This window comes from Methanomassiliicoccales archaeon LGM-DZ1 (genome assembly GCA_030168595.1).
GTDB lineage: Archaea > Thermoplasmatota > Thermoplasmata > Methanomassiliicoccales > Methanomethylophilaceae > Methanomethylophilus.
The window spans coordinates 1,652,158-1,709,828 of the sequence record CP115556.1; the positions used below are offsets into that span (position 1 = coordinate 1,652,158).

Genomic DNA, 57,671 nt, shown 5'->3' on the forward strand with positions numbered 1-57,671 from the left:
CCGCCGACGCCGCCTACAGCGCCAAATGCGTCAGGGCCGCCAAGCTCTCCGACGAGACCATCGCGGAGCTCCACAAGGTCCTTCCCAAGCTTGCCGGCGTCACCAACCCCATCGACATCAGGGGAGACGCGCAGCCTGAGGACTTCGAGATCGCCATCAACACCGTCATGCAGGACAAGGACGTCGGCGGGCTCGTCATCATGGGGTCCCCGCTCGACACCGCCGACCTCGTCTCCGTCGCCAAGCTCCTCGTCAGGATCATGGACGACATCCCCTACCCGACGACGGTCTGCTTCGCCGGAGGGTCGAAGTGCGAGGAGGCCGATGCCATCCTCAGGAAAGGCAAGTTCCCGTGCTACCCCACCCCCGACAGGGCCGTCCGCGCCCTCGACATCCTCAGGCAGTACAACATCGGCCTGGACCAGGACAACGACGCCCTCAGGGTGCCCAAGGTCAACGGCCGCTCGAAGGTCAAGGCGGTCATCGACAGGGCCTACGCCGACGGAAGGCACACGCTCACCGAGTCGGAGGGCAAGGAGATCTTCAACGCTTACGGCATCCCGACCCCCGGAGAGGCCACCGTCAAGTCCGAGCAGGAGGCGGCCGAAGCCTGCAACAGGATCGGCTACCCGACCGTCATGAAGATCGTCTCCCCTGACATCCAGCACAAGACCGATGTCGGAGGCGTCGTCGTCGGCGTGGCCGACGAGGCCGCGGCCCGCGCCGCCTACAACAGGATCATGTCCTCCTGCAAGAAGAACGCCCCCAAGGCCCGCCTCGACGGCGTCTCCGTGCAGCAGATGGTCTCCGGGCAGGAGGTCATCCTGTCCATGATGAGGGACCCGCAGTTCGGTCCCGTCGTGTCCTTCGGGCTCGGCGGGATCTACGTCGAGATCCTCAGGGAGATATCCCAGATGCACGTCCCGATGTCGGAGCAGCAGCTCGAGGAGATGATCACCTCCACGAAGGCTTACAAGCTGCTCTCGGGCGCCAGGGGAATGCCCGTGGCGGACATCGACTCCATCAAGGACGTCATCAAGAGGCTCGTCCTCATCGCCCAGGAGAACCCCGAGATCACCGAGCTCGAGATCAACCCCGTGCTCGTGGGCCTCAAGGGCAAGGGCTGCTGGGCGGTCGACTGCCTCTGCAACCTGAAGCACTGAAACGAAACATTTTGGCCGGGGTCATCCCCCGGCGATTTTCACATACTCAGACCGCCTTCGGGCCGCGTCTGCTGTCCCTGTTGCGTGCCGGAAGCACGTTCGATGCAGGACTGTACAGGCAAAATGGTCTGTATCTTGCTCTCGGTCTGCAGGAACCGATCGATATCGATGTCTCTGAATACTTATTGCTGCCCGGCAGTTAATTCATAATGTGCCAGCATGCAGAAATCATGTCAGAATCGTTCAGTGCAGAATGCTGCTCTGCAGTCTCAGGGCCAGCGACTCTTCAGGCGGAGGAAAGAGACGTCCAGGATGCCATTAGGTGGATGGTCAGCCCGCTGGTCGAAAGCAGGTCTGAGACAGTCTGGCCGCTGCTGGTGCCTCCGCTGCTGATCACGGTCACGCCGTCGGTTCCGGTGAAAACATCATAGCAGCCTACCTCGTAGCCGCTGATAGCCAGAACCCATTGGTTCACAGAGTTTGAATCGCTGATGCTGTTGGTCAGTTCGTATTGCAGTTTGGGTGCATCCCTGTAGAGGACGATATCGCTGCTGTAGTTGCTGAATTTGAGCGTGACGGATTTTATCCCTGCGCCGCTGTTGGCATTATCTGACTCATGGTCTATGGTGAAATATCCGTACAGGTAGGCACCCGGGTCTTCTCCGGTGTCCTTGTTAGATTCTATGCTTATCGAATATCCGCCGTTCGCAGGTATGAGCTGGAATGATGTCGGCGTGGAATCAACGGCGCTCCAGTAATTTTCATTGAACGTCAGGCTTGAAGCTGTTGATGCATCGCCGCTCCCGGAGATCTCCAGAAAACTCAGGCCGATATAATCCGAGTTCACAGAGTTGCTGTTGTTGGTGACGCTGGATGTCAGGGCGTAAGCGGAGGGTATAGCTACAGCTGCCGCCAATACGATTGCAGCAACTGCAAGCAAACCCGTTGTCCTCCTGTTCATTATTAACGCTCCTTTTCCGAATCCGCAAGAATCCTTACTCTGAGTAAAAGCGATTACTGCATTTCGATTTAAATTAGTATGATGGCTCAGCCGGTTCGATGGATTCTTTCCTCAGTTTGCGCTATCCGCATAGAAAGGGCAGGATGGATTTTCTTGATGAGCCGTACCTGATGCCTGCATATGCTTCGTTCATGTCTCTTCTTTATTGTGTTGCCCACGTTCAGGTGTTTGTATCAGGTTAATATTTTTATAAAAAGAAAGAACAACTTCTTCGTTCAACAGACGAGAGCAATCGCATATCTGGCACGGAATGTTCATTATGTCCAATTACAGTCGCAAGGCAACAGGAGTCGGAAGGATTGACCGTAAGAAGACGCTGTTCGCGCTTTTCGCTGTCATCATAATGCTGCTGTCATCCGCAGCGATCCTCGGCGGGAGCTCTGCTTCCGATGAAAGCTCCGGAAGCAGCAGTTCGGTGCATTCCATAACCTACTACGAAGATGAAGCGAGCCTCAACAGCAACACTAACGGAGTGACGGTGGAATACGACGGCATCGCATCCACCGAGTACAACCCGGCTTACAGCGATGTGTTCAAGAACTCAGGCTGGAGCAAGCTCAAGCTTAGCGAAACGACGAGCGTCGGTAGCATAACGTCCAAAACCGTTTCGAGTTACAAAATCAATGTTACTGTGCCTCTGAGTGAAGGTATAACACTGGATCTTTCCGACTGGAAAATTTCCGGAACAATTACTGCTGCTAAAGCAGAGTTGTATAGCCGGTACCCGGGTTATTGTACTTCAAGTCCAACTGTTAGTAGTGACAATGTTATCACATATTCACCAGCTACTTACTATGATGGTAGCAAATACAGCGGAAACGCTACAGCCACTGCTACTATCACAATATCGCGCTTAACCACGCCCTCGTCAATATCTGTGCCTTATGTTTTCTGCGGCTGGACTTCCGACGGTTCGGACCTGATCTACCCGGGAGATGTCGTTGACAAGAGCATAAGTAAGCTCTATGCGAAATGGGCCACGCCGGATGTGTTCCTGTATTCATCTCTTACGCCGGCTTCCGGAAGCACGCTCAGCGGCAAACCTGCATCGCCGACATATGCCACATATATGCTTCCGATCAACAGCAACGGCGGATATACGAGTTACAGTTCGATACAGTATTCGGACGGCCGTACCGAGCCTACGATGTTCACCACGATCTATGAGATCAACGGGGCGTTTCCAACCAATCTCAGTACTGGAACATACCGTTCCAACGATCCGGATGCCACTGTCAATTGGAATAAAACAGTATACTGTGATGGAGACGTGATCATCGACAGCGTGCATCTCAACTGCTCCGCCAGCGGAGACCACGGAGATCCTCATTATAGGAGTTATCCGCTGTTTGCGAATGGACATCGCCTCATCCTCGGTACAGGCCTCGATGCCACCAGCGGATACCGGATGCAGGTCTTCGGGGGATTGAGCAGCGGGACACTGGATTCAGCTATCGAAACAGGGAAATCCATCGTTTCATACGATGACGGTCCGAACGGTCTGAACGGGAAAATCTTCGACATAGGCACGTTCCTGATCGTCCACAGCGGAACATATTACAGTATCGGGGCTGTGGGATGGTGCAATCTCGGCACATCTGGCAGTCCGCTCTCGTCATACATGGTGCTGAAAGGAGGAACCATAACCGACACTGTCGTCGGAGGAAGTTCGAGGACCATATGGGGCGCTGTCAACCGTTCTATATCCGACAGCAACAAAGACCAGCTTTTGGGAGGGACGTTCACATATGTCACCGGCGCCAAAATGACCGGGGACACCTGGGAAGAAAGCAAACTGGGCTATGCCAGCGTCGGCGATAACAGGACCGAGTCATCGATCCTCGAGGGCGGACCCGGAGGTTCGGGCGGCAAGGGGGCCGTGTACGGCGCGGCTCACACCTTCATCACTGATAAGGCCAAGCTGTGGGATGCTCAGGCCGGAGGAAGAAGAGGAGATTCCACTACCCAGTTCGCGTATATGGAGATCAGTGGCTCAGCTGTAATCAGCCATATAGCATGCGGTACCATCACCGACGGTAACAGCAGCTCCGGGAATCGTGACTCGGTCGGCAATGTCAAGATCGCCACCTATGACAATTGCAAGGTCGGGATGCTCTTCGGAGCAGGTTATGACACATGGGCGTACCCTAACTACACCAGTATGCTGAGCGGAACCATCGATGTTGAGATCAACGGCGGGACGATCGGCTATGTGTACGGCGGAGGCTACAGAGGTTCCGTAGGTACTTCATCCAGCAATGTGGCCATCAAGGTCGCCGTCAACGGCGGGACGGTCCTCAAGGATGTCTACGGGGGCGGGAGGGGAGGAGTGGACAAGATCCTCCACAACGCAAGTACCGGGGCCAGGGAGGGCAGTTCCTCATATTGGAACTCCATGGGAAAATCCTATGTGTACGGCACGGTCAGCGTCCTCATCGCCGGCGGGACCGTCGGAGGCAATGTGTACGGCGGCGGGGAATCGCTTCCCAGGCTGTCCGGTTACAACGCCGAGGGTGGCATCAATGTTGCATCGGTCATAGGCAGCACGAGCGTGACCGTCACCGGAGGGGAGATCAAAGGGAGCGTTTACGGAGCCGGAAAGGGAGTGACTATCGACAGTTTCTCCGCTCAATCTAATTCCGGCACTGTGACCTACTCTGGCACAGTTCCGGGGACGACCGACGGAGGGAACTATTCCCAATCATATGTCGTCAACAGTTCCGGGAATTACATTTGGCTCGACTGGTTCTCTGGATTCACTCCCACATACGACACCAGCATCATTGAGAGGTACCTAGAGTTCGCCAAGGTCGAGGGGAGCTCCAGCGTCAACGTGTCCGGCGGGACCATAGGAGGAAGCGTCTACGGCGGCGGCGCATACGGAAGGATCACCGGAGATGCCAGGGTAGCGATCTCTGGAGGTTCCATCGGAGGAAGCGTCTACGGCGGCGCCATCGGCCACAGCGGGATCACCGCGGTGGAAGGAGACAGGTACATCGACGTCAGCGGGACCGCGACGATCACGGACAACATCTACGGCGGGACTGCGTACGGGAATGACGGGGTCAGCGAAAAATTCGACGAATCCGATGCGACGATCTGCATTCAATCCGGCTCCATCGGGGGCTCCCTGTTCGGAGGAGGCTTCCAGGGAACCACTTACGGTGATGTCAAGATATACATCGGATACAGGGTCAGCGATCATTTCAGGCTGGAAAGCACCGATGACAGGACAACCATAACCATAGGGGGATCTGTCTACATCGGGGGAGATGTAGGAGAGATCGGCGAGAACGATACTCCGTATACCCAGTACCTCGTCATGGGAGGAGGGAACCTCAGCATCTTCGGTGCATATTCCGACATCTCCATAAGCGGAAGCCTAATGGGCAGCGGGAACGCCTGCCTCACCAAGGGAAATACTGTCATCTACTGCGACCGTTTCATCAATCTCAGCGAGATGCATGCGATCCACCGTGCCACCACTGTCACCCTGTCCGGAACGATGATCACGCTGAAGGGAAGGGGGACTGTCGACGCTAATTCGGCGGATTCGCTCTATTCTCTGTTCATGATCGTCACGCTGCAGCTGAGGGATTCCTCGGTCATCACGCTCGACAGTGCGGTGGACGCCGTGACGGACTATTACAGCCAGAACAAGGACGGCAATCCGACCACTCCCTCGTCCCCTTCCAACAAGATCATCATCGGAAGCGGCAACTCGTTGACCATAAGGGGGGCCGGCAGCTACGGCTCCTCGTACGGCACCGTGTCCGGATACACCGTCCTGTCTGTCAGCAGCAGCGACGGCGGTTACGGGGTCTGCGTCCTCGGGAGCACCGCCTCCTCAGGAGGTTTCGTGGCCACCAGGAACGGTACCTATGTGCAGGCCGACTTCATGGACGTCTCGGATTACTGCAGATGCTGGTTCATCTCCGGTACCATCACGAGCGCCCAGTCGGTCAGGCTCAGCTACACGTCCGGAACGGCATCCGAATCCGTGGACTTCTCCATCATCAAACTGCGCTCCGATACCGTCCTCAGGTACATGGGAGGCTCCTTCGTAACGGCGAACACCGCTTACAGCCTGGTGGAGACCCCGTCGGAAACGAACCAGTTCGGTGTATCCATCGTCAGCAGCACCAGCTCCGAATCAGAAAGCGTGAATGTTGTGCCTCACGCATCCGATTCCAAAATCGGAACGATACTCCCGACTGATTCGCAGAACCCAACCCTCAGCGTCACCGTGAGCGGGATCTTCGGGGACGAATCGCACCACATCGGATACTGCACGATATACCTCCAGGAAGCGAGCGCCATCTCGTACGTCGGGGACGACGGCAGCGAATCTACCAGCTACGTGCTCACCAACAGCATCCAGCTGACGGTCGAGATATACACCGAGGGCAGCGGGACCAATCTTGAGAATGATTCTGTCACCATCGGGGCCGTCCACGGTTCCGGTTCCGGGGACATCATGATACCCAGCAAGCTGAACGGCTACACTGTCGCCGTCGAAAGCGTCAGCTCCCCCGACGGATCGGGCTCGACGCTCACCATCGCGGCCGAGATGAACCTCGACAACACCTCCGGATGGAGCAGCACGAGCAGCGCCTTCCAGATCAGCCCGTCTCTCGAAGGGAGCACCCTCGGGGAGCTCAACGGAGGATACACAGCCAGGCTGGTCTTCTCGGTCACAGGGTTCGACAGCACCGAGAGCGAGGTCTACACCGTGGTCCTGTCGCTGAGCTACGAGGGCACCGTGAGAACGGTCACCGTCACGGTCACCGTCCAGGCGCTCGCCGATATCAACGTCACCTTCGTCGATATGAGGCAGGATTCCGAGGTCATCTACGCGTTCCCGTACGGAACGGTGATAACCGAGGCCGACTGCCCTCCGACACTTAGCAATTTCATCGGCTGGTACTATGAGTCGTCCTTCGAGAGCGTCTACAGCTACAGCACTCCCCTGACCGCGGATACGACGCTGTACGCCAGGTACATGCTCACCGTCACCTTCGACAGCCAGGACGGGACCGTCGCGCAGATGTACGTGGCGGACAGCGAAGGAGGGACCCTCATCACCGCTCCTTCCGATCCTTCCAGGGAGGGATACACCTTCAGCGGATGGTACACCGAGAAGGACTGCATCAACAAGTGGGATTTCACCCTCGACAAGGTCGTCCGCAGCATGACCCTGTACGCAGGATGGGTCGGCCAGGACATCACCGTCACGTTCACGTACAACGGCACCCAGATCACAGACTCAGGCACTGCTTACACGGCCACCGTTCAGTACGGTTCCGTGTTCGGAGTCCTGGACGAGGCCAAGTCCTCCGCAGAGCACAAGGACGTCACGATACTGGCCGCCGCCGAGAGCATCCTCAGGACGAACTACCTCAACAACGGCGAGATGTTCATCCGCTGGCAGGCGGAGGTCTCGGACAGCGTGACCATACCCATCTATGATGATACAACGGTCGACGTGAACGTCATCCCCAGGGTCGACGGCGCCATATCGTCGACGGTCAACCTCATCGCCGTCACCTCGGACGTCGCCCTGCAGGTCACCATGGACGGCAACTCCAGCGATCTCACCACGAATGTCTCCGCCCCGGTATCGTTCCTGGTGTACCCCGACAGCGATTCCTTGCTGTCAGACTCCTCAGGTTCCTATTGGGAGTTCGTTTTCAACCTCAACGATGCGACCCGCTCGGGATGGCTCCTCGCAGGCTGGTCCGAGTCGAAGGATGCTCAGCCCGACGATGATGACACCTATGGGAACGGAACCTCCGTGACCGTCAAGGTCTATGTCACGGACGCGAGCGGCAACGCGATCGACAGCCCGAACTACGAGAGGACCTACTATGCCGTGTGGGACCACATCCCGTACACGGTGACGATCATGGAGAGCTCCCACGGGACCATCGACGCTTATTACAACGGCGTGTCTGGGAGCACTTTCACCGCATACTACGGCGACCGCATCTCCCTGAGGTTCACCCCGTACAGCGGCCAGGAGCTCGCCAGATGGGTCATCAGCGGAGAGGGGACGATCCCCGATGACCAGATAAGCTCGTCCAGCGCGACTCTGATCGTCACCGGAGACTGCGCCGTGTACGCCAACACCGTAGGGCCCCAGATCGTGCAGCTGTACGTGTCGTTCAACGGCGGAGAGCAGATCGACAGCCCGCCCCGCGCCATGCTCAGCACCGACGGCGTGACCGCCGCGGATAACGTCCAGGACGGCTTCTGGAACACGAGCAGGAACTGCTACCAGTACCAGATAATCACCGACACCGGCGACTACTACATCTGCCTCGAGGGAAAGAACGGGACGCTGTACAGCTTCGGCCAGATCACCGTCGGCGTCAACGGGAACTCCCAATCGCTGGACGTCCTCACCGTCACCGACAATATCACGGATGCGGACGGGGGGCACAGCTCCGTCAGCGAGTACATCTCGCCCGGATCGGATGTCAACCTGACGGTCCTCGCAGGGTACGGGTACAGCATCAGCTATGCCATCGGCAGCGGGGATGCCGTCGTGCTGGGGACCGGCTCGCCGGCCTCTACCGACACCCACCTGTCGTTCAACGTTCCCTCCGATACCGCAGCAGGCATCGTCCTGACCGGCACAGTGAAGGCTGCGTCTTACACCCTGAACCTGCATCTCGTCTATGACGGGACCTTCAGGGACAGCAAGGCCTACTCTGTGCCCCAGGCGACGTACACGTCCTTCAAGTTCGGGACCTCCTTCTCCACAGTGATCCCGGCGGACAGCGAGATAACCAGCAGCTCCGGGACCACCCTGACCGATGACAGCTATGCGGTCGTCGCGTGGTACCTGACCCGCACGGTATCCGGTTCCACCGTCACCTATTCGGACCCCATCGCGGCCACCAGGACCTTCGACGCCGCCCTGCTCAACAGCACCGGCGTCATCGACCTGTGGTCCAGGATCATCGACATCACGAACGAGTACCAGGTCACGGTGGAAGAGAAGGTGATGAACGTCAACGGCGTTTACGAGTCTGTTTCCGGCTCTGTCGTCGCCCATGCAGTGACCGAGGACACCTCGGGCACCGACTACAAGGATAAGATCTACTCCGGGACCTACGTCATCGGGGATTACAGCACCTTCAGCAGGAACATCAGCATCTACGCCAAGGAAGCTGACCACGGAGATGGAACCCCCAGTTACACCATAAGCGGTAACGAGATGACGTTCACCCTGCCGTGGGGATATGCCATCCTCATCGAATACGTAAGACCCAGCATCGCCGTGTCGTTCGATTTCGGCACCGGAACCGGGACCTCCGACATAACCGAAGCGTACTATGAACAGGGGATCTCTCTCCCCGATGCGACCCCGCCGGACAATTACACGTTCAGCGGATGGAGCGTTACCGTCGGCAGCAGGCAGTTCACGCTGAGCGCGGACGCCGGCACCTACACCGTCACATCGGAGGATGTCGAATCGTCCTCGATGGTGTTCACAGCCGTATACGAGCCTCAGACCGCATACACCCTGACGCTCGTCACCGAGATCGGGGCCTTCAGCAACGGATACTCCAGGATCTCGTTCACGGTCGGAGTGGGCGAGGATATACAGGGATACCTCAGCAGCACGCCCACGGTCGAGAGCGGCAGCCCGTACACGTTCAGCAGATGGTCTCCGGCGACCGTCGCGGTGATGCCCGATAACGACCTGACCTATACCGCCGTCTGGACCATCAGGACCTACACCCTCACCTTCGCAGGTGTGCCGGTGGATGAGAACGGGACTTCCGTGGACCGCGTCAGCATCAGCGCCGCGGCCGACAAGGACACCTTCGTGAGCGGGAACTCCCTGCCCTACAACACCCACGTGACCCTCACGATCAAGTTCGACACGAACTACACGCTGGGCTCCTTCTCTCCCTCTGCCTCGGTCATCGGGAGCGCGCCCTCCGAAACCGGGACGAGGACATTCACCTGGTCGTTCTTCCTGACCCAGGACACAGATATCAAGATAACACCGGAATGGGCCGGCCTGGAGCTGCAGTTCTTCCTCGTGGGCACCGACGGGACCGTCACCCACGACACCTCGCTGGACATAGCCGTCCAGAGGTACGGGGATGCCAGCTTCTCGAAGTTCACCAGGGCCGGGTACACCGACGGGAACGGGAACCTCGAGATCAAGTGGTACACCGACCGCGCATGCACCACCGAAGCGAACTGGGACGAGGCCTCCGGGAAATACACCGTGACAGGGGTCATGAGCTCGATGGCGTTCTACGCCAAGCCCGTGCCCAACACCTACACCGTGAAATACATCGATTCCGACGGAACCGAATACGGGACCCAGACGATGACCTATGATGTGCCGGCGCAGCTCTCCGGGTTCACGTATCCCGCTAAGGACGGTTACATCTTCATCGGATGGGAATACGGCTCCAAGTTCTACATCATCTACGATGTCAAGGTGCTCAATCTGACTGACACGAACGGCGGCACGGCCGAGTTCGTCGCCGTCTGGGCGGAGATACCCAGCGTGGACGTCAAGTACGACGGCACTGCGCATTCCGGATCGATCTCCGCGGACCACGGCACCGTCTACTACGGCACCGTCAACCTCACCGCCAGCAACTACGGGACCAGCGGGAGCACCACGCCCGTGGGCTATACCCAGGCAGGCACCTACACTACCTATTACTTCATCCTGTTGACCAACGAGAACAGCGGCGGCGTCGATAACCTCCACGGTTCCTTCGAAGTGAAGATCGAGAAGAGGGACGTCACCTTCACCTCCGGCAGCTCCGAGAAGAGCTGGGACGGCGAAGCTCTCACCGACCATACCGTCACGGTCTCAGGGGACGGCCTCGCTTCCGGCGATACCGTCACCTATGATTGGACCGGGACGATAACCGATGTCGGGACTGCGGAGAACACCTTTACCGTGGTATGGAGCGGGGCATCCCAGGACAACTACAACGTCACCGTGGCCTACGGGACGCTCGAAGTGCTGACCGCGTCCGGAGGCATCACGGTAAGCCCCACGTCGTACACCAAGACCTATGGGGATGCGTCGTTCAGCCTGAACGCCAAGCCCACGCAGGAAGACTCTTCCGCGACCCTTACCTATGCGTCCGGCAACGAATCCGTCGTCACCGTGGACAGCAGCGGCAACGTGACCATTGTCGGTGTCGGTTCCGCCAGGATAACCATCAACCTGAAATCAGATAATGTGACAGCAGACCCCGCCAACGTCAGCATCACCGTCAACCCGAAGGAGCTCACCGTCACCTACGATGAAAGCTACAGCAGCGGCATCTCCAAGGTTTACGACGGCAGCACTGCGGTGACCCAGGCCCTCGAGTTCGCGCTCAGCGGCATCGTGAGCGGCGATGAAGGCAATGTGTCCCTCACGGCCTCCTACGCATACACGTCCGCGAACGCGTCCGCTTCGGTGCCTGTGCGCGTGGCGCTGTCACTGACCGGCGACCGTGCAGGCAATTACACCGTCAGCGACATAACCCTCCCGGGATCGATCTCCGCGAAGACCGTCACGCTGACCTCGTCCTCCGCCAGCAAGGTGTTCGACAACACCGCCCTGACCGACAGCACCGTCACCGTCTCGCCCTCGGCGGACAGCAGCCTGTTCAGCAGCCTCAGGGCCACCGGCTCGATCACCAATGCGGGCACGGCGTCCAACACGATCGCCTACACGCTCGCTTCGGGCGTCACCGCGTCCAACTACAGCATCGTGTCCGTGCCGGGGACCCTGACGGTCACCGTCAGGTACATCGACGTCCCCGCCGCCAGCGCGGTCGAGTACACCGGGAACGCCATCTCCGCTTCCAACGCGTTCGCCGTGAGCCCGTACTACCGCGTCAGCGGCACAGGCACCGCTGTCGGGGAATACGATGCGACCCTCTCCCTGACATATGCCGGCAACACCCTCTGGAACACCGATCCGGCGACCGGGGACAACCAGACTGTGAAGTGGACCATCGCCCAGGGTACCATCAAGGCATCCGATTTCACTGTGAACACCGATGCCGAGACATACAGCGGAGCGGACATCACCAAGGAGATCTCCAGCAGCCTTACCCTCGGGACCGATTACCGTGTGGCCTACAGCGACAACCGCAATGCCGGAAGGGCCACCATCACCATCACCGGGATCGGAGGCTATGCGGGGACCGTAACCTTCAACTTCACCATCCAGCCCAAGGAGCTGACGATCGTCCTGCAGGATACGGAAGTGCCGTACGACGGGCAGGCCCATAGCATCAGCTACGAGATGGCCGGGCTTGCCGACGGCGATACGGAAGACGGGGCCGGCATGATCTTCGAGAACAACGGCCAGACGCAGCCTGGGACATACACAGTCACCCTGACAGGGCTCAGCAACACGAACTACAAGATCAGCGATAACAGCCTGAGGTCCGCGACCCTCACCATCGAGAAGTACCGCCTTATCGTGATCGCCGCCAGCGCTTTCACCAGCGTGAACGTGACCGACACGCTGAGCACCGATGCTTACACTGTGATAGGGTACAGGGGAAGCAGCCTTGCCGAAGACTTCAAGATCACCGTGAGCGGGACCCAGAGCGGATGCGGGATCTCCGAGAACACGGTGACGGTGGAGGCGCTGACCGACAGCGCGGGGCTCTACGAGATAGAAACGCACAACGGGATCCTGGCGATCTTCAAGACCGGGTACAGCTCGGTCCATATCGTCACAGCATGAGGGCAGAAGATGAGGTATGCGATCGCGGCCGTAATTGCATTGGCAGCGCTGGCGGCGGCCTTGGCCGCCCCGGCCGCGGATGCGGATGATGCAACGAGCTGTGACATCGGGGATTTCACCTATACCCTCAACACGGACAGCGGCACCGCCGAGATAACCACCTACATAGGGGAAGGCGGCGCCGTCACGTTCCCAGCGACGGCGGAATGCGGCGGGAATACCTTCACTGTCAGCTCCATAGCCGAGGGGGTCCTCGGAGAGAAGGCCTCCGCGGTCACGAGCGCGGCCATCGAATCCGAGGTTCAGTACCTCCCGGCCGGGATCTTCAGGAACTGCACCGCCCTGGAAACTGTAACCTTCCCGTCGACGGTGGCCCTGGTCCCGATCCAATGCTTCGACGGATGCACCTCCCTCAGGTCCGTGAGCCTGGGGAACATCACGATCATCAGCGATGCCGCGTTCAGAGGATGCACCGCCCTTGAATTCAGTATCCCAGAGACCGTCACTCAGATCGGCAGCGAGTCGTTCAGCGGATGCTCGGCGTTGGATGCCCAGCTCCCGTCGGGACTGGAATACCTCGGCCCCGACGCCTTCAGCGGATGCGTTTCCCTGAGCGCTGTGTTCGTCCCTGGTACAGTGAGAATCGTGGGCGCGGAGGCGTTCTACGGATGCACCGGGATAACGGATCTGACTCTGGGCGGCGGGGTCGCCAATATCCGCGACAGAGCGTTCTACGGATGCACGGGCATAGCGTCCGTGACGCTTCCGTCCACCCTTACAGCGCTGGGCAGCCAGGCGTTCGGAGGATGCTCGTCCGTGACCGGTTTTGAGTCAGACAGCTCAGCGTTCACTGTCGCGGACGGAGTGCTGTTCGATTCGGACGGAACAACGCTGATCGCCTACCCTGCGGGGAAGGATGCGGACTCCTATGCCATCCCGTCCGGCGTGGACTCCATCGAGGGGTATGCGTTCAGAATGCCGTCCTCGGCATCGCTGAAGACCATCGATGCAAGCACGCTCGCCTCCGTTCCGAGCTATTCCTTCGCAGAATGCGCATCCGCTGTCTCGATAATCCTGAACTCCTCTGTCAGCAGCATCGGCAACGGCGCCTTCTCTGGATGTGCCAGCATGACAGGCATCGACCTGGGGGACTCGCTTGCCAGGATCCCTGTCAGATGCTTCGAGGGATGCACGTCCCTCACCGAAGTGACCGTCCCGGCATCGGTCACCGAGATAAGGAGCATAGCTTTCAGCGGCACCTCGGGCCTGCGCCTCGATATCCTCTCCTCCAGGCTGAACGTCTACTCCGACGCGTTCAGCGGGGCCGAGGGGCTCAGGGTGAACACGGTCCTGGACACCTCCTCATGGGGCTCGGGGATCACCGTGAACCAGGACCTGTTCACGATGACCGTGGTCCTGACCGACGATTCCTCGTACGAGGTGCAGTTCCATGCCGGTGACGCGACCGACCTGGAGACCCCTGTCCGTGCCGGGTACGGGTTCGTGGGTTGGATCGGCAAACCGGCCGTCATGCCTGCGCAGGACATAAGCGTCTCCGCGGACTGGACTCGGAACATCTACTATCTGGCATTCGATGCCAACGGCGGCACCGGGAGCATGGAGGCCCAGACCGTCCTCTACGGGATCAACACCCCTCTGAAACCGTGCGCTTTCGACAAAAGCGACGGTGTGTTCGCCGGATGGTCTCTCACCGCCGACGGTTCAGTCGTGTACACCGACGAGGAAATGGTGACCGATGTCGCTTCCCAGCAGGGCGAGACCGTCATCCTGTACGCGGTATGGGCGGAGCCGGATTACATCATCGTCTTCAACGCGAACGGCGGAGAGGGCGAGATGGCCAACCAGAGCTTCGCCGAAGGAGTAGGGCGTATCCTCAGGCCCAACACCTTCCAGCGCGAAGGATTCACCTTCGAAGGGTGGGCCCTCACCGCCGACGGCTCCGTCGTGTACACCGACGGCCAGTTCGTGACCCCGACCTCCGACATGGTCCTGTACGCCGTATGGGGCGGCGGGGAGCCCGCGGACGGGGATTCATCGGAGTCCGCAGCCGCCATCCTCGCCGTCTTCGCCGGGACATTGATATCCGCCGCCGTGGCGGCCGTTGCATACGTGCGCCCGAGGATGTGACGGTATCCGGGCACCCAGGCACGGCCCGGTCCGGACCGTGCCGGCCTGCATCCGCCGTCCCTTTCTTCCCTTTATTTATAGATGTGAAAGTTACATGTCACGATTATGACACCCGAGCTCGATTTCGTAGGTCTCGGCCTGAGCGGCGTGGACGGCATGACCGTGAAGGCGTTCAACGCTCTGAAGGAATGCGACAGGATATTCGCGGAGTTCTACACCTCCAATCTCATCGGCGCCTCCGCGGAAGATCTCGAGAAGGCCCTGGGGAAGAAGATCGAGATCGTCTACCGTTCCGAGGTCGAGGAGGGCCACAGGATCATCGACAGCGCCAAAGAGTGCAGGACCGCCTTCGTGACCGCCGGCGACACGATGCTCGCGACCACCCACGTGGACCTCATGATCCAGGCGAAGTACGAGAACATCCCCGTGAAGGTGTTCAACGGGGTCTCGATCTTCAGCGCCTGCCCTACATGCTTCGGCCTCCAGCCCTACAAGTTCGGGAGGGCGGTCACCCTGCCGTTCCTCGAGAAAGGGTGGCAGCCCAAGTCCCCCTACGACCACATCATGGAGAACAAGAAGCGCGGTCTCCACACCATGATCCTCCTGGACATCCGCGCCGAGGAGCTGCGCTACATGACCGCCAAGGACGCCATCGAGTGGCTCCTGGCCGGGGAGGAGAAGTGGGGTGAGGGACTCATAGACGACAAGACCCTCCTCTGCGTGGTCTCCCATGCGGGAGCGCCGGACCAGAAGGTTTCCGCCGGCTACCCGAAGGACCTCCTGAAGATGGACCTCGGGTCTCCCCTGCAGACCCTCGTCCTGCCGGGCGAGCTCCACTTCATGGAAGCGGAGGCCCTGGTGGACTTCGCCGGAGCTCCCAAAGAGATCATCAAGGACGATGAATGATGGCCAGGTGCATTCGTGTCCCGAAGAAGGGCGCCGAGCCTCTGAGGGAGGCCCTTATGGAGCAGGGCCTCCTGGACCTGGACCACAGGATCCGCCGTGACGGGGACTTCATCCTCATCCCGGTGCTGGCCGATTCCTTCGGCGGCTATGAGGCCGAGGAGGCCGACCTCGAGGTCCAGGAGCACGGCGAGACCGATTACCGGAACCTCTCCGGGGTCCCCGAGGGTCTCAGGGATCTCCTGCCGTCCTCGTTCGATGTCGTCGGCGACATCGCGATTATGAAGCTTCCCGATGAACTGCTTCCTTACAAGGCGGGCATCGGCGAGGCCTTGCTCAAAACTGAGCATGGGGTCCGGGCGGTGTTCCTCGACGGGGGTGTCAAGGGCGAGTTCAGGATCCGCGACCTCGAGAAGATCGCCGGCGAAGGCACTTCCGAGACGGTCCACCGCGAGTACGGCACCAGGATGATGACCGACCCGTCCAAGGTCTACTTCAACCCCCGCCTGGCCACCGAGAGGGCAAGGGTCGCCTCGCTCGTAAGGGACGGCGAGGTCATCATCGACATGTTCGCGGGAGTGGCGCCTTTCGGCACCGTGATCGCGCGCCATGCGCATCCCGCGAAGATATATTCCATCGACCTGAACCCAGAATGCGAGAGGTTCATGCGCGAGAACATCCGCATGAACGGGATAACCTGCATGGAGGCCATCATCGGGGACTCGACGCAGGTCATAAAGGGCCTGCCGAAGGCGGACCGCATAATCATGAACCTCCCGCAGATGGCCGACCGGTTCCTGGACTCCGCTCTCCGTGCCGCGAAGCCGTCCGGTACGATCCACATGCACCGGGTGATGGAGCGCTCCGCGTTGGAGGATTTCGAGCGGGACCTCGTATCCCGGATGGCCTCCGAGGGCCTGGGGATGAGGATCGTCCGCGTTCAGGAGCTGAAGACGTACTCGCCAACCATGAGCGTGTACGTCTTCGACATCATGCCTGAGGCTGCTGATTCTTCGGAGTGAGCGTGACCCCGGTCTGGCCCTGGTAATGCCCCGAGCGCTTCTCGTAGCTCTTCTCAGAAGGGGAGCTCATCGTCTGGAAGACCAGCTGGCAGTAGCGCTCCCCGATGGGGATCTCGAGCTCGCTGTCCGAGGTGTTGTAGGATCCGAGGGTCAGGGTGCCTTCGAACCCTGCATCGACCATACCGAAGGCGGCCACCGTGCCCTTCCTGATCCAGGTGGTCCTCAGCCAGAGGTTGCCGCAGATATCGTCGGCCATCTTAACCCTCTCAACGGTGGATACGAAGAACATGGTCTTCGGGGGGATCCTGACGGTCCCTTCCTTCACGATGCTGCCGTTGACCGAGATCTCCGCGACGCGGAGGTCGTAGCCGTTGGGGGTCAGGCTCTTCTCGCTGTAATCGGAGATGCCGATGCGGCCGGTCTTCATGCAGTGCAGGATATCTCTGTCGGAGAGTATCGTCATGCTCAGCACATGCTCCAACGGACTATTATCGGTATCGGAAGGCGGATCCCGGGGCAGCGATGGACGGATTGCGCCTTCCTTTTCACTTTATTTAAATATTGTTCTTATGGGATGCTCAATCCAAGCCGTTCTGTCCGACGGATTCCGCATCCTGCGGATGCTGGCACATTTCCATTCCGGCGGAAACCGGGCGGGGCCGAATGGATGGGATGTCCGACATATTATTATCGTACCCGCCTATATGCGGGCAGATAAGATGAGGTTCGAGCCGAGGAAGGAGATAGCGGACCTCCCCGCGACCGTTCACGGGGGCCAGGGATGGCGCTATGCCGGCGTGGAGGACTACAGTCAGAACCTGAACCCGTTCGGTCCTCCCCCGGAACTTGCTGATGCGATAGTCGGCGCCATGTCCCAGATGGGCCACTATCCCGACGCTTCGAACGCCGAGCCCCGCCGCGCCCTCGCAGAGGCGTACGGCGTCCCTGCCGAATGCATCTCCATGGGCGCCGGGTCCTCGGAGATCATCAGGGACTTCCCGAACGTCTTCTGCGCGAAAGGCGACAGGGTCCTTCTCATGCATCCGTCCTTCGCCGAGTACGCCCAGCAGTGCCGCATCGCGGGCGCCGAGGTGTCCTACATGGAGCTGGAGCCGGAGAACGGCTTCAGAATAGATGAGGTGGCCCTCTCCGCCAGGCTCAGGGAGGAGCCCTATAAGGCGGTCTACATCTGCAACCCCAACAACCCCACCGGGGTCATCGAGGACAGGGCCAAGCTGGAGCGCATCATCTCAGAGGCTTCGGACCTGGGCACCCTGGTGTTCCTCGACGAGACCCTGCTCGCCCTCTCGGACCCCGACGGCACGAGGACCATGATCCCGCGCATCGGCAGGTACGATAACCTCGTCATCGCCGATTCCTATACCAAGAGCTTCGCGGTCCCCGGATTGAGGATCGGGTTCTGCATATCCTCGCCCGAGATCGCGGAGCAGATGGCCAAGGTCCAGCTCCCGTGGAACCTCGGCGTCGCCGAGCAGGCGGCCGCCGTCTATCTGGCGGGAAGGCTGGATTATGTGAGGTCGGCGGCCTGCGAGCTCCGCAGGGAGTCCGAGCGCATGGAACGCGAGCTGTCCGGCATAGGCTTCCCGTGCGTGCATACCGACTCGTTCTTCAGGTTCGCGCCTGTCGGGACCGCCGCCCGCGACGGCCGCGGCCTGCAGGAGAAGATGCTCCGCCATGGGATCATGATCAGGGACTGCGCCTCCTTCGGCGGCAGGTTCGCCGGATACGTGAGGTACTGCGCCAAGGACAGCGAGCGCGACGGCCGCTTCATCGAGGCGGCGGAAGCCGTGATGAAGGAAACGGAAGGCCTTTGAATGGAACTGTGGGCCGACGGTATACTGATCGCTGTCGCCGCGCTGCTGATCGACCGCTACATCGGCGACGTCCCGAACAAGTACCATCCCCTGAGGTGGATGGGGAACCTGCTGGACGCCATGGACCGCAGGATACACGACCGGAAGTCCAAGATGTGCGTCCTCTACGGGTTCCTGGGATATGTCGTCATCCTCCTGATCTTCGGCGGCGCGGCGCTGACTATCACGGCAGTCCTCCGCAGGGGCCTGGAGGGCGTGATGGAGTTCAGCATCTTCGGGATCGAGGGAGACCTGGGGGAGGTCCTGTGGATCATCGTCTCCGGGCTGTTTCTCAAGGTAACCTTCGCGCTCTTCGCGTTCAGGAGGTTCTGCTCTCCGATACAGGACGACCTCAGGGAGGGCCGCCTGGACGATGCAGCCGACAAGACCCAGATGATGGTCAACCGCAGGACCAGGGGCATGGACGAGGCGCACATCGCCTCGTCGTGCTGCGAGACGGTGTCCGAGAACCTCGTGGACAGTGTGGTGTCCCCCCTCTTCTACTACGGCCTCCTGGGGCTCCCCGGGGCCATCGCTTTCAGGTGCTCCAACATGATGGACGCCATGTGGGGCCACGTGAACGAGAAATACTACGTCCTGGGCCATTTCCCGGCGAGGCTCGACGACGTCCTGGGGTTCATCCCCTCCAGGCTCGCCCCGTTCTTCGAGCAGCTGGCCGCCTGGCTCATGCGGCTAAAGGGCAGGAAGTCTGCGGTGAGGGCCGCCGTCCGCGAGCACAGGAAGACGCCCAGCCCCAACAGCGGATGGCCAATGACGGCCGCTGCCGCCGCCCTGGGGATCTCGTTCGAGAAGGAAGGGGTCTACGTCATGGGCGAGGGCCCCCTTCCGTCGGTAGACGATATATCCAGATGCTGCCGCCTGATAGAGGCCACGTCCCTGCTCTTCGCTGTCATAGCGGTGTTCCCCCTGTCGGCGCTGCTGGGAGTGCATGTACAGGTTTTCGCAGAGGACTTCATCCTCGGTCTGCTAGGAGTGTTCTGAAATGAAGTATGTGCGCGGTTGCGAGGTGATCGACGAGGGCGGCGGGAACGCCACCGCCGTCATCCGCCTCACAGAGAAGATGGAGGTGCTCAGCAGCGCCCCCATGAACGGAGGGGAGGCCCTCACCGATACGGTGTTCATCATGCAGGTCCCCCACGACTACGACAGCGTGGACTACCTGGCCGACCTGGAGGCCGTCAGGCGCAGGCATTCCCTGCCCGAAGACTCTGTGGGGTTCATGACGGCGGCCGAGGTGAAGCATGTGTTCTCCGTCTCGGAGGACAGCTTCGGCGATGCGAGCGCGTTCGTGGCCGCCACGGCGGGCGCCACCAACGCGGTGGAGGCCGGGCAGGAGCTGGACCGCTGGGAGGAGAGGAAGGCCAGGTCTGAGGAGATATCGAGGAGGCTCGCCGGAACCATCAACATCGTGGCGGTCTCATCGGTGCCGCTAGATACCGCCGGCAAGACAAACCTGTTCATCCCGATCGTGGAGGCCAAATCCCTCGCGATGCGCGACATAGGGTACAGGGAGACCGGCACCACCTCCGATGCGATGGCCGTCATCTCCCCGGTATCGCCGAGGAGGTTCGGCTTCGCGGGCACAGGCACCGACATCGGCATATCGGTCGCCAGAGGGGTCAGGAAGGCGGTCGCGGAGTGTCTGCGCAAGCGCGGGGAATCGCCGGAGCCGGAGAGCGCCCTCAGGATGCTGCTGCGCCACAAGGTCACCCCCGGGATGCTCTGGGACTGCGCTTCCGCTCTCGGCCTCGACGAAGGGGTCCGCGGGAAGTTCAAGGAGACCGCGGAGGCCATGGCCTCGGACCCGGACATATGCGCCGTGGTATGGGGCATCCTGTCGGCCGGCTCTGCATCCGACAAGGGGCTCCTGTGCGGGCAGGACCCGGATTATCCGGTAGAGGTCCTCTCGGACGGGACCTGGGGGATATTCCTGGCAGGGAAGATATCTGAGGACAGGGGAGGCGATTCCACCATCGATCTGATGAGGATGCGCCCTCTCAAAGACACTATGATCAAAGAATACGCCGAGGTCGCCGCCTACGGGCTGGTGGGCGGGGTCGTCGGTTACATGACGGGGTTCTCCGATGAGCGACGGCAGTGCTGAATCAGGAAAGGGAGGCATCGCCGCCGCCCTGAAGGCGATGATCTCGTTCTTCACCATCATCCGCCTCGATGTCGGGCAGACGGAGTTCGAATCCATGGAACGCAGGTTCTGGCTGGCGCCGGTCATCGGCCTGCTCAACGGCCTTGTCGCCGGGTTCATCGTGCTGCTCCTCATCGAATGCGGGGTCTCCTCGACGGTCGCGGCGGTGTTCGTGCTCGTCACTCCGTTCCTGTTCTCCAAATTCCTGCACTTCGACGGGCTGACCGACTTCGGGGACGGGATGGTTGTCTCTTCTGGTAAGCGCGAGGACCACATACGCGCCCTCAAGGACACCCTGGTCGGCGCCGGAGGCATCGGGACGGCCATAACCGTATGCCTGATATCCTTCGCCTGCTATTGCGGGCTCTCGATATACTGGCTCATCTTCCCGGCCGTTATGATCGCCGAGATCGCCACCAAGAACGCCCAGGTGTTCGCGGCGGCCTGGGGGGAGCCCGGGAACGGCATGGCCTCCCGCCAGGTGGGGTTCACGAACAAATCCTCCGCTGTGCGTTCCCTGATCCTCTCGGCCGTTCTTTTCATCCTCGTGTGGCTGGCCTACATCATCATCGCAGGCAACCTTGGATGGCACAAAGAAGGCCAACTGGTCGCGTACTTCGCCGTGCTGGCACTTATCATATCGTCCGTCTCGGGCTGGATCATGGCGCGCAACGCCAACCGGGTCTTCGGGTTCGTGAACGGCGATATCCTCGGGGCATCGAACGAGATCTGCCGCGCGGCCGTGCTGACGGCCTTCTGCATCATAGCCGGGCTGTGGTTCTGAATGGAAGCGCTCATCAACGCCGGCGGCAAGGGCACCCGCATGGGCCCGATGGGGATCGAGAAGCCCATGCAGCCCATCGGCGGCGCGCCGGTGGTGTGGAGGGCGGTGAGCGCCATGCTGTCGGCGGACGGCATCTCCCGCGTGGTGGTGTCGGTGAGCCACAACACTCCCGAGACCGAACGCTACCTGAACGGCATGGGGATAGAGACCATCAGGACCTCCGGCGAGGACTTCATGATGGACCTGCATGACGCCTTCAGCGTTCTTGACGGGGATTACGTCATGACCTGCCCTTCCGACATGCCCCTGATAACCGACATCGCCGTCGAGGAGGCCCTGAGGGCCTTCCGCCCGGAGATGGAGTCCATGATCGTGATGGTGGATGCCGGCCTGGTCCGCAGGATGGGCATAACCCCGTCGTACACCAGGGAGATAGACGGGAAGGAATGGGTGGTGTCCGGCCTCTCGGTGATGGACAGGAAGGGCACGCTCGAGGGCAGGTACCTCAGGGAGCACTGCCTCCTGACCGATTGGCGCGAGCTCGCGGTGAACGTCAACACGCCTGCCGAGCTCGAGCTCGCGAGAAGCATAATCGGATGACCGGGGGCGGCCGACGGCCGCCGGGCCGGTCACTCTTCGCCGGTGTCCTCGAGCGCGGGGCTCTCGGACTTCTTGGACCTGCGCGCCTGGGTCTTCTTGGCGGACGCGGAGCCCTTCGCCGAGGGGGACTTCCGGACCCTCTTCTTCTTGTCCGGGAGGACGACGGTGATGACCTTCCCCACCTTGCCGTCCGCGGCCTCGCTCTCATCCTTGTCCTTGGACGAGGCGCGCTTCTTCCTGCGGGTGGGGCAGTCCATGTTGATGCACTCTTTCACGTTCCCCATCTGGATGATGGGCGCTCCGCACTCGGGGCAGGCCTCGCCGGTGGGGGTTATGGTCCCCCTGGGCCTCAGCGGGTAGGTCTGTGTGCAGTTCGGCCACTCGGAGCATCCCGCGAACCTCTTGCCGGCGCGGGAGTAGGTGATCCTTATGGTGCCCTTCTTGCAGGTGGGGCAGAGACCCAGGTTGTTCTTCTCCGTGTTGGAGGGGCATTTCGGGTCGATGCACTGGAGGGAGGGGGGCATGCCCCTCCTTATCACCTTGATCTGCGCCAGGCCGCACACCGGGCAGACCGAATCGGTCATCTGGATCATCGCGCCCTTGGGGAGCGGATAGGCCCTCTTGCACTCGGGGTACCCGTTGCAGCCTATGAAGTTCCCGTTCTTCGACTTCTTGACGGTCATGCTGTTGCCGCAGGACGGGCAGATGCCGACGAACTGCTGCTTCTTCAGGGCGGCCTTTATCTCGTCCCCGATGGCCTCGGACTCGGACTCGATCTTCACCGCCACCCCGTGGAGCATGTTCTGGGACTCGGAGACGACGTCCCCGAGCTCCCTCTCGCCGCTGGCGATGGAGATCATGTCCCTCTCGAGCTTGGCGGTCATCTCGGGCTCGGTGATGCCTCCGCCGTGGCGCTCCAGCGCCTTGGTGAGGGCGATCCCGGAGGCGGTCGGCACCAGGTAGTTGCCCTGGACGTAGTTCCTGGAGAACAGCTTCCCGATGATGTCGTGGCGGGTGGACTTGGTGCCGAGCTGCAGGCGGTCCATCTCCTGGATGAGCGAACCCTGGTTGTACCTGTACGGGGGCTTGGTCTGGGACTCGTCGTTGGAGATCCCCCTGACGTCCACGGTGTCGCCGACGGCGAGCTCCGGGACCCTGGACTCGGCGGACCTGAGGTACTTCCCGTAGTACTTCTTCCAGCCCTTCTCCTTCTGAACGTACCCCTCGGCCGCGAAGGGTTCCCCTCCGACGTCGAGCTTCACTTTCGTGACCTCAGCCTGCGCGTTGGGGGCCAGGGTCGCCAGGAAGCGCCTGACGATTAGTTCGTAGAGCTTCCACTTGTCTCCTTTCATCTTCTTGGAGGAAGCAGCAGCTGTCGGGTAGATAGGCGGATGGTCCGTCGTCCTCCTCTTGCCGCGGGACGGGGAGATCTTCTCCTGCGCGAGGATCTCAGATGCTTCCTCCTTGAAGTCGTCCGATTCCTTCAGCCTCTCGAGGACTCCCCTGAGGCCGAGGGTCCTGGGATACTCGGTGTTCTCGGTACGGGGATAGGATATGTATCCGCCGGTGTAGAGGTCCTCGGCGAGCTTCATGGCCGCAGAGGGCGGGATGCCGATCTTGTTGGCCTCGACCTGCATCATGGTGGTGTCGAACGGAGGGGGCCTGTACTCGTCCTTGAGCCCTTTCTCGTAGCTCGAGACGGTCGCCTCCTTGGCCGCGCTCGCCTTGGCGAAGATGGCGTCGGCCTCGTCCTTGTCGAAGATCTTGCCCTTCTCATGCTGCCCCTTGAAGGCCAGCATGCCGAAGCGCCCGTTGATCTCCCAGTAGGGCTGGGGGACGAAGTTCTCGATCTCCTCGTTCCTGTCCACGAGGAGCTTGAGCGTCGGGCTCTGGACGCGGCCGACGGACATGAAGTTCTTCCCTACCTGCCCTGCGGAGAGGGATATGAGGCGGGTGAGGACCGCTCCCCAGGACAGGTCGACGATCTGCCTCGCCTCGGCCGCGTCGGCGAGCTTGGCGTCGGGGTCCACCAGGTTCGAGAACGCCTGCGTGATCTCCCCCTTGGTCAGGGCGCTGAACTTGGCGCGCCTGACCTTGCTCATGTCGACGCCGGCGGCCTTGACGGTCTCCATGCCGATGAGCTCTCCTTCGCGGTCGTAGTCGGTCGCGATGATTATCTCGTCCGCTCCGGCGGACAGTTCGACGATCTTGCTGAGGATGGATTTCACGCGCACGGTCTTGACCTGCGGCGCGCTGACGAGGTCCACCGGGGAAGTGGCCCTCCAATCGGAGTACTGCTCAGGGTAGTCGAGCTCCATGATGTGCCCGCGGAGGGACACGACATTGTAGTCGTCGCCGCCGGCAGTGAAGGTCAGGGAAGTGACCCCTCCGGCCGAAGCGGATTTCTGGGTGCCGTCCGAGAGAATCGAGGCTATCCTGCGTGCCGCGTCTGCCTTCTCGGTGATGATCAGCTTCTTCATCGGACCCCCGACAGAAGGGTCCGTATTTATGATGTGCGATTATTATTATAAATTTAAAATAAAACCAGCAATGGCGGAACAGAGCACCTCGGAAGCATATTTGCCGAATCCATCAACAGTTTGCTTTATAATCGGAATCATGGTTCCCATTATGGATGGATGTAACATCCATATTAGAACGGATCAGGCGCCTCCCGGGAGTAAGGGAAGCGTTCGTCATGACCATGGACCTGAGGCTGCGCATCGAGGCCGAGGAAGGCAGGATACGCGCGACAGGTGGCATGCTGTACGTCAACCGCGGGATGGAGGCCTGCCGCGATGCCGAGGTGCAGATTTGCGTGCTCTCGGACGGCTTCATAACCAACCCGGGGCCGTTCAGGATGGCGATGGAGGACGAGTACGGGAACGTATGCGGGCATGACGCCTGCAGGTCGAACCCGGTCTACCTGCACGAGAACCCGATGTGGGTGGACGACGATTTCGTGATGTACCCCGATGTGATGCTGAAGAGCGAGCCGCGGATATCGATCATGCCTCAGAAGGTCGATTTCCTGGAGGAGGACGGTTTCCGCTGCACCGCCTATCTGCCGGCGCTCACCGCGGACCATATCCTCAAGGAGGCCTCAGGCGGGGACCCCGATTCAGGTTTCGTGAGCACGGTCATCGGCCTGTTCCCGGTCACCGAAAAATACAGGCACTTCGCTATTCCCTCCTCATGAACGAGGAAACGGTCCTCGCAGAGCTCCGCGCCCTGCCCAACATGATCAAATGCCTTGTCCCGGACAGGGAGGACCTCGAGCGGGTCTTCGGCGAGGAGGCCGAGTCCAAGACGTCGTCCGGCATGCCCCTCGACAACCGCGCCCTGACCGAATGCATGGACAGGGGCAGCCACATCTTCGCCGTCTTCAGGGGCGAATTCGACCCCATCCCCTACGTATCAGTTCAGATGGAGGATCCAGACGGGAACATCGTCGGTCAGCAGATACCCATCTCCGAGAGGCCGAGGTACGAAGGCAGGGAAGACCTGGTATGGCTGTCGGACGACTTCTGGATGTCCCCGACGGCGATGGGAGGCGAGATAAAAGTGGTCCTCGTCCCCCAGCACCTCACGGTCATCGGCGGAGGCGACGGCGCCTCCGACCCGGTGGCCATGTACCCATCTCCTCCGGCGGACCGCATTGTGAGGGAGGTCCTCGGCGTCGGGGACGACCCGTCGACGGCCACGGCGGTCATAGGGTACAATTGAAAAATCCCGGACGGCCTCTCGGACCGGCCCGGCAGGGTATGCGCCGGCCGGTCAGTCTTTCCTGAGCCCAACGTAATGCATATGGCCGGTGGTCTTGGAGGCCATCGTGAGCTTGCACCTCTGCACGCCTTTGATGGACCCGATGTCATCGCTCAGGCGCTTGAGGTCACCGAGCTTTCCCTCGACGGCTATGATCTCCATGCAGATTTCGGGGTTCAGGTGCATGTGTATGGTGGTGTAGATGTTCTGGTTCGCGCCGTGCTCCATTTCGGTGAGCTTCTCGGTGAGGCCGGTAACCTCGTGGTTGTACACCATGGTGATGACCCCGCAGACGAGCTCATTCTCGTTCTTCCAATCAGTTTCAGCGAGGGAATCCCTCACCAGGTCGCGGATGGCCTCGGACCTGCTGACATATCCTTTCTTCGCGATGATTTTGTCGAACTCCGCCAGGAGGTCCGGCTCCAGGGAAACGCCTATGCGCGTAACACCTTCCATGCTCCGTCATCTTCATGCGGCTTAATAAAAGTTGCATTTATGCATACTAACAGGATACGAATATGTTTATCGAGTATCACTAAGCGCATAACCAACTATAAAGGCGACAGGCCGATTACCTGGGCGATGAGCGAATTATCCAAACGCACTGCGGAACTCCTGGACGCTTCGGCCGCCAGGCTCTTCAAAGGCCGCGATGTCGCCGTGGCCTTCTCCGGAGGCATAGACTCGGGCATCGTCGCCGCCCTGGCGGTCAGGCATGCCTCCTCCGTCCGCCTGTACACCGCCGGGACCGAGGGGTCGCATGACATCGCGGCCGCCCGCGAGATCGCCCCGCAGATCGGCGCGGAGCTCTCGGAGATCGCCGTCCGCGAATCCGACATCCCGGACATCCTGAGGGAGGTCATGCGCCTGACGGGCAGCGATTCCCCCATGATGCTCTCGTTCGAGCTCCCCCTGTTCTGCGTCCTCAGGTCATGCGGCGAGGGTTTCGTCGCCGGAGGGCAGGGGTCCGACGAGCAGTTCGGCGGATACAGCAAGTACGCCGGCAAAGGGGCCGCCGCCATGCGCGAGGAGATGGCCACGGACATGGGGAGGCTCTTCAGGGAGACCCGCCCCGCCGAGGCGAGGATGGCGCAGGGGTTCGGGAAGGAGATACTGTACCCGTACCTCGACAGGGACCTGGTGGCGTTCATGAGAAGCGCCCCGGACAGCGAGATACTGCCGACGGCCGAGGGGGAGAGAAAGATGCTCCTCTCCGCCGCCGCCCGCGACCTCGGCCTGCCGTTCCTGGCCGACCGCCCCAAGAAGGCCGCCCAGTACGGGTCCGGCACCATGGACGCCGTCAGGCGCATCTGCAAGAAGCGCGGCATAACGTTCAGCCAGCTGGTGTCGCAGCTGAGGAAAGACCTGGACGGATGAGGCGGCGCGATGAGATTCATGACTCCGGAGGAGAGGAAGGAGCTCGACCTGAAGTGGCTGGCCGGGCTGCAGATGCACGGCATAAAGCTGGGCCTGGAGAACATAACGGAGCTGCTGAGGAAGCTCGGCAATCCGCAGAGGACCTATCCCTGCATCCACGTGGCCGGATCGGACGGCAAGGGCTCGACATGCGAGATCATCGCCTCGGTGCTGGAGAAGTCCGGGTTCCGCGTCGGCCTCTACACCTCCCCGGAGGTGCTGGATTTCCGGGAGAGGATCGCCGTGAACGGCGAGCCCATCTCTGAGGACGAGGAGGCGCGCCTGTGCGGCCGCCTGAAGCACGAATGCGACGACATGGCGGAGAGCGGCCGGCAGTGCACGTTCTTCGAGGTCACCACGGCCATGGCGATGATGCACTTCCGCGATGAGAAGGTCGATATCGCCGTGTTCGAGGTGGGCATGGGCGGAAGGTTCGACGCCACCAACGTCGTGACTCCCCTGGTCTCGGTCATAAGCAACATCAGTCTGGAGCACACCGAGTACCTCGGGGACACCATAGAGAAGATAGCATTCGAGAAGGCCGGCATAATAAAGGAGGGCGTGCCCTGCGTCACCATCAATCCGGAGCCTGCCCTCGGCGTGATCAGGAAGAGGGCGGAGGAGATGCACGCTCCCCTGACGGCCGTCGATCCGGAGAAGATCCGCGTGACCAAGAGCACGGAGAAAGGGCCGGAGTTCTCCTATGAAGGGAAGGATTGCTTTGTCTCGATCCCGGGGAGGAACGAGGCCCGGAACGCCTGTCTGGCACTTGAGGCCCTGAAGCTCATGCCGGGATACCGGGAGAAGATAGAGCAGCATGTTCAGGAGGGCATGGCGTCCGCCCGCTGGCCCTGCCGCCTGGAGCGCAGGGGCAGGTACATCATCGACGTCACCCACACACGCGCCGGCGCCGACGGGCTTGCCAAGGATGTGTCGGAGATCTACGGCAGGGTCGTCACCGTGTTCGGGATCCTGAAGGACAAAGACGCCCCGGACATCGCGGCCGACATAGCATCGTTCTCGTCGGCCATCGTGGTGACGCAGCCGGAGGGCCCCCGCGCAAGGCCTGCGGAGGACACCTGGCACATTGTCAAAAAGGTCTTCCCGGCGGCCGAGATGAGGCCCACTGTGGCGGAGGCAGTTGCGAGGGCGGAGGAGATCGCCGGGGAGGATGTCCCGATCCTCATCACCGGCTCGTTCCGGATGGCGGAGGCGTTCCTGAGATGCAGGAAAATGCAGTTGTGACCGCCCTCGACCGCATGGCCGAGGTCTACACCGGGGGCGCCTATCCCGGGAGGAACTCCGAAGGGCTCAACCCTGAATGGCCCCCGGACCCGTTCCACGTGCTCATCGCCACCATACTGTCCCAGAGGACCAAGGACGACAACACGAGGAAGGCCTCCGACGCCCTGTTCTCGAAGTACCCCACTCTCGATGATGTTGCTTCCGCCGACCCGGGCGACGTCGCGACGCTCATCCGCCCCGCAGGGTTCCCCAACCAGAAGTCGAAGGCGATCGTGGAGTGCTGCAGGGAGATCCGCAGCAGGTACGGCGGGAAGGTGCCGGAATCCACCGAGGAGCTGTGCTCCCTGCCGATGGTCGGGAGGAAGACGGCCGCCTGCGTCCAAAGCTACGCCATGGGCATCCCGGCGGTGTGCGTGGACACCCATGTGCACAGGATTTCCAACCTGATGGGCCTGGTGCACACCAAGACGCCGGAGGAGACCGAGTACGCCCTCATGGAGATCACCCCGAAGGAGAGGTGGGCGGATATCAACAGGTACTTCGTCCGCCACGGCCAGGTGGTCTGCCTGCCGAACCATCCGCACTGCGACAGGTGCATGGTCCGCGACCTGTGCGAGTTCGGCTCCGGACAGGGGAAACAGGGCGGCAGGCGGCCGTGACGGGCCGGGAGCGCGGCCCCGGCCATGCATCGTCCTGGCTCCGCGGCGCTGACAGATGCGCACGCGCGTGCGTTATCGTTTTTAATCCAATCCGCCATCCGCATAAGAATGCACGAGGCCACAGTCATCGCGAACATCGTCGACGCCGTCCTGGAGGAGCTGGGGAAGCACAAGGTCAAGAAGGTCAACTCGGTGACCATGGTTGTGGGCGACCTCACCGAGCTGGGCTACGAGCAGATGGAGTTCGCTTGGGGGGTCCTCACCGAGAACAATATCCTGAAGGGCTCCAAGATAATCTTCGAGCCTGAGAAGATCGTCGTCAGGTGCAAGGACCCGGCCTGCGGGTTCGAGGGACCGTGCAAGGAGATCGACATGGGGGAGGACACCTACGAGCACAACATCCCCGTCCTGAGCTGCCCGGTCTGCGGCGGCGGGGTCGAGGTCGTGCAGGGCATGGCCTGCCGCATCAAGAGCCTCGATGTCGATCTGGAAGAGGAGGAAAACCGATGTTCAATTACAGGGACGCAGCGACGGCCAAGAAGATCGTCGAGAAGACGAAGGAGCTAGGCGTGAAGGGCAGGTTCATGCACATCTGCGGGACCCACCAGGACACCATCGTCCGCTTCGGCCTCAAGTCCATGATGGACGAGGCCGGGGTGGAGGTCCACCAGGGGCCGGGCTGCCCGGTGTGCGTGACCACCAGCCAGGAGATCGCCGACGCCATCACGCTGGCCAGGAACGGCATCACGGTCACCGCTTTCGGGGACATGATGAGGGTCCCGACCACCATCGGTTCCCTGTTCGACGCCCGCGCGGACGGCTGCGACGTGAGGATCGTCTATTCCGTCGAGGACGCCGTCGCCATGGCGAGGAAGGAGCCTAAGAAGCCCTTCGTCTTCGTCGGCGTCGGGTTCGAGACCACCGCGCCGTCCACCGGCGTCCCCCTGCAGAAAGGGGACGTCCCGGAGAACTTCACGGTCTACAGCTGCCACCGCTACACCGCGCCCTGCGTCGAGACCATACTGAACATGGGCGAATCGAAGATCGACGGCCTGGTCATGCCCGGCCATGTCGCCGTGGTCACCGGGACCAAGGCGTTCGAGTACTTCTCCACCGAGTACGGCGTCCCCCAGGTGGTCTGCGGGTTCGAGCCCCTGGACATGCTGATGTCCTGCTACATGCTCTGCCGCCAGCTGAAGGAGGGGAGGGCGGAGATCGAGAACGAGTACACCCGGCTGGTGAAGCCCGAGGGCAACGTGAAGGCCCGCAAGATCATGGACGACACCTTCATGCCGGTCGACCGCAAGTGGCGCGGGTTCCCCATCATCCCCAAGTCCGGGATGGCCCTGAAGCCCAAGTTCGCCAAATACGATGCCACCAAAGTCTGGGAGGACATCCTCGCCAAGACCCCCCAGGTGGAAGAGGAGCCCAAGGGCTGCAACTGCGGCCAGGTCCTCCGCGGGCTGATCGACTCGGAGCAGTGCCCCATGTTCGGGAAGGCCTGCAAGCCGACCTCGCCGATGGGCCCCTGCATGGTGTCCGCCGAGGGCAACTGCAACATAGCCTACCGCTTCCGGGGGAAGGTCTGAATGAAGGAGAAGGCGTATCCGAAGGCTCCCACCCTTGTGCTCGTGATCACCAACGATTCGACCGTGATGCTCAAGGACGGGATCTGCAGCGCTTTCGAGCTCTTCGGAGGCCGCGCCCAGGAGGTCAAGAACCTGGTCGCGAGGCTGGACCTCGCCAAAAAGCGCGACGGGAGCAAGCTCTGCGAGGTGTCCTTCGGGATCGTCACGAGCCATTTCGGATATGTGCCGGCCGATTACACGGTGATGAAGTACCCCGTGTCCGAGGTCATGTCGAAGCCCGAGGATTACGAGAGGGTGCAGAAGGAGAAGGACTTCCTGGGCAAGATCGATTACACCTCCAAGCTCTTCGACCGCGTCATCGTCTGCGTGCCCAAGCACATGATGGAGATGATCATGGCGAGCAACTGCCTGCCCGAGGGCAGGGTCATCGCCGTCACCAGCCCCGATCTCAAGGAAGAGTGCCAGCAGCGCGATTGGATGTTCCTCCCCAGGAACGGGCCGCGCGTAGGCGCGGAGAACGCCGCGCTCATCATGCAGGAGATCGTGAGGATCTCCGATCCCTGACCGGCCCTGCTGCGGAATCCCGGCAGGCCTTCAGCGTTCAGCGGGTATTTCTCGGAGTCTGCAGCTGCAGTGCTAGCGCCTCTCTCAGGCGGGTCTTGTCCTCAGTGGAGACGGCGTGCGACTCGCGGATCTTCCTGACGGCCAGCCTCAGCACCTCCAGGTCCGCGCATCCGGAGACCAGCGCCTTCTCGGTCATCTCCGGGTAAGCGATGTAGCAGAACGATAGGCACCAGCCGGCGCCCATGCTGCAGTAGTATCCGGGGCTGGAGATCCGGCGCATCTGCTCTATGATCTGCGCGATGTGCTCATCATCGATGAAATGGAACAGCATCATGACCGCTCCGACGCGCATCATGAACTCTCTGCCCGTCTTCAGCATCCTCAGCGACATGTCCCAGAGCATTTCCGCGGAAGATTCGGAATCGATCTTCCATGAGCCGCAGAGGGTATCGCAGGTCCCCCAGTCTGCAATCTCCCGGGAGAACTCCTCGGTCAGACGGACCCTCTCCCGCCCGCTCATCTCGGCTTCCGCGATGACCAGGGCCTTCAGGACCTTCTGCTCATAGTAATGCGGCTCGAGCTCCAGGAACGAGCGCCAGTCGCCTTTCATGATCTTCCCGGCGAACTTCCGCAGCAGGGGCATGCGCACCCCCGCCATCCTGCCGGCATCGGGGATGATCCTGCTGTTGAACGTGCGGTAGGCTGGGTCGGCGTTCGCTTCGAGGAACGCATCGACCTCCTCCTGCTTCACGACTGCTCCTTCTCGATGGCCAGCAGGCGGGATTTCAGTTCGGACCCGCCGACGTAGCTGCCGACCCCGCCGGCCGAAGGCACGACGCGGTGGCACGGCACGATTATGGGTATCCTGTTCTCCGCGCACGCCGAACCTGCGGCGCGGACCGCCTTGGGGTGCCCGGCTGCCGCGGCCAGCTCCGTGTAGGTCACGGTCTTCCCGTAGGGTATCTCCGAGAGAGCGTGCCAGACATCGAGGCGGAAGGAGGTCCCTTCCTGCAGATAGGGGACTTCGAACTTCTTCCTGCCGCCGGCCAGGTATTCTCCTATCTCGGCGGCGGCCTCCTCGGTGACCTCCCAGGAGCCCTCCTGCATTGCGGGGAGGTTCTCGTTGGGAAGATAGACCGCCGTCACAGCATCCTCGGTACCGCATACGCTGAGCTTTCCGATTATCGTGACGAATGTCTTTATGCGCTCGTTCTCCATCGATTTCGGCTATGGGTTGAAAATTATTTATCGCATTCGGCGGATTTGTTCCCGATGATAATAAGCGCCAGCAGGCGCACAGATATCTCTGCGTTCCACTCGGAGTGGATGATGAACAGGCTCCGCGCCGGGTACTGCCTCGTCCGCAATCCTGTGTACCGTCAGCTGGTGTACCGCGTGAGCCTCGCCCGCGCGGACGTGGACGCCCTGGTCTTCATCACCAAGGACCCGTCGCCGATGCTCCAATACCTGGACGAGATCGGGCGCATGGGCCACATGTGCCTCTTCCAGGTGACCGTCACCGGCTACGGCAGGGACCTGGAGCCCGGGGTCCCTCCGAAGGCGTCCGTGACCGAGGCCTTCCGTAGGATATCGGAGAAGCTCGGCCCCGACCGCATAGCGTGGAGGTACGACCCGATAATAATCAATGAGCGCCATTCGCTCGCCTGGCACAGCAGGAAGTTCGAGACCCTCTGCGGGGAGCTGGAGGGATACACGGACCGCTGCATATTCAGCTTCCTCGACATGTACGGCAAGCTGTCGGGGCACTCGGACCTCCTGCGCTCCCTCACATCCGGCGAGATGGACGCCATGGCGGCGATGATGTCGAAGACGGCAGAGAAGCACGGGATCGGGCTGAGCTATTGCTGTCCCAGATATGATCTTTCTGCGTTCGGGATCGACAATCTCGGATGCATCGACAGGAGGACGATGACGCACCTGGGGATCCCGTTCGAGGACGAGGATTCCAAGCTGCGCGATGGATGCAGGTGCATCAAGAGCATTGACATCGGGGAGTACAACACCTGCGCGCACGGATGCCTGTACTGCTACGCGAACTCGTCCGATCCCTCCACGAGGGAGGGGAAGGTCTACGACCCGTCCGCCGAGATGCTCTCGGGGAGCCCCGGCCCGGAGGACGAGGTCGTGCCCCTGAAGGGGCGCGAGGTCCCCAGGATAACCGACTTCTTCGATTATACCCAGTACGGCAGGGTCAGGCGACGGCCCCGCCCGCTGCCTTCTCTTCGCTGAGCTCCTTCTCCATCCTCTTCTTGGAGAACAGGACGGAGTCCATGAAGGCCACCCAGATGACCTCGATGATGATCGAGCAGGCGACGGCCACCATGGCGTCGCCGATGGCCGGCCCCTCCATGACCGAGACGCACAGGGCAATGGCTATGCCCTTGTTCTTGTAGGAGATCATGAGGATGTCCGGGACGCGCTGGGCCCAGGGTATGCGGGCCTTCTTCTCCGCATAGGCGGTGAACGTCCCGAGCCCGAAATCGCGCAGGAAGGCGATGAGCATGAACACTATGAACACGTCCGCCGCCTTCGGGAAGTTGGTGGAGCTGACGGAGAGCCAGACCAGGAAGAATATGCAGCAGTTGAGGAAGACCGCCATGGAGGTCTTGCCGACCTTCACCCTCGTGAAGAGGCGGGAGACCACCAGCGGGATGCCGATGATCTCGATGACGGTCTTCACCACGCTGTACATGTCGACGGTCTCGCCCAGGGTGACCCAGATGATGAAGGGGATCCACACCAGGTCGACGACGTAGACGATGATGGTGGAGCGCAGGGCATGCTCCAGGTCCCCCCTCAGTATGAGGGAGAGCGGGCCCACCGAGGCGGCGAACGGCGCGGCGGCGATGAACACCAGCCCCTCGGCGTAGCGGCCGTAGGCCTCGGTGCCGTCGAGGATGTAATAGGCGATCAGCGGGATGATGCTGGCGAGGACGATCCCCAGCAGAACGGCGCGGGCCACCGACCGGCGGTGCTCGATGGGATTGAGGTTCCTGTAGGGGATCCTGGATAGCGTGATCGTCATCATGATAGCCAGCACCAGTATGGTGATGTTGCTGCGGCGGTCGGACGTCAGGACATCCCCGGGGAAGAAACCGCCGTAATTGGTGATCAGCGAGACGACAAGGGCCAGCCCCATCATGAAGGCGGTGCTGCACAGGAGCTTCAGGATGACTTTCATTGCAATAGGAAGTCGGAGCCACTATTAATATATTGATTATCATTAAATTATTAACGATAATCAATAATTAATGATCACTCGGGCTTCTCATCCTCGATGTACTCGAGGATGTCGCCGGGCTGGCAGTCCAGGGCCCTGCAGATCCCGTTCAGCGTCGAGAACCTGATGGCGCAGATCTTCCCCGTCTTTATGTTGGAGAGGTTCACGTTGCTGATGCCGACCATCTTAGCCAGCTGGTTGAGAGAGATCTTCCTGTCGGCCATCACCCTGTCCAATCTGAGAACTATCGTCATGCCGTCGCCTCACAGGGTATGGTCCGATTCGTCCTGCAGGAGGGAACCGTAGCGGATGATCAGAGCGAACATGTAGAGGACGACGGCGATGAGCACGCATCCGAAGAACATGAAGGAGATGACGGCCAGGCCGTTGCCGCCGGCCGCTTCCAGCACCAGGAACGCCACGGCGCATACGAGGTAGCTTTTGGAGACCATCTTGATCCTGGAGGTGTTGGTCTCGGTGAAGGGGCTGTGCTCCGTGTAGATGGAGACCATGACCTGATACGTCGTGAACACGGTGATGACCGCCAGCGCGAAGATCAGGAGCATTATCAGGTATGCTGACACTGCCTCGGCGTCCGTTCCGTCAGTGAAATCGGAGCCGATGAACCCTCCGAGGAATTCGCGCATGCCGTCCGAGAACAGCGACCCGGCGCCCAGCACCATCAGCGCACCGATGATGGCCGACAGGACGGCAGTGCCGGCGAACATGACCTTGGATCCGTACAGGCACACCTTCTTCAGTGTGGAGAGGTCTCCCTTCATATGCCAGTTATATCAGGCCCTGTTCTTTTATTTATCGATAGTCGATAACGCAAGACTACTTTAAGCACCTCGGCAATCCCGTGCGCATGGCAGATGTGAAGCCCGTTAAGGCCGGATGGTTCAACGTGTTCCGGTCCTGGACCCTCCACGGCGCGGTGGTGCCCGTGCTCATCGGCGGCGCCGTCGCCTACGCCGACGGGGAGTTCTGCTGGTGGATCTTCCTTCTGGTGCTCGCCGGGGGATGCCTGCTGCAGTCGGCGTCCAACATCCTCAACACCTACGGCGATTTCGCCAAGGGGACGGACACCGTCGATAACGAGACCCGCTCCCCCGAGCTCGTCACGGGCGCTCTTTCCCCCAAGAAAGTGTTCTTGGCGGGGATGGCCTGCCTGGGAATCACCGCCGCCATCGGTCTGGTGCTGATCTGGCACATAGGATGGGGGATCCTCTGGTTCGGTATCGCCGGCATAGCCGGGGCCGGCCTGTACACCGTAGGAGTGGCCTACAAGTACCATGGGATGGGGCAGATCTGCTGCTTTATCCTCATGGGTCTGCTCATGCACACCGGGACCTACTATGCCATGGCCGGCACGGTCACCTGGGAGGCATTCCTGCTGGGTCTTCCGAACGCGTTCCTGATCACGTCCGTCCTGAGCGGCAACGAGATGCGCGACTACTGGGAGGACAGGAAGGCGGGCGTCGGCACCCTCTCCGGGCACATGACCTACGCCCACAGCATGATGCTCTACAGGGCGGAGGGATGCGCCGCCTATGTGATCCTGGCGGCGATAATCATAGCTGGCGCCGTGCCGTGGACCTGCGCGCTTGCGTTCGCGGCCCTGTGGGACCTGAAGAAGGTCTTGGACAATTCAAAGCTGGCGCCGACCGAGGCGGGGCCCAGCAGGCTGCTGGTCCCGATGGCGTTCAGCCACAACTGGCATTTCGGTGTCCTCCTGACCGCAGGATACCTGATAGGGTACTTCCTGCTGTGATCGGGCTGCGGGGTACCGGAGGATGAGGTGAGAGACAATGGCTGAGGAAGAAGTCAAACCCAACGGAACGCAGTTCGACGGCAAGGAGGTCTACGTGAAAGATGTGTTCACGGAGATCGCGTCGTACTATGATGAGATGAACGAGATAATGTCCCTGAGGATGATCCAGAGCTGGCACAGGTACATGATGAAGCTCGCCGGGGACATCTCGGGGAAGAACTGCATCGACATCGGCACCGGGACGGGCGAAATAGCGTTCCTGGTCGCCGAGCACGCCGGCCCGGAGGGGCACGTGACCGGGCTGGACATCACCCCGGAGATGCTGAAGTACGCCGAGTCCAAAATGCCGGAGAGGCATCTCCCGAGGCCGGTGGAGTTCGTCGAAGGGGATGCCCTCAATCTGCAGTACCCCGATGAGACCTTCGACCTGGTCACCAGCGGGTACATGCTGAGGAACGTAAACGACGTCCAGAAGGCGATCTGCGAGATGAACCGCGTCCTCAGGAAAGGGGGCAAGGCGGTGGTGGCCGAGATGGCCACTCCGGACAACAGGGTCATCCGCTATTTCTTCAATATATACATGAAGTACCGCGTCCAGAAGATCGGGAGGAAGTACGACAAGGGGGAGTCCATAGACGGGAAGATGCCTGCCTACGATTGGCTCGCCAACTCCATCAAGGGCTTCCCTCACGGCGAGATCATGGAGGAGAAGTTCAGGAAGGCCGGGTTCACTGATGTGAAGGCCCACAAGAAGAACTTCGGCGCGGTTTACATATACGAAGGAGTGAAGGAGTGAGAAACAAGCGGCGGGCTTCCGCCGCCTCTCTTCCTATTCTTTATCACTATTAAAAAGAAGAATTATGGAAAGGGGGCACGGCCCCCTTCAGAAGTTTATCGGTCCCTTCAGACGGTCTTCGGCTTCTTGTAGTTGTAGTAAGCGTAGATCGCCTTGTAGAGGAGGTAGTCATCGGCTTTCGATGTGACCTCCAGGGGAGCGTGCATCGACAGGACGGGGACTCCCATGTCCACGGTGTCGAGGTTGTGGATCGATATGTCCACGGCGATGGTACCTCCGCCGCCGACATCGGTCTTGCCGAGCTCGCCGACCTGCCAGGGCACGTCGGCCTCCTTGAGGATGCCCCTGAGGTAGCCCATGACCTCCGCCGAGGCGTCGTTGGTCGAGTATTTCCCGCCGGCGCCGGTGTACTTGGACACGACAGGCCCCCTTCCGAGGAAGGAGCAGTTCTGAGGCTCGAAGGCCTCGGGCCATGCGGGGTCCACCGCGGCGTTGACATCGCAGGACAGGCACATGGATTTCCTCAGGACATGGCGGATGGGGAATCCCCATGCGGAAGCGACATCCTCCAGGAAATCCTTCCAGAAGACGGACCTCATGCCGGTGGGGCCGTCGGAGCCGGTCTCCTCTTTGTCGGCGAAGACCATCATGGTGGTGAACTCAGGCTTCTTGGTGTCCATCTCGGCCTTGAACTGGGCGAAGGCGCAGACCTTGTCGTCCTGCCCGTAGGCCCCGACCATGGACCTGTCGAACCCGATGTCCATGGGCTCGTACGCAGGTATGGCGCAGAGCTCGGCGGACAGGAAGTCCTCCTCCTTGAACCCGTACTTCTCGTGCAGGATCTCCATGATGTTCAGCTTGACCTTCTGGGACACCTTGTCGTCCTTGAACGGCCAGGAGCCGATCAGGACGTTCAGCTGCTCGGCGTCGATGATCTTGTTGCCGGGCTTGGACACCTGGTCCCTCGCGAGGTGGGGCAGGAGGTCGGTGATGCAGAACCTCGGGTCGCCGGGCTCCTCTCCGACGCGCACTTTGATGGTCTTGCCGTCTGCCAGGGTGACGACGCCGTGCAGCGACAGGGGGATGACGGTCCACTGGTACTTCTTGATCCCTCCGTAGTAGTGGGTCTTGAAGTATGCCATGTCGGTGGATTCGAAAAGGGGGTTGGGCTTGAAGTCGAGCCTGGGGCTGTCCACGTGGGCGACGCTGATCCTGACGCCCTCGGACACAGGCCTTTTCCCGAAGGTCATCAGGATGAGGTTCTTCCCGCGGTTGTTGAAGTAGACCTTGTCGCCGGCATCGTACTTGGTGCCGATCTTGAACTCCTTGTAGCCTGCCTTCTGGGCGAGCGGCAGCGTGTAGTCGAGTATCTCGCGCTCGGTCTTGTAATGCAGAAACTGCTTGTACTCCTCGGCGTAGTCCATAGCCTCGCGGAGGAGGCCGTTGTCGGCCTCTCCGACGATCTTGGGCTTCATGAGAAGCTCTTCTTCCAGTTTCTGGCCGGCGCTCTTCTCTTCTTTTTTGCTAGCCATGGATACTGGTGATGCCCAGCGGATATTTTACATAATCGTACCGACGGGATATTTGTAGAAGGACAGACGGACCCGGTCCCCCTCAGGTGTTCCTGGCGTGAGACGCTTCTTTATCCATCATTATTAATGCTTTTCTTTTTATTTATAATCGAAAATCCATCAAATATAAACATTACGGCTGATGGCATTAAAGTCTTAAATAGAGTGTAAAAAGGTTTTCTTACACGGCGGCGGCCCTCCCAGAAAGAAGGCCGCATAAACGGTCCGGCAGACCGTTCCGTTCCTCCGGGAACGGTGCGTCAAGTGTGTGTGGTAATAATGGCAGAAGAACAAGCCGAAGGCGGATTGAAGCGTTCCGTGAGCTGGAAGCAGGGTCTGTTCATCGCGATGGGCGTTCCCATCCTGATCCTGCCTTCCCTGGCGGATGTCAGCAACATCGTATGGGGACTGTGCATCTTCGTTTGGACGATCTCGGTCCTGCAGGGCTTCCTGCAGAACATGGCGTACGGGGAGATGGTCACGGTGTTCCCGAAGGCCACCGGGCTTCCCGGGTGCGCGCAGACGGTTTTCAAGCCCAAAGACCCGAACAATCCCCATGACATGAGGAAGTTCATAGGCGCCTTCAGCGCCTGGTGCTACTGGTTCGCATGGTGCCCCGTGGTGGCGATATTCACCATGATGATCGGGGACTATCTCGTCCAGATGTTCGAGTGGGACATCGAGGGATGGACCTACCTCGGCCTTTACATGGCCGTTGGGCTGATCATCGTCGCTGTGATGTATGTTCTCGGGGTAAGGGGCCTCGAGGGGGGAGCCAGGCTCGGGATGATCCTGGCTATCGTGTCTGTTATACCTATAATAATCATCGTTGCCGGTGCCTTCATCTCGGGGGAGTTCGAGTTCGCGAACATCACCGACAACATCACATCGCCCGACTGGAGCTGGGACTTCGAGGACATCGTCCTCCTGTTCGGATGCTTCGGGCTGGCCCAGTGGAGCGCCTGCGCATGGGAGACCGCGGCCATCTACGGCCCCGAATACGAGAATCCCGGCAAGGACGTCCCCAAGGCGCTCTTCAGCTGCGGGATGATCTGCCTCTTCATGTACTTCTTCGTGTCTGTAGGCGTCTACGGATCGTTCGATCAGAGCGACCCGGACGATGCGGCGCTCATGACCAATGCCATCCTGGCGCCTCTCTCCGAGGCCGTCTTCGGGGACACCGGGAAGTACGTTGCCCTGTTCCTCCTGATCATCGCTATGGTGCTCGTCATCCAGACCGGGTTCCTCGGTTCCTCCAGGACGCTGTACTCGATGGCGGGCGAGGGGAACCTGCCCGAGTGGTTCGGGAAGGTCAACGGCAGGGGCATGCCGGCCAACGCCATGCTCTTCGTCTGTGTCTTCAACATGCTGCTGGTGTTCATCGTCGGATACAGCGGCTGCGTGGCCAAGTCCGGAGATACCAGTTCGACCATCCTATCGGCCTCGGCCATCGGGTACTGCCTCGCCAACGGCATCGCCCTCGCGGCGTTCGTCAAGTCCAGGCGGGACCCCGAGTTCAGGGACCTTCCGAGGCCGTACTCCGCGCCCAAGTGCTGGATCTATCCGATCGCCGCCATGGTGTTCGTGCAGTTCGTCCTGTGGTTCCCCTGCCTCGTGTACTGGAGCTACAACCTGGGGGACAGCATCACGCCCGCGATCATCGCAGGCATAATCCTCATCTGCTACCTGCCTCTATGGTGGATTGTTCAGACCAGAAGATTGGGCGGGACGGCCGAAGCCGAAGCATCCGACTGACCGAAACATCTTCCGGCGCCTCCGGGCGCCGATTCCTTTTTCTTTGCCTATTATATATTATAGGAGAGAGACTAAGAGAGGAACCGCTTCCGGGCGGTTCCTGTTCGATGGTTATATCATTCATCCAATAATGCGAGTTCCGTATGGATGCTTTTGGACGGCGGCCGAAAAGGATCGGAATCGGCCCCCTAAATTGATTTTATTTGTACACTGGAGCATGACTGCTTAAAATGCCCAACAAATGTACATTGTTTAGTAAAACCACAATACAAATATCTAAGATATTATTAATCAGCAATTAATCTGAAGGAGGCAATCTGCGGGGATAAACGGCATAACAAAAGAGGGAAATTATACTGCATTTAATGAAGGTTATATAATCCATCCAACAGTATATATACATTACTAATTATCGAATGGGATTATCCGATAAAACTAATATAAAAACATTTATACGAATGCTCACTCAAGGTTAAATACATCCAAGTGAGTGCTTAGCCCAACGGTTGAATCTCAACCGACTAGAGGAGAGAAAATGGCAGATTTTGAAAACGAGAAAAAAGCCCTGCATGACGCAATGGTCGCATACAAGGTTCCCGGGATCCTTGACGCGGTCGAGAAGGCCCGCGCCGCCGGGATGAACGCCAACGACATCATCAACGCCATGGGTGACGGGATGACCGACGTCGGAGTCCTCTTCGAGAGGGGGAAGCTCTTCCTCCCGCACGTCCTGTCCGCCGCGGCCGGAATGACCAAGGCCATGGAGACCCTCAACAAGGACCTCGCCGCCCAGGGAGGCGCCGAGACCAAGAAGAAAGGCGTCGCCGTCATGGGGACCGTCGAGGGAGATGTCCACGACATCGGCAAGTCGATCTGCTCCACCATGCTCCAGTGCGCAGGGTTCGAGGTGCACGACCTCGGCCGCGACGTCCCGAAGCAGAAGTTCGTCGACGAGGTCGCCGCCGGAGCCGGCTACTGCGGGATGTCCGCCCTCATGACCACCACCATGACCGTCATGAAGGACGTCATCGGCATGCTCAAGGACGCAGGCCTCCGCGACAAGACCGTCGTCATGGTCGGCGGAGCCCCCATCACCCAGTCCTACTGCGACAAGATCGGCGCGGACATCTACGGAGAGTCCGCCTCCGAGACTGTCTCGAAGGTCAAGGACCTTTGAAGGGACCGCAGGATCGAATCAAAACCTCTAATCATACTCTCAACCAAGTGGTACCTATGGCAGCACAGGAATATTACACCAGAATGGGAGACGGCAAGAGAGTCACCATGACCAAAGAGCAGATCATGGCCGACATCCAGGCCGGTACCGCGGACGCCGCGGACATGGGGTCCATCCCCGCACTGACCGATGATGACATGGCGAGGATCGCCGACATCATCATGGACAAGAACAGGGTCGTATCCGTCGAGCCCGGGAACGAGGTCGTCCTGACCTACGATATCGGACAGCTTGACTTCACCGGCGACAACGGGAACTCCGGAAACGGAGTCGACATGGGCAGGCTCGAGGCCGCTCTCCTCCACGAGAGGGCGCTCGGCGCCGACACCTTCGAGCTCGCGCACTCTGACTACTCGATCAAACCCGTGAAGCCTGTCATCGCTATGGAGATGCAGACCATGGAGGAGATCCAGCAGGAGATCGTCGCGCCTTACTTCTACGGCGCGATGCCCAACATGGGACTCTACTACGCCCCTGACGGACCCTACGGGAACCCCGCCGACCTGATGAGGGAGTTCAAGATCGACGAGTCCATGCAGCAGTCCGAGCTCGCTTCCGAGCACATGGCCCGCGACATCGAGTACGTCGGGAACAAGATCCTCTCCGCCGGTGCCGACGGTTTCGACTTCGACACCATGGCATCCGCGGGAGATGCAGACTTCGTCGGCGGCCTCAAGGGCGTCGAGGCCCTCAGGAAGGCCAACCCCCTGGCATACATCAACACCGGAATGGCCGGAGAGTCCGTCATGGGAATCCACGGCGGCATCGAGTTCCACGGGAAGACCGTGGCCGGAATGTTCCCCCACCAGCAGGTCAAGATGTGCGAGGAGGCCGGAGCCAACGTCTTCGGTGCCGTCTGCAACACCAACACCAGCAAATCGCTCGCCTGGAACATGGCCCGCGCCGTCACCTTCGTGAAGGAGTGCGTCAAGCAGGCCAACATACCTGTGCACTGCGACCTCGGAATGGGCGTCGGAGGAATACCCATGTTCGAGACCCCGCCGATCGACGCTGTCTCCAGGGCCAGCAAGGCCATGGTCGAGATCGCGCACTGCGACGGTGTCTAGATCGGAGTCGGGGACCCTGTCGGAATGGACATGGCCCACATGATCGCCTCCGGAATGGGCGGAATCCGCACCGCGGGAGACCTCGTCGCCCGCATGGAGTACGCGAAGAACATGAAGGTCGGCGCTGCCAAGGAGTACGTCGCCAAGAAGCTCGGTGTCTCGACCCTCGAGATCGCCGACGAGCACGTCATGAGGGAGCTCAGGGAGGACCTCGGAATCGGAGTCGTCACCGGAGTGCCCGGCGCGCCCAGGGGAATCGCGGCCAAGATGAACATCGAGAAGCTGCTCGGAATCAAGATCAACAGCTGCGAGAAGTTCAGGCAGAGCCTCAAGAACTAAACCTAATCATTAACGCTTAAGAAGGAGGAAGAAAACAATGGGAGTTATTGTACCCGAGTACCCCGCTCAGACTCAGCTGAACGGAATCAAATTCGAGCTTTTCACCGACGACGAGATCCGCAGGATCGACATGGCCACCAGGGATGTCCTGGAGACCTACGGCGTCCAGGTGTCCGACGAGGAAGGCCGCCAGATCTTCAAGAAGGCCGGCTGCCCCGTCGACGAGGCGACCCACATGGTCAAGATCCCCGGCCACGTCCTCGACATGGCCCTCGCCACCGTCCCCAAGAAGTTCTACTGCTACGGCAGGGACGAGAGCAGGACCTTCTCCCAGGAGTGGAAAGGCAAGGTGCACTACACCTGCTTCGGAACCGGTATCCAGGTCTGCGACTACAAGGGACACGGCAAATACGAGACCAGGGACTCCAACGAGGAGGACCTCGCCAACATCGCGAGGCTCTGCGACTGGTGCGACGGCCTCTCCTACTTCTCCCTGCCTGTTTCCGCAAGGAACTGGGCCGGAAAGGGTGCCGAGGATGTCCACGAGCTCCTGACCTCCCTGAAGAACACCACCATGCACTTCCACCACATCGACCCCGTCGCCGGCAACGTCGAGTTCTACCGCGACATGGTCCTCGCCTACTACCACGGCGACGAGGCCCAGGCCCGCGCGAAGCCCATCATGTCCATGCTGGTCTGCCCGACCTCCCCGCTGGAGCTGTCCTACAACGCGTCCCAGTGCATCATCAAGGGAGCCAGGTACGGCATCCCGGTGAACGTCCTGTCCATGGCCATGGCCGGAGGATCCTCCTCCGTCTTCCTGGCCGGAACCCTCGTCACCCACAACGCTGAGGTCCTGTCCGGTATCGTGCTCTCCCAGCTCGCCTGCCCCGGCGCGAAGGTCTGGTACGGATCCTCGACCACCACCTTCGACCTCAAGAGGGGAACCGCTCCTGTCGGATCCCCCGAGCTCGGCCTGATCTCCGCGTCCGTCGCGAAGCTCGGCCAGTACTACGGAATGCCCGTCTTCACCGCCGGTATGTAGACCGACGCCAAGGTGCCCGACGGACAGGCCGGACACGAGAAGACCATCACCTCCCTCGCAGCCGCCCTCGCCGGTGTCAACATGATCTACGGCAGCGGAATGCTGGAGCTCGGAATGACCTTCTCCCTCGAGCAGATGGTCATCGACAACGATATCATCCGCATGGAGAGGAGGTTCATGGAGGGTGTCCCCGTCACCGACGAGACCCTCGCCGTCGACGCCATCAAGGAGATCGGAGTCGGGAACGACTTCATCGCCCACCCCTCCACCATGGAGAACATCGAGCTCGCTTCCGACCCCCTGGTCTTCAACAGGCTCATGCTCGGAGACTGGAGGAACGCTGGTTACAAGGACGCCGCCGATGCCGCCCACGACATCGTCGTCGATGTCCTGAAGAACCACGAGGTCAAGCCCATCGAGGCCGATGTGCTCGCCAAGATGGAGGAGATCGCGAAGAAGGCCGACCAGGCATACCTGAAGAGGGCTGCCCAGGAGGAGAGCCAGTAAACAGTAAGGGGGGAACCCCGAAACCTTTTACCTCCGGGCCCGCCCGGAGGGTTCATCTAGAGGAGAAATAGAAATGAGTCAGGAACTTAACGACAGGGCCATCAAAGCTGTGATGACCTACAACATCAACGAGTCCAAGAAAGTCGCCCAGGACGCCCTCGACCAGGGAGCGGACCTCGTCGACCTGATCCAGAACGGATACACCGTCGGCATCAACAAGGTCGGAGACCTCTACGAGCAGAAGAAGCTCTTCCTCCCCCACATCATGGCCGCCGCTAACGCCATGAACGCGGGAGTCGACCTGCTGACCCCCCACCTCGGCGACAAGTCGGACAAGACCGAGTCCCTCGGCAAGTTCGTCATCTGCACCATCGAGGGAGACATCCACTCGATCGGGAAGGACATCGTCGCCATCATGCTGAAGGTCGCCGGGTTCGATGTCATCAACCTCGGCAGGGACATCCCCCTGAAGCAGATCGCCCAGGCCGTCGCCGACAACAACGCCGTCGCCGTCGGGACCTCCGCCCTCATGACCTCCACCATGGTCAACCAGAAGGCCTTCGAGGAGATCATGAAGAAGCAGGGACTCAAGGGCAAGTGCCTCACCAACGTCGGCGGGGCCCCTGTCACCCAGGACTGGGCCGACGAGATCGGAGCGGATGTCTACTCCGAGAACGCCCAGGACTGCGTTGCCAAGATGGTCAAGGCCGTGAAGGGCTGATCATTTCCCGCGCCCTCCGCTTCACGGCGGGGGGTGCCAAACCCCTTAGGCTCGCGGCGCCGGCTTGAAAGCCGCGGTGTGTGGTAATATGGCAGAGAACATCAAGCCTCAGGCTAATCCGGCCGATTACAGGCCGAACGAAACGCCTGTCGATATCGAGACCCTCGTGAAGGCGGATCACAAGAAGAAGATCCGTTTCGGTCTCATCATGGGAATCCTTTGCGCGCTGTACTGGGGAGTGTGGTATGTCCCCGGGTACGCCGTATACGACCTTCCCGACCTTCTCAACAGTCTTTCAGCTAATCTCACAGAGAACCATCCCAGCCTCAGCACGGATGCGAACACGCTCATGGTATGCGTGTTCCTCACCGGCCTCAACGCCATCGCCTGCGCTCTGGTGCTGTTCATCTGGAACGGCGCCCTGGGAAAGCTCCCCGAGTTCCACAGGACCCTTGTGGAGTTTAAGGCGGCCAGCAAGTACTTCCTCCTCGCGGGGATCTGCGGCGCCTGTGCTGTCTCGGGAACTTATATCGCTGCAACTTTCCTCAGCCCCGGTTTCGCGGCCATCGCCGGCCTGCTGTATCCTATAATCGGGACCACTATGTCCGTCCTGTACCTGAAGCAGAAGGTCTCCAAGAGGGGATACCTGGCTATCATCGTGCTGCTGGCGGGCGGTATCACTCTCTACTCCGGAACCCTCATCGCCGGGAACACCGACAGCTCCAACCCCACGCTCGGAGCGATCGGAGGTATCATGGCGGCAGTCGGATGGGGATTCGAAGGTGTCGTCGCCGGAAAGGCGCTCGATATCTGCGAGCCCGATGTCGGGCTTCACCTCAGGTTCTGCTTCGAGGCGCTCTTCTGGATCATCGTCATGCTCATCTTCACCGGATGCGGCTACAACCTGTTCTACTCCATCGGAGATGTCTTCGGCGACCCCGCGGACTTCGTCGTCGTGCTCATGCTGGGTCTTTCCTTTGCATGGTGCTACGTCACGTGGTACAAGTCGTTCCCGTTCCTGGGAGTGGCCAGAGGGCAGGCCGTCGGAAGCCTGTACGCCGCCTGCGCGGTCATCTTCCTGATCATCTTCTTCGGACCCGAGGACGCACTCGGATACGATGACGATTCTATGGCGCTCATCGTCGGCTCGACCATCGCCGGGCTGATCATCTGCCTCATCGGGAGCTTCCTCATCGCCACCGAAGACAGCGAAGGGCTCGTCAGCCTCAGGGCCGAGAACGAGCCTGCCGATGAGAACGGGCACGCTGCGAACACCGTCGAGCCTATGGACGACCACGGCAAGATCATCAGGAAGGCGCCGATCAAGTTCCGCCTGATGCAGATCCTCGAGAACGGGGGCCCGCAGTGGAGCTACGAGGTCGTCGACAAGCTGTGCGAAGAGTACGGCATGAAGTCCGAGCACGACAAGCACATGGTGAACTACGACCTGATCGAGATGACCTCGGCCGGATTCCTCAGGGAAGAAGGCTACGAGATCGACACCGAGGGCAAGCTGAACAAGGACCACCTCCTCGTGAAGTACGCCATCACCGATCTCGGGATCACCACCATCGACGAGCTCAAGACGAAGGTGAGACACTATGAGTAACTGGGATGCATACGCGGGCCACTTCGCCGACGGCATACCTGCCGGCGAGATCATCAGCACCGTGTTCATCATTGCCCTCTGCGCATTCGGCGTCATCATCGCGCGCTGGATGTACAAGCAGCTCTGAAAGGGCATGAACAGGGGGCCTTCCGGCCCCCTCCAAACATCCTGAAACCTTTTGCTCCTTTTTTCTATTGTATATGTACATGCCTGCAGAGCATTGCCTCCGGGGCATTCTATCATGCGCTGCGGACGGCCGCCGGTGCCGCTTGTTCGTGCCGTCCGATGTCCGGTCAGGGGCCAGCGATATCCTTTCGGACGGGCTGGGCAGGTCTCCTTTTCTTTCTATATTTAAATGTTTGTTTAAAACTGGGGCTATGGGATGGATCCTGCCCGTTCCGGCATCCGGAACGGCACATTTTTCGTTTCCAATCGAATCCATAATTTCTATGCATTTTGATTGAAATTAGATATCAATCCACTATTTTCTGAATTAGTGAATAAATGACTAATTAATCCGAAAAATCTTGACGAAAGTTCCGCCTGATGCAGATCCTCGAGAACGGGGGCCCGCAGTGGAGCTACGAGGTCGTCGACAAGCTGTGCGAAGAGTACGGCATGAAGTCCGAGCACGACAAGCACATGGTGAACTACGACCTGATCGAGATGACCTCGGCCGGATTCCTCAGGGAAGAAGGCTACGAGATCGACACCGAGGGCAAGCTGAACAAGGACCACCTCCTCGTGAAGTACGCCATCACCGATCTCGGGATCACCACCATCGACGAGCTCAAGACGAAGGTGAGACACTATGAGTAACTGGGATGCATACGCGGGCCACTTCGCCGACGGCATACCTGCCGGCGAGATCATCAGCACCGTGTTCATCATTGCCCTCTGCGCATTCGGCGTCATCATCGCGCGCTGGATGTACAAGCAGCTCTGAAAGGGCATGAACAGGGGGCCTTCCGGCCCCCTCCAAACATCCTGAAACCTTTTGCTCCTTTTTTCTATTGTATATGTACATGCCTGCAGAGCATTGCCTCCGGGGCATTCTATCATGCGCTGCGGACGGCCGCCGGTGCCGCTTGTTCGTGCCGTCCGATGTCCGGTCAGGGGCCAGCGATATCCTTTCGGACGGGCTGGGCAGGTCTCCTTTTCTTTCTATATTTAAATGTTTGTTTAAAACTGGGGCTATGGGATGGATCCTGCCCGTTCCGGCATCCGGAACGGCACATTTTTCGTTTCCAATCGAATCCATAATTTCTATGCATTTTGATTGAAATTAGATATCAATCCACTATTTTCTGAATTAGTGAATAAATGACTAATTAATCCGAAAAATCTTGACGAATGAACTTTAAAATAGAAATGTTTAAATATAATAATCTAAAAAAATTTAATTCGCCAGAAAATACTTAAATAGATAACTTCCATCTATTGAATCAGACAAAAGAAGACCTGAAGCATGCACGGAAGTCATGCGGCAGTCTTTCGGCGTCTGGAGTGGTAATATGGCAAATGAAGAGATTCTGGCGGATCTTAAGAAGTCCGTCGAGACCTGGAACTTCGCGCTCTGCAAGGAAGCTACCCAGAAAGCTATCGACGCGAAGATGCCCGTTTCCGAGATCATGGACAAGGGCCTCGGAAAGGGAATGGAGACCATCGGACAGAGGTTCAACGACGCGGAGATCTTCCTGCCACAGGTCGTCGCTGCATCCAAGACCATGGAAATGGCCATCAAGATGCTCGAGCCCCTTATGACCGGCGGAGCTACCGCGACGAAGGGAACCGTTGTCATGGGAACCGTCGAGGGAGACATCCATGAGATCGGGAAGAACGTCTGCTGCGCGATGCTCCGCGGAGCAGGGTACAAGGTCATCGATGTCGGACCCGACGCCGACCCGCAGACCTTCCTCGACGCTGCCGAGGAGAACGACGCCAAGATCATCGGAGGCTCTGCCCTGATGACCACCACCCTCGAGTCCCAGAGGGATATCGTCAACGCCAACAACGAGGACGGCAAGAAGTACAAGTGCATCTTCGGAGGAGCTCCCTGCTCCAAGGAGTGGTGCGATGAGATCGGCGCCGACGGATACTCCGAGACCAGCTCCGAGATCGTCGAGCTCGTCAAGAAGCTCATGGAGTGATTAAAATGGCAGCAACCAGAGCGCTTTCTGTCTGCGACACCTACGACAGGTTCAAGAAGGGTAAGAAGGTCGACGAGTCCGAGTGGGACTACAGCATCATCCCCACCAACGCGACCGAGCTGAAGAACAAGTACAAGCTCGACTTCGGCAACACCTTCATCCCCGAGGACAATGAGGTCAAGAACGCCCTCTTCCAGGCTGGACTTGAGATGCTCGTCAACACCGGGTTCTACCTCAAGGACATGGGAAAGGTCATGCATGTGACCGAGGAGGAGGTCTGGGAGGGGATCAAGAAGACCCCGACCAAGCTCATTCTCGGTGAGGGCAGGGACATCGCCCGCTTCTACCCGAGGCACGGCAACAGCCCCGTGAAGCCCATCATCCAGGGAGGACCTACCGGATCCCCCATCTCCGAGGACGTGTTCGTGCAGGTCATGCAGTCCTACGCCCAGGAAGGCGTCGTCGACGACCTCGTCGACGGTGTCATGACGACCCTCGAGGGGCACCCCGCCAAGTCCGGAACTCCCTACGAGATCCGCGCCACCATGGCGGAGCTCCGCGCCACCAGGGAAGCGAGGGAGAGGGCCGGCCGTCCCGGACTGGGTGTCTAGGGACCCGAGACTCCGCTGACCGAGGCCGCCAGGCTCGCAGCGGACATGGTCCACGCAGGACACCGCGTCACCGACGCGCACGAGTGCTCCCAGCTGAACGAGCTCAAGATGGACATGACCGGCCTGAACATGCTGGCCGGATGGACCGTCAACGGCGACACCATCATGATCGAGCAGATGCCGATCTTCGGCGGATACTGCGGCGGCCTCGAGGAGACCGCGATCTGCGACGTCGCCACCACCCTCGCGTCCTTCGCCCTGTTCAACGGCAACTTCCACCTCGACGGACCTATCCACATCAGGTGGGGAACCACCACCAACAGGCAGTCCCTGCAGGTCGCTGCGCACGCCGCCGCGGCCATCGACAACAACACCGACCTGCTGCTGGCCAACCAGTACTACCCGATGGCGGGCCCCTGCACCGAGATGTGCCTCATCGAGACCGCCGTCCAGGCGATCAACGATACCGGCTCCGGAAGGGAGCTCCTCTCCGGATCCGCCGCCGCCAAGGGTGTCGTCCAGGACAAGACCACCGGAATGGAGGCCCGCGCCATGGGCGAGGCCGCCCTGACCGCCGCCGGAATGAAGGTGTCCGACCTCAACGAGATCATGAACACCCTCGTCTCCGAGTACGAGCAGCACTACAACGATGCTCCCGCCGGAAAGAGGTTCCAGGAGTGCTACGACGTCAAGACCGTCAAGCCCACCGAGGAGTACCTCCAGGTCTACGACCAGGCGATGCAGCACCTCCGCGACGCCGGACTCCCCATCAAGCACTGATCGGGAAGCTGCTAAACACAGGGGGCTCCGGCCTCCTGCTATTTATTTCTCCCGCGGGCCGCGCCAGCGGCCCGTACCTTACCATGCCTTATCCGTAGGCATCCTTTTCCAACAGAACAGAGTTGCATATACAATGGCTGCATCGAGACCTCTCGACGTGTTCGAGGCCTTCACCCGCTTCTCAGAGGGGAAGAAGACCAGGGAGGACCAGTGGACTACGTCACCGTTCCTACGAATGCGCTCCGCATGAAAGAGAAGTCCCATGTTCGGAGGGTACTGCGGCGGGATAGAGGAGACCGCCATCTGCGATGTCGCCTCGACCCTCGCGTCGTTCACCATCCTGGGCACGGACATCCATCTCGACGGCCCCGTCCATATCAGATGGCGTCGCCGCGTCGAAAGGCGTGGTCAAGGACCGCGGGACGGGCATGGAGGCCCCTGATGGGCGAGTCGGCCATCGCCTCGGCAGGCATGGACATAGAGCGCGCCAACAGGGTGATCGACAACATTGTCTCCCTCTACGAGAACAGCTACGCGCATTCGCCGTCCGGGAAGCCCTGTGGGGGACGCGGGCTCGAACAGCGGGTCTATGATCCCGCCCTGCCGGGACGCATGCCCGCATACCGATGGATGCCATCTGGGAAATCTTTATACTCGTTGGATTGGATTACACTCCTGCGTGGGGGACGATCCGGCGATCAGCGGGTCTCTAAAACCTAGCCAGCGGGGATCGACACCCCGGTCTCTCGCCACTTTCATTTGATATTTCGGGGTAATTCCAGATGGCGGAACATTTTACCGATGCGCAGATCCAGCGGCTGAGGGAGTACGGGAACGGCACTTACAAGGACATGGAGTTCGCGGACGTTTCCGCCAGGGAGAAAGCGTTCACCAAGCTCATGTCCGACGCCTCCAGGGACAACGAGTCCGCGCTGAAGGGCATGATCGCCCATCCCGCCAGGCAGGGCCTGAGCCAGCTCATGAACGACATCGCCGACGCCCTCGTCGCCGACGGGTTCATCGAGGTCCGCACCCCTATCATCATCTCCAAGGACGCGCTCGCCAAGATGACGATCACCCCTGACAAGCCCCTGTTCAAGCAGGTTTTCTGGATAGATGACAAGAGGGCCCTCAGGCCCATGCTCGCTCCCAGCCTGTACACCGTCATGAGGTCCCTCCGCGACCATACGGACGGGCCTGTCAAGATCTTCGAGATGGGATCTTGCTTCAGGAAGGAGTCCCACAGCGGCATGCACCTGGAGGAGTTCACGATGCTGAACCTCGTCGACATGGGCCCGGCAGGCGACGCGACGGAGTCCCTCAAGAAGTACATAGCGATCGTCATGAAGGCCGCCGGCCTTCCCGACTACCAGCTCGTCCACGAGGAGTCCGACGTCTACAAGGAGACCATCGATGTCGAGATCGGCGGCCAGGAGGTCTGCTCGGCCGCCGTCGGGCCGCATTACCTCGATGCCGCCCACGATGTCCATGAGCCGTGGGCGGGTGCCGGCTTCGGCCTCGAGCGCCTGCTCACCATAAGGCAGGGGTACAGCACCGTCATGAAGGGCGGGGCCAGCACGACCTACCTGAACGGCGCCAAGATGGACTGACCGAACATGTGCGCAATCCCGTTCATCTGAGATGCGGTTCATACGGGTGCCGAGGCACAAGGCCATGGATTCCAGGGGGCAGTAGACTGAAACTAGGTATTATCGGAGGCGCGCTTCAGGGCATCGAGGCGGCCTATCTCGCGCAGAAGGCCGGATATGAGACTTTGGTCCTGGACAGGCGGGAGGATGCTCCCGCCCGTTCCATCGCGGACGGCTCGGTCACGGTAGATGTGGCCAAGGACCCGGAGAAGGCCGCGAAGGCGCTCGGGGACTGCGATGCCGTCATACCGGCGCTCGAGGAGATGGACGCCCTCGAGAGCCTTGAGAAGATAAAGAAAGGATTCTCGGGCCCGTACCTTTTCGATATGGACGCCTACCGGATCTCGTCCTCCAAGCTGAGGTCCAATGAGATCATGGGGAAGTTCGGGGTCCCCATGCCCAAACCGTGGCCGGAATGCGGCTACCCCGTGATCGTCAAGCCGTCGTCCCAGAGCGGGTCCGTCGGCGTCTCCGAGGTCGAGAACGACGAGCAGATGAAGGCGGCGCTGGAGAAGGTGTCCGCGCTGCACGACGAGCCGGTCATCCAGGAGTTCGTCCACGGGAAGAGCCTGTCCGTCGAGGCCATAGGGGACGGGGAGAAGGCCAGGGCCTACATCACCACCCAGGTGGTCCTCGACAGCGGCTACGACTGCAAGCAGGTCATCTGCGAGCCGGGGATCCTCGGCCCGGAGGCCGACAAACGGTTCGGGGAATGCATCAGGATGACCGCCGAGGACATGCATCTCTGCGGCCTGATGGACATGGAGGCCATCGGCGGCGATGCGGGGTTCAAGGTGCTCGAGATCGATGCGAGGATACCCAGCCAGACCCCGGCATGCATACTGGCCGGGACCGGCATCAACCTCCTGAAGGAGCTCTACCTGGCCCTTTCCGGCAAGGGCTCCGACCCGGTGAGGAGACCCGGAGCATCCTCGTACGAGCATTTCTACATCGACGGGGCGCGCATGTACACCACCGGGGAGAAGGCGTTCTCCCACGTGGACCATCCGCGCATCGAGAAGGGGCTGTTCGGCTCCGACGAGATGATCACCGATTACGCCCCCGGGAAGTCCCGCTGGCACGCAACCATGATCACGTCCGGGAAGGACAGGGAGGACGTCTTCTGGAAGAGGAAGGATGCCATCGCCCGCATCATGGACGAGTGCGGCATCGAGGAGTTCATCGACGGCTCCCCGGAGGTGGTCTGATGACCAGGCTGACCCCGAAGATGATCTCCGGCCTGTCCGGAGAGCTGAGCGACATCGACAAGATGCTGATCCGCGACACCGGGATGGACCTCAGGACGCTGGGGTTCAGGGCGGTCGGCGTGGACCCCTCGAAGGTCGACGTCTCCGAATACCGGGCGGCGGCGGTGCCCATCACCTCCGGGCTCGGCATCATCAGCAAGTTCTCCCGGAGCGTCGCCGACATCGTCTCCGCCATGGGCATCGAGTGCACCGTCACGGAGCACACCGACGTCTGGGGCTTCGGCGATGCCCTCGACCTCGGCGCGGACATCATCCTGATGGCCGATGACGAGCAATACATGGCATACAGCGTCGCCGCCGGGAAGTACGCCAACAACTCGTACTGCACGGCGGCCGGGTACGTGGAGGCACTCTGCGGCGCCGCGGGAGGCCTGAAAGGAAAAGATGTGCTGGTCCGCGGGGCCGGAAGGGTCGGAGGCAACATGGTGGCCATGCTCAGGAAGCTGGGCGCCAGGGTCACCGTGGCCGACATCCTCCCCGACCGGGCGTCCGCGGTGGCGTACGCCAATCCGGGCACCATAGTGGCCACGGACATCGACGCATCGACGAGGAAGGCCGACCTCATACTCAATGCGTCCCCCACGCCCATACCGGGGGACCAGATCAAGGAGGGTGCCATAGTCTCGACGCCGGGCATCCCCCACGTTTACGACGAGGAGACGCTCGCCAAAGCGGAGTTCATCCACGACCCGCTGGCGATCGGCACCGCGCCGATGGTGGCCCAGGCCATCTCTTTCTCGCTGGGCAAGGACTGTTTCCTGCAGGAGTGAATCGATTTGACAGAATACGGAATCGCATTGGATATAGGAACGAGCGGCCTGCGCGCGCAGGCCATCGACCTCGGGACCGGGGAGACCGTGGGGACCGCCATCACGCAGAGGCACCCCATCCCCGGGATGAACGTCATCGACCACGTCAACTTCGCCATCAAATCGGGCGAGGATGTGGCCAACCGCCTGCTGGTGGACTGCGCGAACCAGCTCTTCGCGTCCCTGGGCATCGACCTGTCCAAGGTGAAGAGGATAGGCGTCTGCGGGAACACCTTCCAGATGTCCCTGTTCCAGAACATCGAGATCAGGGACCTGGCCTACGCCGGGCAGAACATGCTCAAGGACCTCGGCGTCGTGCCCCCGAAGAGGGACGGCGCGGTCATCAATGCCAGGAGCATGGGCATCAAGGGCGTCGCCGAGGACACCGTCGTCATCATACCGCCGGCGGTCAGGCACGAGATCGGGGCGGATGCCATCGCCATGCTGCTGATCACCGGCGTCGCCGACGCCAAGGAGCCCACCCTGGTCGTGGACTACGGGACCAACGCCGAGATGGCGCTCATCTGCGGCGACGGCAGGATCATCACCGGGTCCGCGGCCGCCGGCCCCGCCATGGAGGGCCAGGAGATCGAGCGCGGGATGCTCGCCGCCCCCGGCGCCATCTCCGACGTGGACATCGTTGAGGACGGGTGGAAGTGCACCGTCCTCGACAGCTCCATGATCGACAGGGAAGGGGACACCGTAGACCCGATGGACGGGCGCACCGTGAGGAAGGGCGAGGAGGAGGCCATCGGCATCACCGGGACCGGCACCGTCGCCGCCCTCTACGACGGCATCAAATCCGGGATCATCCCCACATGCCCCAACATCAACACCCCCGACGGGAAGCTCCACCTGATGAACGGCATCAACATCACATCGCACGATGTCGATGAGGCCGGGAAGGCCATCGGCGCCATGCGCGCAGGGTTCCTGACCCTCCTGCACGAGGCCGGCATGTGGACCGGCGACGTCAAGACCGCGTACATGTCGGGCGCCTCCGGCCTCTATGTCGATGCGGTCAAGGCCCTCGGGCTCGGCATGGTCGTCCCGGGCGCGACCCATCTGATCCAGTTCGGCAACACCTCCATCGAGATGGCCCGCAGGATCGCCATGGGGACCATCGACATGGAGTTCCTGAAGCAGTTCGCCCAGAAGCTCAAGGCCACCCACTGCATGTTCGCGACCTCGGAGACCTTCAAGCAGATCTACTCCATCGAGTACTCCGTCTGGTGCACCGGCATGCCGATGTCCATGTACGACGAGATGCTCGGGATTTACAACCTGCCTCCCCTGGGCAAGCCCTCCGAGAACGTATCGGTCGAGAGGAAATGCATGACCGATCTCCCGGACACCGACAAGTGCCCGGTGAAGGTCATCGAGTCCGGTACCTTCCTGACCGCCCGCATCGACGGCTGCATCTACTGCAGGAAGTGCATGAAGGAATGCCCCGAGAAGGCCCTCACCATCGTGAAGGGCCCCTCCGGGTGCAGCTTCCGCGTGGACTCCGCCCGCTGCGGAGGCACGGCGTGCCGCCGCTGCGAGCGCGCCTGCCCTCAGAAGGTCCTGCACCTCGACGGCGGCAAGCCGACGGCCTGAACTGCATGGTCCGCAGGGACGGCCTATGCCGTCCCCCGACAAAGAATATAAATGGGTTTTCGATAAACCTAAACAGGAACTAACTTAGCCCGGGGCTTCCCGGGTTTCTTTATTTTCTATCTTCCAGCGAAAGTGAATGAAATGACAGAAGGCAAGTTTGAGGACCTAGGCATCTCGGACGCAGTTCTGAGAGCCGTCAGGTCCGTAGGATGGGAGGTCCCCACCCCTGTGCAGTCTGCCGCGATCCCCGCCGAGATGAAAGGCGATGACATTCTGGCCCTCGCCCAGACGGGAACCGGCAAGACCGGGGCATACGGCGCCGCCATCCTGAGCAAAACCGAGCCGAACGGGAAAGACCCGTCGGCCCTGGTTCTCGTGCCTACAAGGGAGCTTGCGACGCAGGTATCCGATCAGCTGAACGCTCTGTCGAAGTTCAGCGGACACAGGTGCATCCCCGTCTACGGCGGGGTCAACATCGAGAACCAGGTCAAGGAACTGAGCAAAGGGGCCGATGTGGTCATCGCCACCCCCGGGAGGCTCAAGGACCTCCTGGAGAGGAAGACCGTGTCCCTCAATTCGGTGCGCATCGTCGTGCTCGACGAGGCCGACCGCATGCTCGACATGGGGTTCGCCCCCAGCGTGAACATGATCCTCTCCAAGGTGCCCAAGGATAGGCAGACCCTGATGTTCTCGGCGACCATGAACGAGGAGGTCAAGAAGCTCGCCGTCAAGCATATGATAAACCACAGGGAGATCGAGATCTCCCCGGACGAGCCTACCGTGGACCTCACCGCGCAGTACTTCATCAGGACGACCCGCGATTCCAAGCGCGAGGAGCTGGCCCGCCTGATCGACGAAGGCAGCAAGATCATGGTGTTCTGCCGCACCAAGCGCAAGGTGGACTACCTCTCCAGGAAGCTCAAGCGCGACGATTACGTCGTCGGCGCCATCCACGGCGACATGCCGCAGAACAAGAGGGAGAAGACCCTCAGGGCGTTCGAGGACGGGGACCTCAGGGTGCTCATCGCCTCCGATGTGGCGGCCAGGGGCTTCGATGTCCCGGACGTCGACCTGGTGGTGAACTTCGATATCCCCGCCGAGGTGGAGACCTATATCCACCGCATCGGCAGGACGGGACGCGCCGGCAGGAACGGACGCGCCATCACCTTCGTCAACAGCGACGACGAGGAGATGCTGGCCAAGATCGAGAAGGCCATCGGCAGGAGGATCGTCGAGATAAAGCCGACCTCCAAGCTCTACTACGAGGCGCCTGAGGCGCCCAAGGATGACAGCAGGACCCCCAAGAAGAAGGCCAAGGCCGAGAAGCGCAGGGTCTCGGCGCTGAAAGCGGCTGCCGAGGCCGCCATCAAGGCCGCCCAGGAATCCGGCGACCCGGAGATGAAGGCGACCGGGCGCACCCTGAAGGGCCAGCTCGACCGCGGCAGGAAGTCCAGGTCGGAGGAGGCATCCTCCGCGCCCGCCGGCAGG

General features: G+C 60.6%; 44 protein-coding genes and 3 pseudogenes (2 of these 47 only partly in view). 37 read left to right on the forward strand and 10 right to left on the reverse strand.

All coding sequences use genetic code 11. The features are described 5' to 3' along the window. Window positions 1–1,163 carry the 3' portion of an acetate--CoA ligase family protein gene (locus O8W32_08190; GenBank protein ID WII09140.1) on the forward strand. The gene continues 940 nt to the left of window position 1, outside the view, so only the last 1,163 of its 2,103 coding nucleotides appear in the window; its start codon lies beyond the left edge, outside the window; it ends in the stop codon at window positions 1,161–1,163. Window positions 1,164–1,449: 286 nt separating this feature from the next. Here the strand turns inward: O8W32_08190 and O8W32_08195 are convergent, their stop codons facing one another. Continuing rightward, entirely contained in the window at window positions 1,450–2,124 is a 675-nt protein-coding gene (locus O8W32_08195; protein ID WII09141.1) for a hypothetical protein, read from the reverse strand. A 937-nt stretch (window positions 2,125–3,061) separates the two neighbouring features. Here O8W32_08195 and O8W32_08200 point away from each other — a divergent pair. The 4 genes from O8W32_08200 (at window position 3,062) to O8W32_08215 (ending at window position 16,995) form a co-directional block, all read left to right on the forward strand. Next, window positions 3,062–12,922 (forward strand): InlB B-repeat-containing protein, encoded by a 9,861-nt coding sequence (locus O8W32_08200; GenBank protein ID WII09142.1) that lies wholly within the window; start codon window positions 3,062–3,064, stop codon window positions 12,920–12,922. A gap of 9 nt (window positions 12,923–12,931) precedes the next feature. Next, complete coding sequence (locus O8W32_08205; GenBank protein ID WII09143.1) at window positions 12,932–15,070, forward strand: leucine-rich repeat protein; 2,139 nt, start codon at window positions 12,932–12,934, stop codon at window positions 15,068–15,070. 105 nt (window positions 15,071–15,175) lie between these two features. After that, window positions 15,176–15,976, forward strand: a complete 801-nt coding sequence (gene dph5, locus O8W32_08210) for a diphthine synthase (protein ID WII09144.1) — start codon at window positions 15,176–15,178, stop codon at window positions 15,974–15,976. Continuing rightward, on the forward strand, window positions 15,976–16,995 hold the full coding sequence (locus O8W32_08215; GenBank protein ID WII09145.1) for a class I SAM-dependent methyltransferase family protein: 1,020 nt from the start codon (window positions 15,976–15,978) through the stop codon (window positions 16,993–16,995). Before dph5 ends, O8W32_08215 begins: the two co-directional genes overlap by 1 nt. On the opposite strand, the gene dcd is transcribed toward O8W32_08215, so the two are convergent. After that, entirely contained in the window at window positions 16,964–17,458 is a 495-nt protein-coding gene (gene dcd, locus O8W32_08220; protein ID WII09146.1) for a dCTP deaminase, read from the reverse strand. The genes O8W32_08215 and dcd overlap by 32 nt on opposite strands. 256 nt (window positions 17,459–17,714) lie before the next feature. On the opposite strand from dcd, the gene O8W32_08225 reads away from it, so the two are divergent. Genes O8W32_08225 through O8W32_08245 form a run of 5 tightly spaced genes read left to right on the forward strand, consistent with a single transcriptional unit; the run spans window position 17,715 to window position 22,417 of the window. Continuing rightward, window positions 17,715–18,830 (forward strand): histidinol-phosphate transaminase, encoded by a 1,116-nt coding sequence (locus O8W32_08225; GenBank protein WII09147.1) that lies wholly within the window; start codon window positions 17,715–17,717, stop codon window positions 18,828–18,830. Continuing rightward, entirely contained in the window at window positions 18,831–19,871 is a 1,041-nt protein-coding gene (cbiB, locus tag O8W32_08230) for an adenosylcobinamide-phosphate synthase CbiB (protein ID WII09148.1), read from the forward strand. 1 nt (window position 19,872) lies between these two features. Continuing rightward, window positions 19,873–20,994, forward strand: a complete 1,122-nt coding sequence (cbiS, locus tag O8W32_08235) for a bifunctional adenosylcobinamide hydrolase/alpha-ribazole phosphatase CbiS (protein ID WII09149.1) — start codon at window positions 19,873–19,875, stop codon at window positions 20,992–20,994. Continuing rightward, entirely contained in the window at window positions 20,975–21,817 is an 843-nt protein-coding gene (gene cobS / locus O8W32_08240; protein ID WII09150.1) for an adenosylcobinamide-GDP ribazoletransferase, read from the forward strand. Before cbiS ends, cobS begins: the two co-directional genes overlap by 20 nt. Continuing rightward, entirely contained in the window at window positions 21,818–22,417 is a 600-nt protein-coding gene (locus O8W32_08245) for an NTP transferase domain-containing protein (GenBank protein WII09151.1), read from the forward strand. A gap of 29 nt (window positions 22,418–22,446) precedes the next feature. Here the strand turns inward: O8W32_08245 and O8W32_08250 are convergent, their stop codons facing one another. After that, window positions 22,447–24,897: a DNA topoisomerase I gene (locus O8W32_08250; protein ID WII09152.1), complete on the reverse strand. Its 2,451-nt coding sequence runs from the start codon at window positions 24,895–24,897 to the stop codon at window positions 22,447–22,449. Between the two features lie 155 nt (window positions 24,898–25,052). On the opposite strand from O8W32_08250, the gene O8W32_08255 reads away from it, so the two are divergent. Then, window positions 25,053–25,616: a hypothetical protein gene (locus tag O8W32_08255; protein WII09153.1), complete on the forward strand. Its 564-nt coding sequence runs from the start codon at window positions 25,053–25,055 to the stop codon at window positions 25,614–25,616. Beyond that, entirely contained in the window at window positions 25,613–26,143 is a 531-nt protein-coding gene (locus tag O8W32_08260) for a hypothetical protein (protein WII09154.1), read from the forward strand. Before O8W32_08255 ends, O8W32_08260 begins: the two co-directional genes overlap by 4 nt. 51 nt (window positions 26,144–26,194) lie before the next feature. Here the strand turns inward: O8W32_08260 and nikR are convergent, their stop codons facing one another. After that, window positions 26,195–26,638 (reverse strand): nickel-responsive transcriptional regulator NikR, encoded by a 444-nt coding sequence (gene nikR / locus O8W32_08265; GenBank protein WII09155.1) that lies wholly within the window; start codon window positions 26,636–26,638, stop codon window positions 26,195–26,197. A gap of 126 nt (window positions 26,639–26,764) precedes the next feature. On the opposite strand from nikR, the gene O8W32_08270 reads away from it, so the two are divergent. The 6 genes from O8W32_08270 to O8W32_08295 all read left to right on the forward strand — a co-directional run bounded on the left by O8W32_08270 (window position 26,765) and on the right by O8W32_08295 (window position 31,655). Further along, window positions 26,765–27,559: an asparagine synthase C-terminal domain-containing protein gene (locus O8W32_08270; protein ID WII09156.1), complete on the forward strand. Its 795-nt coding sequence runs from the start codon at window positions 26,765–26,767 to the stop codon at window positions 27,557–27,559. A gap of 9 nt (window positions 27,560–27,568) precedes the next feature. Further along, window positions 27,569–28,843, forward strand: coding sequence for a bifunctional folylpolyglutamate synthase/dihydrofolate synthase (locus O8W32_08275; GenBank protein ID WII09157.1), 1,275 nt, complete (start codon window positions 27,569–27,571; stop codon window positions 28,841–28,843). Then, window positions 28,822–29,502, forward strand: a complete 681-nt coding sequence (locus O8W32_08280; protein ID WII09158.1) for an endonuclease III — start codon at window positions 28,822–28,824, stop codon at window positions 29,500–29,502. The genes O8W32_08275 and O8W32_08280 overlap by 22 nt, the downstream gene beginning before the upstream one ends. Before the next feature lie 108 nt (window positions 29,503–29,610). Continuing rightward, window positions 29,611–30,069, forward strand: a complete 459-nt coding sequence (locus O8W32_08285) for a hydrogenase maturation nickel metallochaperone HypA (GenBank protein WII09159.1) — start codon at window positions 29,611–29,613, stop codon at window positions 30,067–30,069. Then, on the forward strand, window positions 30,009–31,091 hold the full coding sequence (gene hypD, locus O8W32_08290) for a hydrogenase formation protein HypD (protein ID WII09160.1): 1,083 nt from the start codon (window positions 30,009–30,011) through the stop codon (window positions 31,089–31,091). The genes O8W32_08285 and hypD overlap by 61 nt, the downstream gene beginning before the upstream one ends. Beyond that, window positions 31,092–31,655 (forward strand): hypothetical protein, encoded by a 564-nt coding sequence (locus tag O8W32_08295; protein ID WII09161.1) that lies wholly within the window; start codon window positions 31,092–31,094, stop codon window positions 31,653–31,655. It abuts the gene before it with no gap. A 37-nt stretch (window positions 31,656–31,692) separates the two neighbouring features. Here O8W32_08295 and O8W32_08300 read toward each other — a convergent pair whose 3' ends face one another. Both O8W32_08300 and O8W32_08305 read right to left on the reverse strand, forming a co-directional pair. Next, on the reverse strand, window positions 31,693–32,406 hold the full coding sequence (locus O8W32_08300; protein ID WII09162.1) for a DNA alkylation repair protein: 714 nt from the start codon (window positions 32,404–32,406) through the stop codon (window positions 31,693–31,695). Beyond that, complete coding sequence (locus O8W32_08305) at window positions 32,403–32,873, reverse strand: methylated-DNA--[protein]-cysteine S-methyltransferase (GenBank protein ID WII09163.1); 471 nt, start codon at window positions 32,871–32,873, stop codon at window positions 32,403–32,405. Before O8W32_08305 ends, O8W32_08300 begins: the two co-directional genes overlap by 4 nt. A 54-nt stretch (window positions 32,874–32,927) precedes the next feature. On the opposite strand from O8W32_08305, the gene O8W32_08310 reads away from it, so the two are divergent. Then, window positions 32,928–33,905 carry a DUF1848 domain-containing protein gene (locus O8W32_08310; protein WII09164.1) on the forward strand — a complete coding sequence of 326 codons (978 nt, stop codon included), beginning with the start codon at window positions 32,928–32,930 and terminating at the stop codon, window positions 33,903–33,905. Here the strand turns inward: O8W32_08310 and O8W32_08315 are convergent. The 3 genes from O8W32_08315 to O8W32_08325 form a co-directional block, all read right to left on the reverse strand. Then, window positions 33,868–34,857, reverse strand: coding sequence for a Na+-dependent transporter (locus O8W32_08315; GenBank protein WII09165.1), 990 nt, complete (start codon window positions 34,855–34,857; stop codon window positions 33,868–33,870). The genes O8W32_08310 and O8W32_08315 overlap by 38 nt on opposite strands. A 74-nt stretch (window positions 34,858–34,931) precedes the next feature. Next, window positions 34,932–35,150, reverse strand: a complete 219-nt coding sequence (locus tag O8W32_08320) for a helix-turn-helix transcriptional regulator (GenBank protein WII09166.1) — start codon at window positions 35,148–35,150, stop codon at window positions 34,932–34,934. A gap of 9 nt (window positions 35,151–35,159) precedes the next feature. Further along, complete coding sequence (locus O8W32_08325) at window positions 35,160–35,678, reverse strand: hypothetical protein (protein ID WII09167.1); 519 nt, start codon at window positions 35,676–35,678, stop codon at window positions 35,160–35,162. Between the two features lie 86 nt (window positions 35,679–35,764). On the opposite strand from O8W32_08325, the gene menA reads away from it, so the two are divergent. Beyond that, window positions 35,765–36,670 carry a 1,4-dihydroxy-2-naphthoate octaprenyltransferase gene (menA, locus tag O8W32_08330; GenBank protein WII09168.1) on the forward strand — a complete coding sequence of 302 codons (906 nt, stop codon included), beginning with the start codon at window positions 35,765–35,767 and terminating at the stop codon, window positions 36,668–36,670. Between the two features lie 37 nt (window positions 36,671–36,707). Next, window positions 36,708–37,466: a ubiquinone/menaquinone biosynthesis methyltransferase gene (locus O8W32_08335; GenBank protein ID WII09169.1), complete on the forward strand. Its 759-nt coding sequence runs from the start codon at window positions 36,708–36,710 to the stop codon at window positions 37,464–37,466. Window positions 37,467–37,573: 107 nt separating this feature from the next. Here the strand turns inward: O8W32_08335 and O8W32_08340 are convergent, their stop codons facing one another. Beyond that, window positions 37,574–38,998: an aminopeptidase gene (locus tag O8W32_08340; protein WII09170.1), complete on the reverse strand. Its 1,425-nt coding sequence runs from the start codon at window positions 38,996–38,998 to the stop codon at window positions 37,574–37,576. Window positions 38,999–39,316: 318 nt separating this feature from the next. On the opposite strand from O8W32_08340, the gene O8W32_08345 reads away from it, so the two are divergent. The 16 genes and pseudogenes from O8W32_08345 to O8W32_08420 form a co-directional block, all read left to right on the forward strand. Then, window positions 39,317–40,792: an APC family permease gene (locus O8W32_08345; protein ID WII09171.1), complete on the forward strand. Its 1,476-nt coding sequence runs from the start codon at window positions 39,317–39,319 to the stop codon at window positions 40,790–40,792. Between the two features lie 535 nt (window positions 40,793–41,327). Continuing rightward, entirely contained in the window at window positions 41,328–41,969 is a 642-nt protein-coding gene (locus O8W32_08350; GenBank protein WII09172.1) for a B12-binding domain-containing protein, read from the forward strand. 107 nt (window positions 41,970–42,076) lie between these two features. After that, a pseudogene (gene mtbB / locus O8W32_08355) lies at window positions 42,077–43,435 on the forward strand ([dimethylamine--corrinoid protein] Co-methyltransferase). A 130-nt stretch (window positions 43,436–43,565) separates the two neighbouring features. Continuing rightward, window positions 43,566–44,987: pseudogene (gene mttB, locus O8W32_08360) on the forward strand ([trimethylamine--corrinoid protein] Co-methyltransferase). Between the two features lie 73 nt (window positions 44,988–45,060). After that, window positions 45,061–45,708, forward strand: a complete 648-nt coding sequence (locus O8W32_08365; protein WII09173.1) for a methyltransferase cognate corrinoid protein — start codon at window positions 45,061–45,063, stop codon at window positions 45,706–45,708. 88 nt (window positions 45,709–45,796) lie between these two features. Continuing rightward, window positions 45,797–47,317 (forward strand): DMT family transporter, encoded by a 1,521-nt coding sequence (locus tag O8W32_08370; GenBank protein WII09174.1) that lies wholly within the window; start codon window positions 45,797–45,799, stop codon window positions 47,315–47,317. Next, complete coding sequence (locus tag O8W32_08375) at window positions 47,310–47,444, forward strand: hypothetical protein (GenBank protein ID WII09175.1); 135 nt, start codon at window positions 47,310–47,312, stop codon at window positions 47,442–47,444. The genes O8W32_08370 and O8W32_08375 overlap by 8 nt, the downstream gene beginning before the upstream one ends. 419 nt (window positions 47,445–47,863) lie before the next feature. Continuing rightward, the gene (locus O8W32_08380; GenBank protein WII09176.1) at window positions 47,864–48,136 is read left to right on the forward strand and encodes a hypothetical protein; all 273 of its coding nucleotides are present in this window, start codon (window positions 47,864–47,866) and stop codon (window positions 48,134–48,136) included. Continuing rightward, entirely contained in the window at window positions 48,129–48,263 is a 135-nt protein-coding gene (locus tag O8W32_08385; GenBank protein WII09177.1) for a hypothetical protein, read from the forward strand. Before O8W32_08380 ends, O8W32_08385 begins: the two co-directional genes overlap by 8 nt. Before the next feature lie 568 nt (window positions 48,264–48,831). Then, window positions 48,832–49,467: a cobalamin-dependent protein gene (locus tag O8W32_08390; GenBank protein WII09178.1), complete on the forward strand. Its 636-nt coding sequence runs from the start codon at window positions 48,832–48,834 to the stop codon at window positions 49,465–49,467. Window positions 49,468–49,472: 5 nt separating this feature from the next. Further along, window positions 49,473–50,858: pseudogene (locus tag O8W32_08395) on the forward strand (monomethylamine:corrinoid methyltransferase). A 782-nt stretch (window positions 50,859–51,640) separates the two neighbouring features. Further along, window positions 51,641–52,468: a pyrrolysine--tRNA(Pyl) ligase large subunit gene (pylSc, locus tag O8W32_08400; protein ID WII09179.1), complete on the forward strand. Its 828-nt coding sequence runs from the start codon at window positions 51,641–51,643 to the stop codon at window positions 52,466–52,468. 122 nt (window positions 52,469–52,590) lie between these two features. Then, window positions 52,591–53,715 carry a 3-methylornithine--L-lysine ligase PylC gene (pylC, locus tag O8W32_08405; protein WII10053.1) on the forward strand — a complete coding sequence of 375 codons (1,125 nt, stop codon included), beginning with the start codon at window positions 52,591–52,593 and terminating at the stop codon, window positions 53,713–53,715. Further along, window positions 53,715–54,545 carry a 3-methylornithyl-N6-L-lysine dehydrogenase PylD gene (gene pylD / locus O8W32_08410; GenBank protein WII09180.1) on the forward strand — a complete coding sequence of 277 codons (831 nt, stop codon included), beginning with the start codon at window positions 53,715–53,717 and terminating at the stop codon, window positions 54,543–54,545. The genes pylC and pylD overlap by 1 nt, the downstream gene beginning before the upstream one ends. A 6-nt stretch (window positions 54,546–54,551) precedes the next feature. Continuing rightward, a complete protein-coding gene (locus O8W32_08415; protein ID WII09181.1) occupies window positions 54,552–56,183 on the forward strand; it encodes a methylamine methyltransferase corrinoid protein reductive activase in 1,632 nt (543 codons plus the stop codon). Between the two features lie 141 nt (window positions 56,184–56,324). Then, a protein-coding gene (locus O8W32_08420) for a DEAD/DEAH box helicase (GenBank protein ID WII09182.1) crosses the window boundary here: on the forward strand, window positions 56,325–57,671 show its 5' portion. The gene runs 417 nt beyond the window's last position; only the first 1,347 of its 1,764 coding nucleotides appear in the window; the start codon lies at window positions 56,325–56,327; the stop codon falls past the right edge of the window.

Bases quoted from the DNA above. Each gene is read 5' to 3' on its own strand.
- nikR (WII09155.1), bottom strand. From the start codon at position 26,638: ATGGAAGGTGTTACGCGCATAGGCGTTTCCCTGGAGCCGGACCTCCTG.
- O8W32_08345 (WII09171.1), top strand. From the start codon at position 39,317: ATGGCAGAAGAACAAGCCGAAGGCGGATTGAAGCGTTCCGTGAGCTGG.
- O8W32_08385 (WII09177.1), top strand. From the start codon at position 48,129: ATGAGTAACTGGGATGCATACGCGGGCCACTTCGCCGACGGCATACCT.
- menA (WII09168.1), top strand. From the start codon at position 35,765: ATGGCAGATGTGAAGCCCGTTAAGGCCGGATGGTTCAACGTGTTCCGG.
- O8W32_08215 (WII09145.1), top strand. From the start codon at position 15,976: ATGGCCAGGTGCATTCGTGTCCCGAAGAAGGGCGCCGAGCCTCTGAGG.
- O8W32_08260 (WII09154.1), top strand. From the start codon at position 25,613: ATGAACGAGGAAACGGTCCTCGCAGAGCTCCGCGCCCTGCCCAACATG.
- O8W32_08335 (WII09169.1), top strand. From the start codon at position 36,708: ATGGCTGAGGAAGAAGTCAAACCCAACGGAACGCAGTTCGACGGCAAG.
- O8W32_08325 (WII09167.1), bottom strand. From the start codon at position 35,678: ATGAAGGGAGACCTCTCCACACTGAAGAAGGTGTGCCTGTACGGATCC.
- O8W32_08375 (WII09175.1), top strand. From the start codon at position 47,310: ATGAGTAACTGGGATGCATACGCGGGCCACTTCGCCGACGGCATACCT.
- dcd (WII09146.1), bottom strand. From the start codon at position 17,458: ATGACGATACTCTCCGACAGAGATATCCTGCACTGCATGAAGACCGGC.
- O8W32_08305 (WII09163.1), bottom strand. From the start codon at position 32,873: ATGGAGAACGAGCGCATAAAGACATTCGTCACGATAATCGGAAAGCTC.
- O8W32_08250 (WII09152.1), bottom strand. From the start codon at position 24,897: ATGAAGAAGCTGATCATCACCGAGAAGGCAGACGCGGCACGCAGGATA.
- hypD (WII09160.1), top strand. From the start codon at position 30,009: ATGTTCAATTACAGGGACGCAGCGACGGCCAAGAAGATCGTCGAGAAG.
- O8W32_08320 (WII09166.1), bottom strand. From the start codon at position 35,150: ATGACGATAGTTCTCAGATTGGACAGGGTGATGGCCGACAGGAAGATC.
- O8W32_08295 (WII09161.1), top strand. From the start codon at position 31,092: ATGAAGGAGAAGGCGTATCCGAAGGCTCCCACCCTTGTGCTCGTGATC.
- O8W32_08280 (WII09158.1), top strand. From the start codon at position 28,822: ATGCAGGAAAATGCAGTTGTGACCGCCCTCGACCGCATGGCCGAGGTC.
- O8W32_08285 (WII09159.1), top strand. From the start codon at position 29,611: ATGCACGAGGCCACAGTCATCGCGAACATCGTCGACGCCGTCCTGGAG.
- O8W32_08225 (WII09147.1), top strand. From the start codon at position 17,715: ATGAGGTTCGAGCCGAGGAAGGAGATAGCGGACCTCCCCGCGACCGTT.
- O8W32_08205 (WII09143.1), top strand. From the start codon at position 12,932: ATGAGGTATGCGATCGCGGCCGTAATTGCATTGGCAGCGCTGGCGGCG.
- O8W32_08245 (WII09151.1), top strand. From the start codon at position 21,818: ATGGAAGCGCTCATCAACGCCGGCGGCAAGGGCACCCGCATGGGCCCG.
- O8W32_08255 (WII09153.1), top strand. From the start codon at position 25,053: ATGGATGTAACATCCATATTAGAACGGATCAGGCGCCTCCCGGGAGTA.
- O8W32_08340 (WII09170.1), bottom strand. From the start codon at position 38,998: ATGGCTAGCAAAAAAGAAGAGAAGAGCGCCGGCCAGAAACTGGAAGAA.
- O8W32_08270 (WII09156.1), top strand. From the start codon at position 26,765: ATGAGCGAATTATCCAAACGCACTGCGGAACTCCTGGACGCTTCGGCC.
- O8W32_08315 (WII09165.1), bottom strand. From the start codon at position 34,857: ATGAAAGTCATCCTGAAGCTCCTGTGCAGCACCGCCTTCATGATGGGG.
- O8W32_08390 (WII09178.1), top strand. From the start codon at position 48,832: ATGGCAAATGAAGAGATTCTGGCGGATCTTAAGAAGTCCGTCGAGACC.
- O8W32_08370 (WII09174.1), top strand. From the start codon at position 45,797: ATGGCAGAGAACATCAAGCCTCAGGCTAATCCGGCCGATTACAGGCCG.
- O8W32_08195 (WII09141.1), bottom strand. From the start codon at position 2,124: ATGAACAGGAGGACAACGGGTTTGCTTGCAGTTGCTGCAATCGTATTG.
- cbiB (WII09148.1), top strand. From the start codon at position 18,831: ATGGAACTGTGGGCCGACGGTATACTGATCGCTGTCGCCGCGCTGCTG.
- O8W32_08380 (WII09176.1), top strand. From the start codon at position 47,864: ATGCAGATCCTCGAGAACGGGGGCCCGCAGTGGAGCTACGAGGTCGTC.
- O8W32_08365 (WII09173.1), top strand. From the start codon at position 45,061: ATGAGTCAGGAACTTAACGACAGGGCCATCAAAGCTGTGATGACCTAC.
- pylSc (WII09179.1), top strand. From the start codon at position 51,641: ATGGCGGAACATTTTACCGATGCGCAGATCCAGCGGCTGAGGGAGTAC.
- O8W32_08275 (WII09157.1), top strand. From the start codon at position 27,569: ATGAGATTCATGACTCCGGAGGAGAGGAAGGAGCTCGACCTGAAGTGG.
- cbiS (WII09149.1), top strand. From the start codon at position 19,873: ATGAAGTATGTGCGCGGTTGCGAGGTGATCGACGAGGGCGGCGGGAAC.
- cobS (WII09150.1), top strand. From the start codon at position 20,975: ATGAGCGACGGCAGTGCTGAATCAGGAAAGGGAGGCATCGCCGCCGCC.
- dph5 (WII09144.1), top strand. From the start codon at position 15,176: ATGACACCCGAGCTCGATTTCGTAGGTCTCGGCCTGAGCGGCGTGGAC.
- O8W32_08350 (WII09172.1), top strand. From the start codon at position 41,328: ATGGCAGATTTTGAAAACGAGAAAAAAGCCCTGCATGACGCAATGGTC.
- pylD (WII09180.1), top strand. From the start codon at position 53,715: ATGACCAGGCTGACCCCGAAGATGATCTCCGGCCTGTCCGGAGAGCTG.
- O8W32_08310 (WII09164.1), top strand. From the start codon at position 32,928: ATGATAATAAGCGCCAGCAGGCGCACAGATATCTCTGCGTTCCACTCG.